The following is a 41,686-nucleotide window of genomic DNA, read 5'->3' on the forward strand; positions in this document are numbered from 1 at the left end:
ATCATAGCGCCCGATTGAGGTGTCCAAAATCATTAGGCCAGTTCAGCTTGCTCGCGATAGCGATGTATCTGTTACATACAATGTGTCTGACAGACCGCCATCGCGAGCAAGCTCGCTCCCACAGGGGCTCTAGGTTGATTGTTGTTGCGCAGTCGCCTTGAGCCCCGCCAGCAACAGCCGCTGATACAACTCCTCCTTCAGCCCTTCCGGGCTCGTCAACTGCATCCGTTCCAGATGCCCGGCATATTCCCAGGGCTCCGGCGCATCCAGGGCGGCTTTGCCCAGGTCGAGGATCTCGGTGAGCTTGAATTTGCTCTTCAGCCAGTTCAGCGCCCGTAACAAGTCCCGCTCGATCCCATCGAAATCACAGCCCAGCGGGTATTCCGGAAAAAGGTTGGGATGCCGCGCCTGGATCGCCTGTAGACGCTCCGAGGTGTTGTCGGCGAACCGTGGATCAAGTCGAAAATCCTTCGGTAATTTACCGGCATTTTGTGCCTGCTCGATCAGGCCGGGCTGGAAGCGTGAATCGCTGATGTTCAACAGTGCCTCGATCACCGCGGCGTCGGTCTTGCCCCGCAGGTCGGCGATGCCGTACTCGGTCACCACGATGTCCCGCAGGTGCCGGGGAATCGTGCAATGGCCGTATTCCCAGACGATATTCGAACTGACCACCCCGCCCGATTCCCGCCAGCTGCGCAACAGCAGGATCGAGCGCGCTCCTTCAAGCGCATGGCCCTGGGCGACGAAGTTGTACTGTCCGCCTACTCCGCTGAGTACCCGCCCATCTTCCAATTGGTCCGCCACACCCGCGCCCATCAGGGTCATGGTGAAGACTGTGTTGATGAACCGAGCGTCGAGCCGTTGCAGGCGCTTGAGTTGCTCCTGGCCGTACAGCTCGTTGATGTAGCTGATGCGCGTCATGTTGAATTCATGCAGACGGCTCTGCGGCAACTCGCGCAAGCGCTCGTAGAAACTGCGCGGGCCGAGGAAGAACCCGCCGTGGATGCAGATGCCGTCGGGCTGCGCCGCCTCGTCGAGGGTTCCGGCAATGGCCCGTTCCTGGGTCGGTTCGTCGGGGTAGACCTTGCGCCGGATGATCCCGGCCTCCGCCAGCACCAGTAAACCGTTGACGAACATTTCACTGCAACCGTACAACCCTTTGGCGAAAGGCTCGACCCCGCCCTCGCGCTCGATCAGTTGCGCCCACTGGCTGAGGTTCACGTCCGTCAGCAGGGCTTGGTAACCGGCGTTATCGGCCTGGCGCGCCAGCAGTGCCGCCGTCAACGCATCGCCCATGGAGCCGATGCCAATCTGCAACGTACCGCCATCGCGCACCAGGGTACTGGCGTGCAGACCAATCAAGTGGTCTTGGAAACCCACCGGCATGTTCGGCGTGGAGAACAACGTGTGGCTGTCCTTCTCGTCGATCAACAGGTCGAAGCCATCGATGCCGATTTCCGCATCGCCGGGCATGTAGGGCAAGTCACTGTGGACCTGGCCCACCATGAGGATGGTTTCACCCGCCTCGCGCCGCTTGGCGATCATCGGCAACAGGTCCAGGGTGATGTCCGGGTTGCAGCTCAGGCTCAAGCGATCCGGATGTTCCGGGTCGCTTGCCACCAATTGCGCGATCAAATTCAGGCCCGCCGCGTTGATGTCGCGGGCCGCGTGGCTGTAGTTGCTGCTGACATAGTCCTGCTGGGCCGACGTGCTGTGCAGAAGACTGCCGGGCTGCATGAAGAATTGCTGGACGCGGATATTGGCCGGAAGGCTGTCGCGCTGCAGATCGGCGAGGTAATCGAGTTCTGGATAATCGCCGAATACCCGTTCGACAAAGGGCTCGAGAAAGCGCTTCCGCAATCCATCGCCCAGGCTCGGCCGACCCAGGCTCAGCGCCGTGTAAATGGTCAACTGTCGCTCGGGCAGTTGCGCAATGCGCCGGTACAGCGCGTTGGCGAACAGGTTGGGCTTGCCCAGCCCCAAGGGCATGCCGAGGTGGATATGCGCGGGTAGACGTTCGAGCACGTCATCCACCGCCTGTTCGATTGAACACAACTGCACCATCCGACCCTCCGGGACATTCCATGAATGTGGGTTGGACCGAGCTTGCCGGGTCTTGGTTGCGATGAACAGCCCGGAAAAAATCCCAGGCACAAAAAAGCCGCTCGTAAGCGGCTTTTTTTAGGAAGATGAACGCGTATTACAGGCCGGACATCTCTTTGATGGCGCCTTTGAGTTCATCATCGGTGCAATCGGCGCAGGTGCCTTTAGGCGGCATGGAATTGATGCCGGTAATGGCCTTCGCCAGGATGCCGTCAAGGCCGCCCTGGTGGTCGGCGCGTTCTTTCCAGGCAGCCTTGTCACCGATTTTCGGAGCGCCCAGCAGGCCGGTACCGTGGCAAGCATTGCAATGTTTGGCGATGACGTCTTTTGGCGCCTTGGCACCGCCAGCGCCACCCGCTGCGGCAGCCACTTCCATACCCTTGCATTCCTTGCCCTGGACGCAAACCTGGCCGACTGGTTCGAGGCGCTTGGCGATTTCATCGGTCGGCGCCGCTTGAGCGCTCGCAGCCCAAAGGGCCAATACGGTTGCTGGTGCAGCCAGCATTTTCATAATTAGGTTCACGCGTACACCCTCAATGGTGGCTAGTCACGCCTGCGGCCACGGTTTGCAGGCGGGCGCAAGTATAGCGGTAAGCCTGCCACTCCGAAACAACCCCAAAGTCGCAAGGGTCTTGTTTGTCATGACAGCCCAACCTTCGAGCGCGTTTGCCCTGCGGGCTCGGCGCCTCTTCGTCTAGAAATTGGCCGGTGTGGCTGCGCTGATCAGTCGCGCCGGCACGTCGAACGGATTACGAAAACGATGGGGCTTGGTGCTTTCGAAATAGTAGCTGTCGCCCGCCTCGAGCACGAAGGTTTCGGCGCCGACCACCAATTCCAGGCGCCCTTCCACCAGGATCCCGGTCTCTTCGCCTTCGTGAGTGAGCATCTCGTCACCGGTGTCGGCGCCAGGCGGATAGATTTCGTTCAGGAAGGCAATCGCCCGGCTCGGATGCGCCCTGCCCACCAGTTTCATGGTCACGGCGCCATCGGAGATGTCGATCAGTTCGTTGGCTTTGTAGACGATCTGGGTCGGTTTCTCCTGGAGGATTTCTTCGGAGAAAAACTCGACCATGGACATGGGAATCCCGCCAAGGACCTTGCGCAGCGAGCTGATCGAGGGGCTCACGCTGTTTTTCTCGATCATCGAAATGGTGCTGTTGGTGACGCCCGCGCGTTTGGCGAGTTCACGCTGGGAAAGGCCTTTGAGTTTACGAATGGATTGCAGTCGTTCACCGACGTCCAATGCTGGAGCCTCCAGGGAATCAGGTTGTGTGGAAAGTGAGCGTTATCATGGCGACAGCGTTCAGTATTTACAACACCTTGGCCCGAATCCTGTGCGGTGAAGCGACTTTCGGTAGGTCACGCTGGGTGTCAGCCCTCGGAATAGAGCCTTGGCACCCGTCGCAGGTTGCAGAAGATCTGGTAGGGAATCGTGCCGGCAGCCTGCGCCACATCGCTGGCGAGGACGTTCCTGCCCCAGAGTTCGACCGTTGAGCCAAGCCCGGCTTGGGGAATATGGGTCAAATCCACGGCCAGCATGTCCATCGATACCCGCCCGACCAGTTGGCTACGCTGCCCGTCCACCATCACCGGCGTGCCGTTGGGCGCCTGGCGCGGGTAGCCGTCGGCGTACCCCATGGCGACCACGCCGACACGGGTCGGTTGCGCCGTGACAAAGCGCGCGCCATAGCCCACGGGCTCGCCCGCGGGAAGTTCACGCACGCTGATGATTTTCGATTCCAGCGTCATGACCGGTTGCAGGCGCGAAGCAACGGCATTGGCTTCCTCGAAAGGTGTCGCGCCGTACAGCATGATGCCGGGCCGCACCCAGTCGCTGGGAATCTGCGGCCAGCCCAGCACCGCTGGCGAGTTGCGCAGGCTGACTTCGGCCATCAGGCCCTGGCGGGCCTGCTCGAATACCGCCAATTGGTGCAGGCTGCTGGAGTCGTGCAATTCATCGGCGCGGGCAAAGTGGCTCATCAACACGATCTTCGCCACGTTGCCGCTGGCCAGCAGGCGACGATACGCCGGCTGGAAATCGTCCGGGTGCAGGCCGACCCGATGCATGCCTGAGTCAAGCTTGAGCCAGACCGTGATCGGCTTGGCCAGTGTCGCACGCTCGATCGCCTCGAGCTGCCACAACGAATGCACCACGCACCAGAAGTCTTGCTCGACAATCAACGCAAGCTCATCAGCTTCGAAGAAACCTTCCAACAGCAGGATTGGCCCGCGGATCCCGCCGGCCCGCAGCTCCAGGGCTTCTTCGATGCACGCCACCGCGAAGCCGTCAGCGGTTTCCTGCAAGGCCTCGGCGCAACGCACCGCGCCATGCCCATAAGCGTCAGCCTTGATCACCGCCAGGGCTCTGGCACCCGTGACTTCGCGGGCTAGCTGATAATTGTGACGCAGGGCTTGGAGGTCGATCAAGGCACGGGCAGGACGCATGGCGGCAGGCTTCTAGGCGGTCATGGTTAAAAAAACCGGCGCGGGCTGACGGCATCAGCCGACAACAGCGCCGGGAGAGGGAGAGTTTTGACAGTGATCAGGGCAGCGCCGCGACGACGGACAGCTCCACCAGAATCTCTGGTTCGCACAATTTGGCCTCCACCGTGGCGCGGGCCGGGGCAACGCCCTTGGGCAGCCATTTGTCCCACACCGCATTCATGCCTGCGAAATGCGCGTCGATGTCCTTCAGGTAAATTGTCACTGACAGCAGGCGACTCTTGTCGGTCCCAGCCAGATCGAGCAGACGCTCGATATTGGCCAGTGTCTCGCGAGTCTGCTGTTCGATACCGGCGCTCATGTCGTCGCCGACCTGCCCTGCCAGGTAAACGGTGCCGTTGTGCACGACAACCTGACTCATGCGGTCATTGGTGAGCTGGCGCTGGATTGCCATGTTTCGCGGACTCCTGGGGTTTGCTGCCATAACGGGAAATATCGAGGCCTTCGGCGCTGATCTGTGGCTTTTTCTTCGCCATCAGGTCCGCGAGGAGGCGACCGGAACCACAGGCCATCGTCCAACCGAGGGTGCCGTGGCCGGTGTTCAGGAACAGGTTCTTGAACGGTGTCGCACCAACGATCGGTGTGCCGTCCGGGGTGGTCGGGCGCAGGCCGGTCCAGAAACTGGCCTGGGCCAAATCGCCGCCCTGAGGATAAAGGTCGTTGACGATCATCTCCAGGGTTTCACGTCGACGTGGATTCAACGAAAGGTCAAAACCGGCGATTTCCGCCATGCCGCCGACACGAATCCGGTTGTCGAACCGGGTGATCGCGACCTTGTAGGTTTCGTCGAGGATGGTCGAAGTCGGCGCCATCGCCGCGTTGGTGATCGGCACGGTCAGGGAGTAACCCTTGAGCGGATACACCGGCGCGCGGATACCGAGGGGCTTGAGCAGTTGCGGCGAGTAGCTGCCCAAGGCGAGGACGTAGCGGTCGGCGGTTTCCAGCTTGCCATCGATCCAGACGCCATTGATGCGGTCGCCGGCGAAATCCAGGCGCTCGATATTCTGGTCGAAGCGAAATTGCACGCCGAGCTTCACGGCCATTTCCGCCAGCCGGGTGGTGAACATCTGGCAGTCACCGGTCTGGTCATTCGGCAGGCGCAACGCACCGGCAAGGATATCGGTGACATTGGCCAGGGCCGGCTCGACCCGGGCGATGCCGTCGCGATCGAGGACTTCGAACGGTACGCCGGATTCTTTCAGAACGGCGATGTCCTTGGCCGCGCCATCGAGCTGGGCCTGGGTGCGGAACAGTTGGGTAGTGCCCAGGCTGCGGCCTTCGTAGGCAATGCCGGTTTCGGCGCGCAGTTCATCGAGGCAGTCACGGCTGTACTCGGAAAGCCGGACCATGCGTTCCTTGTTGATCGCATAGCGGCTGGCGGTGCAATTGCGCAGCATCTGCGCCATCCACAGGTATTGGTCGATGTTGGCAGTAGCCTTGATCGCCAGCGGCGCGTGGCGTTGCAGCAGCCACTTGATCGCCTTGAGCGGCACGCCCGGCGCGGCCCACGGCGAAGCATAGCCCGGCGATACCTGGCCGGCGTTGGCGAAACTGGTTTCCATGGCAGGCGCCGGCTGACGGTCGACCACCACCACTTCAAACCCGGCACGCGCCAGATAATAAGCACTGACGGTACCGATGACGCCGCTACCCAAGACCAGAACGCGCATGTTGAAACCCTCATCGCGGATAACCGCTGACGTTTGTTGTACAAACCTTAGATGCGCGCAGTGTAAAAAAGATCAGCCAGTGCTTTTCACTATATAAATGCCTATATTTGGCGAGAATTCTCGGCAAAAACCCTTTTCACGGAGGCGCATCACCTGTGCGTACCAACACTCAGACCAAACGCGAGCTGGACAAGATCGACCGCAACATCCTGCGCATCCTCCAGGCGGACGGGCGAATCTCCTTCACCGAACTGGGCGAAAAGGTCGGCCTCTCCACCACGCCGTGCACGGAGCGGGTGCGACGGCTGGAGCGCGAAGGCATCATCATGGGCTACAACGCCCGGCTCAATCCGCAACACTTGAAGGGTAGCCTGCTGGTGTTCGTCGAGATCAGCCTGGACTACAAATCCGGCGACACCTTCGAAGAGTTCCGACGCGCGGTGCTGAAATTGCCTCATGTGCTCGAATGTCACCTCGTGTCGGGGGACTTCGACTATCTGGTGAAGGCACGGATCTCCGAGATGGCCTCGTACCGCAAGCTGCTGGGCGACATCCTGCTCAAGCTGCCCCATGTGCGCGAGTCCAAGAGCTACATCGTGATGGAAGAGGTGAAAGAGAGCCTGAACCTGCCGATTCCGGATTGAGTCTGGCTCCAGACCGCTATCGCGAGCAAGCTCGCTCCCACACAGGTAGGTGGCGAACGCTTTCTTGCGAACAACGGAGATCCCTTGTGGGAGCGAGCTTGCTCGCGAAGGCGGCGACTCGGTGCCCGGGCGGTTAGACCAACACCTGCCGAGTGCTGGCCATGTATTCATGGATCTGCTTCTCGACACGGGGATGGATCAGCTCCACTGGCCGCCGCCCATTGGGGCACGGCAAGGTCGCCGTGGTGCCGAACAGCCGGCAGATCAACGGCCGCTCGTCATACACCGTGCAGCCATTCGGCCCCAGGTGCACGCAATCAAGCGCTTCCATCGCAGCGTCCTGCTCGGCGCGGCTTTTACGCGGCAGGCGGGCCATTTCCTCGGGCGAGGTGGTCACCGGACCGCAGCAGTCGTGGCAGCCCGGTACGCATTCAAACGTAGGAATCTGCTGACGCAACGTGCGGATTTTTTGACTGTTGCAGCTCATCGAGGCGATCACCGGGTCGGGACAGCCCGGGATTCTGCCTTAAAAGCCGCAGCCCAGACAGCGCCAACCGACCAGTGTTGCCCAGGGAGGAATCCCCGGCTTATGCTCCGTAAAATTTCTCAAACACAAAAATCAGGATTACGCACATGAACGCCCGTGTTCAGCAACCTGTCCCGAGCCACGCGCACGCCGCCTCTTATTACGCCGCCAGCAGCCTGCCGCAGCCGGACCATCCGGCGTTGCAAGGCGAGTTGGTCGCGGATGTTTGCGTGGTGGGCGGCGGGTTCTCCGGGTTGAACACGGCCATCGAACTGGCCGAGCGCGGGATGAGCGTTGTGCTGCTCGAAGCACACAAAATCGGCTGGGGCGCCAGCGGACGCAACGGTGGCCAGTTGATTCGCGGCGTTGGCCACGGCCTCGATCAGTTCGCTCCTGTGGTCGGCACCGACGGCGTCCGTCAGATGAAACTGATGGGGCTCGAGGCGGTGGAAATCGTCCGAAAGCGAGTCGAGCGTTTCCAGATTGCTTGCGACCTGACCTGGGGTTATTGCGATCTCGCCAACAAACCCGGCGACCTCGAGGGCTTTGCCGAAGACGCCGAAGAGCTCCGCAGCCTGGGCTATCGCTACGAGACCCGGCTGCTGCAGGCCAATGAGATGCACAGTGTGGTGGGCTCGGACCGCTACGTGGGCGGCCTGATCGATATGGGTTCGGGGCATCTGCATCCGCTCAACCTGGCGCTGGGCGAAGCGGCCGCGGCGCAGCAATTGGGTGTCCAGCTGTTCGAGGCCTCGGCTGTTACCCGCATCGACTATGGTCCGCAGGTAAAAGTGCACACCTTGCACGGCTCGGTCCGTGCCAAGACTTTGGTGCTGGGTTGCAATGCCTACCTCAACGGCCTCAATCAGGAGTTGAGTGGAAAAGTGCTGCCCGCCGGCAGCTACATCATTGCCACCGAGCCGCTGACCGAAGCCCAGGCTCGAGCCCTGTTGCCGCAGAACATGGCCGTCTGTGACCAGCGAGTGGCGTTGGATTACTACCGGCTCTCGGCAGATCGGCGCTTGTTGTTCGGCGGCGCTTGTCATTATTCGGGGCGTGATCCGCAGGACATTGGCGCTTATATGCGTCCGAAAATGCTCAAGGTGTTCCCGCAACTGGCGGACGTGAAAATCGATTATCAGTGGGGCGGGATGATTGGCATCGGCGCCAATCGCTTACCGCAGATTGGCAGGCTGAAAGACCAGCCGAACGTGTATTACGCCCAGGCCTATTCCGGCCATGGCGTGAACGCCACGCACTTGGCGGGCAAACTGTTGGCTGAGGCGATCAGCGGACATCAGGGCGGAGGTTTCGACCTGTTTGCCCGGGTCCCGCATATGACCTTCCCGGGCGGCAAGCATTTGCGCTCGCCGCTGTTGGCGTTGGGGATGTTGTGGCATCGGTTGAAAGAACTGAAGTAACCGTGGCGAGGGAACTTGCTCCCTCGCTACAGGTTTCTTATTGATTCAAAGCCGCCAGAACGGCTTCAAGCCTTCCGCACGTGCCTGCTCCCGGCTCAGCCCGATATCGCGCAACTGTTCGGTAGTAAGGTCCAACAAAGCTTTGCGTGTATGCAAACGATGCCAGAACAGGCCCCAGCGACTCAGGCCGGTTGGAGCACTGCGCAAGTTCCCGCTGCGCAGCCCCTTCTCCTGCCCCGCCGCCAGTTCCTGGCTGTGTAACGTCAGCCGTACATCGCTCAAGCCGTTCATTTTGATCGCTCCTGTTTACTTGGGTAGCCAGAGGTTTCATGATGCGCGGACGGCAAAAAGCGATACAGATTCAACCCGCACCTTTTATATGCATACAGATAGGCTATTTTCACGGCTGAATTGAAATTTTGCGGCTCATCTGTATCGGTTACCGCTTCCACCTGATCGGGAATACGCCATGACGCTCTACGTGAACCTCGCCGAGTTGCTCGGGACCCGCATCGAACAGGGCTTCTATCGCCCCGGCGACCGGCTGCCCTCGGTGCGCGCCTTGAGTACGGAACATGGCGTCAGCCTGAGCACCGTCCAGCAGGCTTACCGCGTGCTGGAGGACAACGGGCTGGCCACGCCGAAGCCCAAATCAGGCTATTTCGTCCCGGTCAGTCGTGAGCTGCCGGACCTGCCGGCAATCGGCCGCCCAGCCCAGCGCCCGGTGGACATTTCCCAGTGGGACCAAGTGCTGGAGCTGATCCGCGCCGTACCGCGCAAGGACGTGGTACAGCTGGGCCGAGGCATGCCGGATATCCATTCACCCACGATGAAACCGTTGCTGCGCAGCCTGGCGCAGATCAGCCGGCGACAAGACATGCCCGGTCTGTATTACGACAACATCTACGGCAACCTCCAGCTGCGCGAACAGATCGCCCGGCTATCCCTGGATTCCGGCTGCCAGCTGACAGCCAGCGACCTGATCATCACCACTGGCTGTCACGAAGCGCTGTCGGTCAGCATTCGTGCGACCTGCGAACAGGGCGATATTGTCGCGGTGGACTCACCCAGCTTTCACGGCGCCATGCAGACGCTGAAGGGCCTGGGCATGAAAGCCCTTGAGATTCCCACCGACCCGCTCACGGGGATCAGCCTGGAGGCATTGGAGCTAGCATTGGAACAATGGCCAATCAAGGCCATACAGTTGACGCCCAGCTGCAACAACCCGCTGGGCTACATCATGCCGGAGGCCAACAAGCGCGCCTTGCTGACCTTGGCCCAGCGTTTCGACGTGGCAATTATCGAGGACGATGTGTACGGGGAATTGGCCTACACCTACCCACGACCACGTACGATCAAATCCTTCGATGAAGACGGCCGCGTCCTGCTCTGCAGTTCTTTCTCCAAGACATTGGCCCCGGGCCTGCGGGTCGGCTGGATTGCGCCCGGCCGGTACCTTGAGCGCGCGCTGCACATGAAGTACATCAGCACCGGATCTACCGCGCCGCAGCCTCAGATCGCCATCGCGGAATTTCTCAAGAACGGGCATTTCGAACCCCATCTGCGCCGTATGCGCACGCAATACCAACGCAATCGCGACGTGATGATGGATTGGGTAAGCCGGTACTTTCCCCAAGGCACCCGCGCCAGTCGCCCCCGTGGCAGCTTCATGCTCTGGGTCGAGTTGCCCGAAGGTTTCGACACGCTGAAGCTCAACCGCGTGCTGCATGACCAAGGCGTCCAGATCGCTGTCGGCAGCATTTTTTCGGCGTCAGGAAAATACCGCAACTGTCTGCGCATGAACTACGCTGCCAAGCCCACGGCACAGATCGAAGACGCCGTGCGCAAGGTGGGTGCCGCAGCATCCACGCTGTTGAACGAAACCCGGCGCGACGCCGTCTGAACATGTAAGCCGGGAAGCAGCATCCGACAGCCGATCCACGCAAACAATCGGAATAAGCCTACGTGAGATCCAGACCGATCCTGCATGCGCTACTGTTATTCGCCTCGCTGTTGAGCGGCTGCGCCAGTTTTGACGTTACCCGCGAACCTTCCCAGGCATTACCGGCCTCCAACTCATCGTTCGGCCGCTCAGTGGCACAACAGGCCGCGCCTCACGAGGGCCGCTCGGGTTTTCGCCTGTTGTCGGACAGCACCGAGGCCTTTACTGCCCGGGCCGAATTGATCCGCAACGCCCAAAGCAGCCTGGATTTGCAGTACTACATCGTCCACGACGGCATCAGCACGCGAATGCTCGTGGATGAATTGCTCAAGGCCGCCGACCGGGGCGTGCGCGTGCGCATCCTGCTGGATGACACCACCAGTGACGGCCAGGACCAGATCATCGCGACGCTCGCCGCGCACCCAAACATCCAGATCCGCCTGTTCAACCCGTTGCATCTTGGCCGCGCCACCGGCGTGACCCGTAGCCTTGGGCGCCTGTTCGACCTGTCATTGCAGCATCGCAGGATGCACAACAAGTTGTGGCTGGCGGACAACAGCATGGCGATAGTCGGAGGCCGCAACCTGGGGGATGAGTATTTCGATGCCGAACCCAACCTCAACTTCACCGACATCGACCTGCTCGGCGTCGGTCCGGTGGCTGAACAATTGGGGCACAGCTTCGATCAGTACTGGAACAGCGCCCTGAGCAAGCCCATCGAGCAATTCATGTCCCATCGGCCTACCGCCAGGGACTTGGCCAATAGCCGATTGCGCCTGCAGGAGTCCCTGGAGCAGACGCACAAGGAAAACCACGCGTTGTACCAACAGTTGACCGCCTACAAGACCCAACCGCGCCTGGACACCTGGCGCAGCCAACTGACCTGGGCCTGGAACCAGGCATTGTGGGACGCGCCGAGTAAAGTCCTGGCTAAAGATGAGCCGGACCCGCAATTGTTGCTGACCACCCAACTGGGCCCGGAGCTGGCTGGGGTCAGCAACGAACTGATCATGATCTCCGCCTATTTCGTGCCCGGCCAGCCGGGCCTGGTGTACCTGACCAGCCGCGCCGATGCCGGCGTGTCGGTGAGCCTGCTGACCAATTCCCTGGAAGCTACCGACGTGCCGGCAGTGCACGGCGGCTATGCGCCGTATCGCAAGGCCCTGTTGCAACACGGCGTGCGCCTGTTCGAGCTGCGTCGACAACCGGGCGACAAAGGCAGCAGCCCACATCTGTTCTACAGCAAGTCCTACGGCGAATCGGACTCCAGCCTGCACAGCAAGGCGATCATTTTTGACCAGCGGAAATCATTCATCGGCTCGTTCAATTTCGACCCGCGCTCGGTGCTGTGGAACACAGAAGTCGGCGTCCTGGTGGACAGCCCGGAACTCGCCGGCCAAGTGCGCGAGCTGGCGTTGCAGGGCATGGCGCCAACCCTGAGCTATCAGGCCCGCCTCGATGACACTGGAAAGCTGATATGGACCACCGAAGACAATGGCAAGCTGCATGACCTGGACCGTGAGCCGGGCAGTTGGTGGCGCCGGTTCAATGCCTGGTTCGCCACGACGATCGGATTGGAGAGGATGCTTTAGAGATTCTGCTTTTCTGGTAGTCCGCCTTTGTGGCGAGGGAGCTTGCTCCCGCTGGACCGGTCCGACGCCTCGGGCGAAGCGGTCCCGGCTTTTGCGGTTGCTGCGCAACCGAACGGGAGCAAGCTCCCTCGCCACAGGTCGCTTTTATCTTTCAGGCAGTCTGCGTCGCCCCGAACGCGCCCTGGCGCAGCAATAGAATCACCAATCCGAACGCCCCTGCCGCCATGAACAATGGCAACGCATGCCCGCTGACCCACTGGCTGCCGGCGCCTGCGATCAGCGGACCGACCAGGCATCCAATCCCCCACAGCTGGGCGATATGGGCATTGGCCCGTACCAGCGCATCGTCGCGATAACGCTCGCCGATCAGAATCAGCGACAACGTGAACAGCCCTCCCGCGCTGGCACCAAACAGCACCCACAACGGCCAGATGAGGAGCGTGTCGATCAACAGCGGCACCGCCAGGCTCGAGAACATCAAGGCGACCGCGCAGCCGGTAAACAGCGACCGGCGGGACAGGCGATCGGCCAAGGCGCCAATGGGCAGCTGCAGCAAGGCATCGCCGACCACCACCGTGCTGACCATCGCCAGCGCAACATCGGCACTGAACCCCTGGCGCAAGCAATAGACCGGCAGCAACGTCAGGATCATCGCTTCGAAAGCGGCAAACAACGACACGGCCCAGCCGATCGCCGGCAGGCCCCGACAAAAACCCCACAAATCCTTGAGCGTGACACTGCTGGCTTCGCTGCTGGGCGCGCCACTGCGACCGAGCAACAGCAAGGGCGAGACCAGCAGCAGGCCGACGCCCACCCAGAAGCCGTAGTCATGATCGGTCCCCAGCGCGCCCAGCAGCAACGGACCGGACAACTGGCTCAGGGCATAACTGCTGCCATACAGCGCCACCAACCGCCCGCGCCATCGTTCGATGACCAACTGATTGATCCAACTCTCGCCCAGAATGAACACCAGGGTCAGGACTACACCAATCACCAGGCGCAGCACCAACCAGATCGGATAGCTTGGCATCAGGGCCAACAACCCGATGGACAGCGCTCCGCCCCACAGGCAAAGGCGCATCAACGCCGCCGTGCCGAAGCGCGCCGCCAGGCGGCTCGACACCTTGGCCCCGACCAGCACGCCAACAGCCGGCATGGCAGCCATCACGCCGATGGCGAACGAGCCATAACCCCAGCCCTCCAGGCGCAGCGACACCAGGGGCATGCTTACGCCCAGCGCCAGACCGACACTCAGGACAGAGGCCAACACGGCGAAATAAGTCGCCCAACGCATTTCCACGCTCCTGTGGATATTTATGTTTAAGCCTTACGCAAAACAATGTGGGAGCGAGCTTGCTCGCGATAACGGCGCAACATTCAACAAAGTCGTCGACTGTCATTACCGTTATCGCGAGCAAGCTCGCTCCCACAGGGATTACCGCTGCATCAGATACCGAATAAATCCGCAGCCTTCATCGTTACAGCTTGATCCAGGTCGCCTTCAGCTCGGTGTACTTGTCGAACGCATGCAGCGACTTGTCGCGACCGTTGCCCGACTGCTTGAAGCCACCGAACGGCGCGGTCATGTCGCCACCGTCATATTGATTGACCCACACGCTGCCGGCGCGCAGTGCCTTGGCGGTCAGGTGAGCCTTGGAAATGTCCTTGGTCCACACCGCCGCCGCCAAGCCGTACGGCGTGTCGTTGGCGATCTGGATGGCCTCTTCGGCGCTGTCGAAGGCGATGACCGACAGCACTGGGCCGAAAATCTCCTCCTGAGCGATTTTCATCGCGTTGCTCACGCCGTCGAAAATCGTCGGCTCGACATAGGTACCGCCGGTTTCCTCGAGGATCCGCTTACCGCCCGCCACCAGCTTGGCGCCATCGCTGTGGCCGGCCTCGATGTAGGACAGCACGGTGTTCATCTGCTGGGTATCGACCAAGGCACCGACGTTGGTGGCCGGGTCCAGCGGATTACCAGGCTTCCAGCCCTTGAGCGCCTCGACCACCAGCGGCAGGAACGTGTCTTTGATGGAGCGCTCCACCAACAGCCGCGAACCGGCGGTGCACACTTCGCCTTGGTTGAAGGCGATGGCGCTGGCGGCGGATTCGGCGGCGGCTTGCAGGTCCGGCGCATCGGCGAATACGATGTTCGGACTCTTGCCGCCGGCCTCCAGCCAGACGCGCTTCATGTTGGATTCGCCGGAGTAGATCATCAATTGCTTGGCGATCTTGGTGGAGCCGGTGAACACCAGCGTATCGACATCCATGTGCAAGGCCAGGGCCTTGCCAACGGTGTGACCGAAACCCGGGAGGACGTTCAGTACGCCTTTTGGAATACCGGCCTCGATGGCCAGGGCAGCGATGCGGATCGCGGTCAGCGGAGATTTCTCGGAGGGCTTGAGCACCACCGAGTTACCGGTGGAAAGCGCCGGGCCGAGCTTCCAGCAAGCCATCATCAACGGGAAATTCCACGGCACGATCGCGCCAACGACACCGACCGGCTCGCGGGTCACCAGGCCCAACTGATCGTGGGGCGTAGCGGCCACTTCGTCGTAGATCTTGTCGATGGCTTCGCCGCTCCAGCTCAGGGCCTGGGCCGCGCCAGGAACGTCGATGTTCAGCGAGTCGCTGATCGGCTTGCCCATGTCCAGGGTTTCCAGCAGGGCCAGCTCTTCGGCGTTCTGCTTGAGCAGGCCGGCGAAACGAATCATGGTGGCCTTGCGCTTGCTCGGTGCCAGGCGCGACCAGGCGCCGGAATTGAAAGTGGCACGGGCATTTTCGACGGCACGCTGGGCATCAGCCACGTCGCAACTGGCTATCTTGCCCAGCAAGCGGCCATCGACCGGGCTTACGCAGTCAAAGGTTTGGCCGGACACCGCATCGGTGTATTCACCGTTGATGAAGGCGCGGCCTTCGATCTTCAGGTCGCGGGCGCGCTGTTCCCAGTCGGCACGAGTCAGGGTGGTCATGCGAGTGTCCTCCTCTTATTGGGTAGGAACGCCGCGTCCTGCGCAGCGTTCAAGAATTCCTGCCGTGCCAGCCTGTTTACAGCGCTGTTTTCGGCACGGGGCATCCGCCACCCTAAACCAGCCGCCGGTAATGTTTCAATATATTTGACACAACCCAGGCAAACGGCCTTGCGATGTTCATTTTAATAAACATAGACTCGAGCCCTTCCAAGCCATCACCGGAGATCATGCGCATGAGCATTCAGGACATCGTCGATTTCGGCCAGGCCAATACCCCCGCCGATCGTTATCGCCCGGACCCGGCAAAGGTGCTGAAGGGCGATCCCGAACAAGCGGTGTTCAACCACTACAGCAGCCCGTGTGGGCAAATGAATGCAGGTGTCTGGGAAGGCGCCGTCGGCCAGTGGACGGTCAACTACACCGAGCACGAATACTGCGAAATCGTCCAAGGCGTCTCCGTTCTGCGCGACAGCGATGGCAACGCCAAGACGCTTCGGGCGGGCGATCGCTTCGTGATCCCGGCCGGGTTCAAGGGCACCTGGGAAGTGCTGGAGCCGTGCCGCAAGATTTATGTGGTGTTTGAACAGAAGGCTTGAGGATTCTTTGTTGCCTGAGCCGGCCTCATCGCGAGCAAGCTCGCTCCCACAGGGATCTCAGGCGCTGCACAATCCAGTGTGGCAGCGAGCTTGCTCGCGATGAGGCGGTGACAGACAAAAAACCGGCAACAAAAAAGGCCCGTATCTCGCGATACGGGCCTTCTTTGTAAGAGGGAAAAATCAATTACTTGATTTTGCCTTCCTTGTAGATCACGTGCTTGCGAACAACCGGATCATATTTCTTGATCTCGATTTTGTCCGGGGTAGTACGCTTGTTCTTGTCGGTAGTGTAGAAGTGACCAGTACCGGCGCTCGAGATCAAACGAATCAATTCACGCATGATTAGCTCCCTTAAACCTTGCCATCGCGACGAAGTTCGGCCAGCACGACACTGATGCCACGCTTGTCGATGATGCGCATGCCCTTGGCAGATACGCGCAGACGTACGAAACGTTTCTCTTCTTCAACCCAGAAGCGGTGATGCTGCAGGTTCGGCAGGAAACGACGACGGGTTTTGTTGTTTGCGTGGGAAATGTTATTCCCAGTCACCGGACCCTTACCGGTAACTTGACAGACTCTAGACATGCCTCAGCCCTCTAAAACCACATGCCCAACCCGGCATGGGTTGGCCGCTTAATCTCTCAGTCATTTGGCGCCAGGCGCCGCGTTTCTTTAAGGGTCTTACCGGCTACACCTACAATGAAGGAACCGGGCCCCTAGAAAAGAGCGCTGCTTTATACCAGAAAGACCCAGGCACAACAACAGCCGTTGTGATTTGTCTTCCTGGGGAATCTTCGAGCAAGCGCCCCGGACGGCGGGGGCAGAGGCTGGCGCAGCCCTTTACCGCTCGTCGCTGCACGCAGGTAATTTTTCACTGGCACCCGATGTGAACCTGAATACAGCGCCGCAGAGTGCCGGAAAATGCAAAAAGGGGATAGTCATTTACCGGCGAGCCCACTAGGGTAGGCCTTTTCCAGACTGCACTCGCAGATGGGCCTCCGACCTGCACAGGAAATCAATCATGCGCCTCGCTGCCCTACCCTTGTTGCTCGCCCCTCTGCTGATCAGCCCGCTGGCCCAGGCCGCCGCCCTGAGCGTGTGTACCGAGGCCAGCCCGGAAGGGTTCGATGTCGTTCAATACAACTCCCTGACCACGACCAATGCTTCCGCCGACGTGCTGATGAATCGCCTGGTGGATTTCGACACGGCCAGCGGCAAAGTGGTGCCGAGCCTGGCCAACAGCTGGGAAGTCTCGCCCGACGGGCTGACCTATGTCTTCAAGCTGCGGCCACAGGTCAAGTTCCATCACACCGAATATTTCACACCGCGCCGCGACCTGACTGCCGAAGACGTCAAGTTCAGCTTCGATCGCATGCTGGATCCGGCCAACCCTTGGCACAAAGTTGCGCAAAGTGGCTTTCCCCACGCCCAGTCCATGCAGCTGCCTGCGCTGATCACCAAAATCGACGCGCTGGACCCGCTCACGGTGCGATTCACGCTGGACCACGCCGACTCAACCTTCCTGGCAACGCTGAGCATGGGTTTCGCGTCGATCTATTCAGCCGAATATGCCGACCAGTTGATGAACGCCGGCAAGCCGGAACAACTCAACAGCCAACCCATCGGCACCGGCCCGTTCATTTTCAACCGCTTCCAGAAAGACGCCTCGATTCGCTACAAGGCCAACAACGAATACTTCGGCGGCAAGCCTCAAGTAGACCCCCTTATTTTCGCCATCACCCCGGATGCCAACGTTCGCCTGCAGAAACTGCGGCGCAATGAATGCCAGATCGCGTTGTCGCCCAAGCCACTGGACGTACAGGCCGCCAAGCAAGAGCCCACGTTGAAAGTGGAACAGACTGACGCCTTCATGACCGCCTTCCTGGCGATCAACAGCCAGCATCCACCCTTGGACAAGCCTGAGGTCCGCCAGGCGATCAACCTTGCCTTTGACAAGTCCAGCTACCTCAAGACCGTTTTCGAAGGCACCGCCGAAGCGGCCAACGGCCCTTACCCACCGAACACCTGGAGCTACGCCAAGAACCTGCCCGGCTATGCCCATGACCCAGCCAAGGCCCGAGACCTGCTGGCCAAGGCCGGTTTGAAGGAAGGCTTCAAGACCACCATCTGGACTCGCCCCTCCGGTAGCCTGCTCAACCCCAATCCGAGCCTGGGGGCACAGCTGCTGCAATCGGACCTGGCAGAGATCGGCATCCAGGCGGAAATCCGCGTGATCGAATGGGGCGAGCTGATTCGCCGCGCCAAGGCCGGCGAACATGACCTGCTGTTCATGGGCTGGGCCGGGGACAACGGCGATCCGGACAATTTCCTCACCCCGCAATTTTCCTGCGCGGCGGTCAAATCCGGCACCAACTTCGCCCGTTATTGCAACCCGGACCTGGACAAGCTGATCAGCGCCGGCAAGACCACCGGCGAGCAAGGCGTACGCACCAAGCTCTACGAACAGGCCCAGGCACAGATCCAGCAACAAGCCCTTTGGCTGCCCTTGGCCCACCCCACCGCCTTCGCACTGACCCGCAAGGATGTGCAGGGTTATGCGGTAAGCCCGTTTGGGCGCCAGGATTATTCCAAGGTCAGCCTCAAGTAATCCCGCCCCACAGCAAACCCTGTGGGAGCGAGCTTGCTCGCGATGGCGGCGTATCAGACGACATTGATGTTGACTGACCGACCGCTATCGCGAGCAAGCTCGCTCCCACAAGGGTTTCGTATCGTCAGATCGGGGCCTACATCCACCCATACTCCGCCATGGACAGTGGCTCCCCATCGCCAACGATGAAATGGTCCAACACGCGCACATCGATCAGCTCAAGCGCTTCCTGAAGCCGCTCGGTGAGCATTCGGTCGGCCTGGCTGGGCTCGGCGTTGCCGGAGGGGTGGTTGTGGCACAGGATCACGGCGGCGGCATTGTGAGCCAGGGCTCGCTTGACTACCTGCCGAGGGTGGACGCTGGCGCTGTCGATCGAGCCGCGAAACAGCGCCTCGAAAGTCAGCACCTGGTGCTTGGAATTGAGAAACAGGCAACCAAACACCTCGTGGGGTTCGTGGCGCAGCATTGATTTCAGATAGTCACGAACCGCGAACGGGCTTTCCAGCGTGGTCTTCTCCCGTGCCCGTTCAGCCAAATGCCGACGACTCATTTCCTGAGCGGCCTGAAGCTGGGCAAACTTTGCCGGTCCGAGCCCCATATGGTTACTGAAGGTGATCTGATCCGCTTCAAGCAACGCACGCAGGCTGCCAAATTGGATCAAGAGTTCTCGCGCCAGGTCCACCGCGCTTCTGCCCGCTACACCGGTACGTAAAAAAATCGCCAGCAATTCGGCGTCTGAAAGGCTCCCCGCGCCCAACGCCAATAACCTTTCCCGCGGCCGCTCGGCCACGGGCCAATCCCGAATACTCATGGTATCTCCCTGATAGTAGGCGCCGCTGTTCCGTAGCGGACGCTGTGATATCTTAGCCCATCTTTTTTGCAGGCGATTTGCACCCAGGCAGGCTCATGCCGAGGGTTTCGCTCTGCACTGACCACTGAAATCGAAAGGCAGGCCTATGCAGCGGCTGTATCGGAAACGCATCGTTCTGGGCGTCGGCGGCGGCATTGCCGCCTACAAGAGCGCCGAGCTGGTTCGCAGGCTTATCGACCAGGGCGCGGAAGTGCGGGTTGTCATGACCCGCGGCGGTAGCGAGTTCATCACGCCACTGACCATGCAGGCCCTGTCCGGCCACCCGGTCCACCTGGATCTGCTCGACCCGGCGGCCGAAGCTGCCATGGGCCATATCGAACTGGCCAAGTGGGCCGACCTGGTGCTGATCGCTCCGGCGACGGCCGACCTGATCGCCCGCCTGGCCCAAGGCATTGCCAACGACCTGTTGACCACCCTGGTGCTCGCCACCGACGCAGTGGTCGCCGTGGCACCGGCCATGAACCAGGCCATGTGGCGCGACCCGGCCACCCAGGCCAACCTGGAACTGCTTGAAAGCCGCGACCTGAAAGTCTTCGGTCCAGCTTCCGGCAGCCAGGCCTGCGGCGATGTCGGCATGGGCCGCATGCTCGAGGCCACCGACCTGGCCCAGTGCGCCGCCGACTGTTTCAAGCGTGAGGCCCTGACGGGCAAGCACGTGCTGATCACCGCCGGGCCGACCCAGGAAAATATCGACCCGGTGCGCTATATCACCAACCACAGCTCCGGAAAGATGGGCTTCGCCCTGGCCGAAGCCGCCGTGGAGGCTGGGGCCCGGGTGACGCTGATCACCGGCCCCGTGCACCTGCCAACTCCGGACCGCGTGACCCGTATCGACGTGGTCAGCGCCAGGGACATGCTCGCGGCCTGCGAAGCGGCCATCCCGTGCGACCTGTTCATCGCCTCGGCGGCAGTGGCGGACTACCGGCCCGAAGTCGTCGCCCCGCAAAAATTGAAGAAAGACCCTACGAGCGGCGACGGCTTGCTCCTGCAAATGGTGCGCAACCCTGACATCCTGGCCACCATCGCCACCCGCCCCGATCGTCCGTTCAGCGTGGGTTTCGCCGCCGAAACCGAACACCTGCTCGATTACGCCGCGCGCAAACTCAAGGACAAGAATCTGGACCTGATCGTCGCCAATGACGTCGCCAACCCGAGCATCGGCTTCAACAGCGAAGAAAACGCCTGCAGCGTGATCGACCGCCAGTTGCACGCCACGCTTTTCGCCCAGACCAGCAAGGGCAAGATCGCCCGCCAACTGATCACTTTCATCGCCGAACGGCTGAACCAGGTTTAATTTCAATGCACGCTCTACAAGCCAAGATCCTCGACCCACGCATTGGCAACGAATTTCCGTTGCCGCAATACGCTACACCGGGCTCCGCCGGCCTCGACCTGCGGGCGATGCTCAAGCAGGATACGATCCTGGAACCGGGCCAGACCCTGCTGATTCCGACCGGCCTGTCGGTCTACATCGGTGACCCGGGCCTTGCCGCGCTGATCCTCCCACGCTCGGGCCTGGGCCATAAACATGGCATCGTGCTGGGCAACCTGGTGGGCCTGATCGACTCCGATTACCAGGGCGAATTGATGGTGTCGTGCTGGAACCGCGGCCAGACCGCATTCAACATCGCCGTGGGCGAGCGCATTGCCCAATTGGTGCTGGTGCCAGTAGTCCAGGCCCATTTCGAGCTGGTCCAGGAGTTCGACGAAAGCCAGCGTGGCGCGGGTGGTTTCGGGCATTCCGGTAGTCATTGAGCCGTGCTTCCCGCCGGGCGTCCTGCCCGGCTGCTTTATTAAGCTTCTGTTTCAGGACGAAAAATGCGCAACGGCTGGCGACGAGGTTTCCCATCCGGAATCAACGTTTTAGACGGTTCAGACCGGGGTAACGCTGTCTCATGGCACTTTCCCACCGCGAACTCTCTGCCAAAAACGTCGTCATACCCTTCAGCTTGAGCCTGCCGACATCCAATGTCGGCCTGTCCAGTCACCTTCCTGATAGAGCGCCCCGCCCATGAACACCCCAGCCGCAATCGCCCCGATCTTTCCTGACAGCATCTTCCGCGCCTACGACATCCGTGGCGTCGTGCCGGAAACCCTGACGGCTGAAACCGCCTACTGGATTGGCCGCGCCATCGGCTCCCAGAGCCTGGCCCAGGGCGAACCGAACGTGAACGTCGGCCGCGATGGTCGTTTGTCCGGCCCGGAACTGGTCGAGCAACTGATCAAGGGCATTGCCGACAGTGGCTGCCACGTCAGCGACGTCGGCTTGGTGCCAACACCGGCGCTGTACTACGCCGCCAACGTGCTGGCCGGCAAATCCGGCGTGATGCTCACCGGCAGCCACAACCCGTCGAACTACAACGGCTTCAAGATCGTCATCGCCGGCGACACCCTCGCCAACGAGCAGATCCAGGCGCTGCACACCCGTCTCAAGACCAATGACTTGAGCAGCGGAAAAGGCAGCGTGACCAAGGTCGACATCCTCCCGCGCTACAACGACGAGATCGTCAAGGACGTGAAACTCGCCCGACGCCTGAAAGTGGTGGTCGATTGCGGCAACGGCGCGGCTGGCGTGATCGCCCCGCAACTGATCGAAGCCCTGAACTGCGAAGTGATCCCGCTGTTCTGCGAGGTTGACGGCAACTTCCCGAACCACCACCCGGACCCGGGCAAGCTGGAAAACCTGCAAGACCTGATCGCCAAGGTCAAGGAAACCAAGGCCGACCTGGGCCTGGCCTTCGACGGCGACGGCGACCGCGTGGGCGTAGTGACCGAGACCGGCAGCGTCGTCTTCCCGGACCGCCTGTTGATGCTTTTCGCCAAGGACGTGGTGGCGCGCAACCCCGATGCCGAAATCATCTTCGACGTGAAATGCACCCGTCGCCTGGTGCCCCTGATCAAGGAATACGGCGGTCGTCCGCTCATGTGGAAAACCGGTCATTCGTTGATCAAGAAGAAAATGAAACAAAGCGGTGCCCTGCTGGCCGGCGAAATGAGCGGCCACATCTTCTTCAAGGAACGCTGGTTCGGTTTTGATGACGGTATCTACAGCGCCGCGCGCCTGCTGGAGATCCTCAGCAAGGAGAAATCCACGGCGGAAGAGCTCTTCGCGACCTTCCCGAACGATATTTCTACGCCAGAAATCAATATCCATGTGACCGAAGAGAGCAAATTCAGCATCATTGATGCACTGCACGACGCCCAGTGGGGCGAAGGCGCCGAACTGACCACCATCGACGGTGTGCGGGTCGACTACCCACAAGGCTGGGGCCTGGTTCGCGCGTCCAACACCACACCGGTGCTGGTACTGCGTTTCGAGGCCGACAACGAAGCCGAACTGCAGCGCATCAAGGACGTGTTCCACACCCAACTCAAACGTGTGGCACCTGATCTCCAACTACCGTTTTGATTTTTTGAAGCACTACCGGAGCCCTGAATGACCCTCGAACGCGAAGCCGCCGCCAACACCGCCAAGGTCCTGTCCGAAGCGTTGCCTTATATCCGACGCTACGTCGGCAAGACCCTGGTGATCAAATACGGCGGCAACGCGATGGAAAGCGAGGAGCTCAAGACCGGCTTCGCCCGTGACATCGTGCTGATGAAGGCCGTGGGCATCAACCCGGTGGTGGTGCACGGCGGTGGCCCGCAGATCGGGGATCTGCTCAAGCGCCTATCGATCGAGAGCCACTTCATCGATGGCATGCGTGTCACCGACGCGCAGACCATGGACGTGGTGGAAATGGTCCTCGGTGGCCAGGTCAACAAGGACATCGTCAACCTGATCAACCGCCACGGCGGCAGCGCCATCGGCCTGACCGGCAAGGACGCCGAGCTGATCCGGGCGAAGAAGCTCACCGTTACCCGCCAGACCCCGGAGATGACCCAGCCGGAAATCATCGACATTGGCCAGGTGGGCGAAGTGGTCGGCATCAACACCGACCTGCTGAACCTGCTGGTCAAGGGCGACTTCATCCCGGTCATCGCGCCAATTGGCGTGGGTGCCAACGGTGAGTCGTACAACATCAACGCCGACCTGGTGGCCGGCAAGGTTGCCGAGGCGCTGAAGGCCGAGAAGCTGATGCTGCTGACCAACATTGCCGGCCTGATGGACAAGTCGGGCAAGGTCCTGACCGGACTGTCGACCCAACAGGTCGACGACCTGATCGCCGACGGCACCATCTACGGCGGCATGCTGCCGAAGATTCGCTGCGCGCTGGAAGCGGTACAGGGCGGCGTCGGCAGCTCGCTGATCATCGATGGTCGTGTGCCGAATGCGATCCTGCTGGAGATCTTCACCGATACCGGCGTGGGTACGTTGATCAGCAATCGCAAGCGTCCTTAAGCGACACCCTGAAATAAAAAGACCCCGCTCAACCTGGTTGAGCGGGGTCTTTTTGTTTCACCTTCAGATGAGCTTTTGTGGCGAGGGAGCTTGCTCCCGCTGGGCTGCGCAGCGGCCCCAACATTTTGCGGGAGCAAGCTCCCTCGCCATAAGATCAAAATCAGCGGGGCTTTCTAGACGCCGTACTGGGCGCGGTAGGCTTCCACTGCTGGCAAATGCTGCTTGAGCTGCGGGTCGTCGGCCAAGAACTCCAGCACCTGGTTCAGCGACACAATACTGATCACCGGAATGCCGAAGTCGCGCTCCACTTCCTGGATTGCCGACAGCTCACCGTTGCCGCGCTCCTGGCGGTTCAGGGCGATCAGCACGCCGGCGGCCTTGGCGCCTTCTTGCGAGGCGATGATCTGCATCACTTCGCGGATAGCGGTGCCGGCGGTGATGACATCATCAATGATCAGCACGTCGCCGGTCAGCGGCGCGCCGACCAGGCTGCCGCCTTCGCCGTGGGCCTTGGCTTCCTTGCGGTTGAAGCACCAAGGCAGGTCGCGGCCGTGGTGCTCGGCCAGGGCTACAGCGGTAGTAGCGGCCAGCGGGATGCCTTTGTAGGCAGGGCCGAACAACACGTCGAACGAAATGCCGCTCTCGACGATGGCCGCGGCATAGAACCGGCCCAACTGCGCCAGCGCGGTACCGCTGTTGAACAGGCCGGCATTGAAGAAGTACGGGCTGGTGCGCCCGGACTTGAGGGTGAACTCACCGAAGCGCAAAACACCGCGATCGATGGCAAAGCGAATGAAATCGCGCTGATACGCCTGCATGAAAAAAGCCTCAAATACCGCGGATTTAGCTAAATAGGTTGACGGCGTGTATCATACACGCACGTGATTTTTGGGGCCATTTATGCGGATCATCAGTGTGAACGTCAATGGTATTCAGGCTGCAGTGGAGCGTGGTTTGCTCAGTTGGCTGCAAGCACAGAATGCCGACGTCATCTGCCTGCAGGACACCCGCGCCTCCGCCTTTGAACTGGACGATGCAGCCTTCCAACTGGATGGTTACTTCCTTTATGCCTGCGATGCCGAAGTCCCCGCCCAGGGTGGCGTGGCTCTGTACTCGCGGCTGCAACCGAAGGCTGTCATCAACGGTCTCGGTTTCGAGACGGCGGACCGCTACGGGCGCTACCTGCAAGCCGATTTCGACAAGGTCAGCATCGCGACCTTACTGCTCCCATCGGGGCAGAACGGCGATGAAGATTTGAATCAGAAATTCAAGTTGATGGACGACTTCGCCCGTTACCTTGATAAACAGCGGCGCAAACGTCGCGAGTACATTTATTGTGGCTCGCTGTACGTGGCGCAACAGAAGCTGGATATCAAGAACTGGCGCGACAGCCAGCAATCTCCTGGCTTCCTGGCGCCGGAACGGGCCTGGATGGACGAGATCATTGGCAACATGGGCTACGTCGATGCCCTGCGTGAAGTCAGCCGCGAAGGTGACCAGTACAGCTGGTGGCCGGACAACGAGCAGGCCGAGATGCTCAACCTCGGTTGGCGTTTCGACTACCAGTTGCTGACGCCAGGGCTGCGCCGTTTCGTACGCAGCGCTCGCCTGCCGCGCCAGCCACGGTTCTCGCAGCATGCACCGCTGATCGTGGACTACGATTGGACGTTGACCATCTAAGCGTCATTCGCGCCCACAAAAAAACCGACAGCAATGTCGGTTTTTTTATGGGCGTTGAAGACCCATTGTGGGAGCGAGCTTGCTCGCGATGGCGGTGGATCATTCAACATCGATGCTGAATGAAAAATCGCTATCGCGAGCAAGCTCGCTCCCACAGGGACAGGTGTTTACTGATCGTTATTTAACCAACCGCCAGGTAAACGGATACCGATACGGCTGCCCTTCATTGGCCTTCACACCACCAATAATGGTCAGCACCAGCGCACCGATGGCCACCAGGCCGAACAGGAAGAAGCCGATGACCACGACCATCAGCAGCAGGCTGATGGCCGAGGCAATCGCCACGGTGATCTGGAAATTCAGCGCTTCCTTGCCTTGGGCGTCAATGAACGGATCGGAATCGCGCTTCAGCTGCCAGAGCACCAACGGCCCGATCAGCGTACCGAACGGAATCCAGATCCCCAGCAAGGCGGACAGGTGACAAAACATTGCCCATTGCCGCGCTTCTTTGCTCGGTTGGGGCAACAGGACTTGCTCATCACTCATGACATTCTCCTTGTCTGAAGCGCGCAACGATCAGTCGGCCAATGCGGCCTTTTGCAGTTCGAAGATTTCGTTCATGCCTTTCTTCGCCAGCTCCAGCATAGCGTTCAATTCTTCCGGCTGGAACGGCGCGCCTTCGGCAGTGCCCTGGACTTCGATGAAGCCACCGGCGCTGGTCATAACCACGTTCAAGTCAGTCTCGGCGGCGGAATCTTCCAGGTAGTCCAGGTCCAGCACCGGCTCGCCCTGGTACATGCCCACCGACACGGCGGCGATCATTTGCTTGAGCGGGTCGCCGCCCTTGAGGCCGCCGCGCTTCTTGATCACTTTCAAGGCATCGACCAGCGCAACCATCGCACCGGTAATGGACGCGGTGCGAGTGCCACCGTCAGCCTGGATTACGTCGCAGTCGACATACAGCGTGACGTCGCCCAGCTTGGACATGTCCAGCGCGGCGCGCAGCGAACGGCCGATCAGGCGCTGGATTTCCAGGGTCCGGCCGCCCTGCTTGCCGCGGCTGGCCTCGCGCTGGTTCCGCTCGCCGGTTGCACGCGGCAGCATGCCGTATTCGGCGGTCAACCAACCCTGGCCCTGGCCCTTGAGGAAACGAGGCACGCCGTTTTCGACGCTGACGGTGCAGATGACTTTGGTATCACCGAATTCGACCAGTACAGATCCCTCGGCGTGTTTGGTGTAGTTGCGGGTAATGCGGATCGAGCGAAGCTGATCGGCAGCGCGACCACTTGGACGTTTCATAGGGAACACCTGTACAGAGGACGGAAAACTGCTGGGCATTATAGAGCCGTGGACCGTCATAGGGCAGTTCTAAAAAGCCGACGCGACGGGTGAACACGCTGAAAGCCCCGGCCGACGGGCTGCAGCGCTTTGTAACCGGAGCTGTTTGGGCGCTTGCGTCGCACTGCGCTACAATCCTGCGCCTTTGCTGCCCTGCGGCATTTATCCACAGATCCCAGGCGCCACGACCACCGTTGTGGCCGCCTGCATTGCGAGGAACCTCCATGGTGCACAGCATGACCGCCTTCGCCCGCGTCGAGAAGGCCGGCGCCCAAGGCACGCTGAGCTGGGAACTGCGCTCGGTCAATAGCCGCTACCTGGAGCCGCACCTGCGCCTGCCCGAGTCCTTCCGCGACCTCGAAGGCGGCGTGCGCGAAGCGCTGCGCCAGGGCCTGTCCCGGGGCAAGCTGGAATGCACCCTGCGCTTCACCGAAGAAAGCAGCGGCAAGACGCTGCAGATCGACCGAGAGCGCGCGGCGCAACTGGTCGCTGCCGCAGAAACCGTCGCCAGCCTGATCCAGAATCCCGCCGCCCTGAATCCATTGGAGGTCCTGGCCTGGCCTGGCGTACTGGTAGGCGACGCGAGCGATCCCCAGGCGCTGAACGCCGAGGCGCTGGCGCTGTTCAATCAAGGCCTGAAGGAACTCAAGGCCGGTCGCGAGCGCGAAGGCGCAGAGCTGGCCCGGCTGATCAACGAGCGTCTGACCTCCATTGAAGAGGACGTTGTCACACTGCGTGAGCTGGTCCCGCAGATGCTCGCCACCCAGCGCCAGAAAGTCCTTGATCGCTTCGCAGACATGAAGGCCGAGCTGGACCCGCAACGCCTGGAACAGGAAATGGTCATGCTCGCGCAGAAAAGCGACGTGGCCGAAGAACTGGATCGCCTGAGCACCCACATCATCGAAGTTCGCCGGGTGCTCAAGTCCGGCGGTGCGGCCGGTCGCCGCCTCGACTTCCTGATGCAGGAGCTCAACCGCGAAGCCAATACATTGGGCTCCAAGGCCTTCGACCCGCGCAGCACCCAAGCGGCGGTCAACCTCAAGGTGTTGATCGAACAAATGCGCGAACAAGTGCAGAACATTGAGTAAGGCTAACCCGACATGACCCACAGCACCGGCACTCTCTACATCATTTCTGCGCCCTCGGGCGCCGGCAAGACCAGCCTGGTCAAGGCATTGATCGACGCCGAGCCGCAGATCCGCGTCTCGGTCTCCCACACCACCCGCGCCATGCGCCCGGGCGAAGTCAACGGGGTGAACTATCACTTCGTCGATCGCGAGGAGTTCGTGAAGATGGCCGAGCACGGCGACTTCCTGGAGCGCGCCGAAGTCTTCGGCAACCTCTACGGCACGTCGCAGAGCTACCTCCAGCAAACGTTGGACGAAGGCCACGACCTGATCCTGGAAATCGACTGGCAGGGCGCCGAGCAGGTTCGCAAGCTGATGCCCCAAGCCCGTTCGATCTTCATCCTGCCGCCGAGCCAGCAAGCCTTGCGCCAGCGCCTGACCAACCGCGGCCAGGACAGCGATGAGATCATCGAAGGCCGGATGCGCGAAGCGGTCAGCGAGATGAGCCACTACGTCGACTACGATTACCTGATCATCAACGACGATTTTGCCCATGCACTGGACGACCTGAAGGCGATTTTCCGCGCCAGCCAGCTCCAGCAAAAACGCCAACAGCAACGTTTCGGTAAATTATTGGCCGAACTGCTGGGCTGAACAGCCCTTCCCAAAACCGCTGCGACGGCTTTACATTGGTACTCGCAGCGCGCCGAGGGGTTTGGTTAAAAAATCAGCGCTTCCCTAAACGCTGGTGTTTTTTTAAACTGTCGAGTCCGCTCGCCCAACCGGGCAGCGCGCATATTGCATTCGCTCCGAGGAATACCATGGCCCGCGTAACCGTTGAAGACTGCCTAGAACACGTGGAAAACCGCTTTGAGCTGGTCATGCTCTCTACCAAGCGTGCCCGTCAACTGGCCACCGGCGGCAAAGAGCCTTTGGTCCAGTGGGAAAACGACAAGCCTACCGTGGTAGCGCTGCGTGAAATCGCCGAAGGCCTGATGAGCTACGAGTTCATCGCCAACGCTGAAATCGTTGAAGACGAACCGCTGTTCGCAGCGTTCGAGGACGAGTCCAACGAGGCGGTCTAAGCCTATGCCTGGTCGACGTAGCACGGCGCGGGGTCACAGCGAACGGCAGGAGTCATCATCATGCCGAGCATAGACGCCCTCGCCGATCGCTTATCGGCCTATCTCGGCACGGACCAGGTCAACCTGGTCCGCCGAGCCTATTTCTACGCCGAACAAGCCCACGACGGCCAGCGCCGCCGCAGTGGCGAGGCGTACGTCACCCACCCGCTTGCGGTGGCGAATATTCTTGCCGACATGCACATGGACCATCAGAGCCTGATGGCGGCCATGCTGCATGACGTGATCGAAGACACCGGCATTGCCAAGGAAGCGCTGCAAGCGCAGTTCGGCGAAACCGTGGCCGAACTGGTTGACGGGGTCAGCAAACTGACCCAGATGAACTTCGAGACCAAGGCCGAGGCCCAGGCCGAGAACTTCCAGAAAATGGCCATGGCCATGGCGCGCGACATCCGCGTGATCCTGGTCAAGCTCGCCGACCGCCTGCACAACATGCGCACCCTGGAAGTGCTGTCCGGCGAGAAACGCCGGCGCATCGCCAAGGAAACCCTGGAAATCTATGCGCCCATCGCCAATCGCCTGGGCATGCATGCAATTCGTATCGAGTTCGAGGACCTGGGCTTCAAGGCGATGCACCCGATGCGTTCGGCGCGGATCAACCAGGCCGTCAAGCGCGCCCGGGGCAACCGCAAGGAAATCGTCAACAAGATCGAAGAGTCCCTGAGCCATTGCCTGGCCATCGACGGCATCGAAGGCGAAGTCAGCGGGCGGCAGAAACACCTCTACGGCATCTACAAGAAAATGCGCGGCAAGCGTCGGGCCTTCAACGAGATCATGGACGTCTACGCGTTCCGGATCATCGTCGACAAGGTCGATACCTGCTACCGCGTGCTGGGTGCTGTACATAATTTGTACAAACCGTTGCCGGGGCGCTTCAAGGATTACATCGCGATTCCCAAGGCCAACGGCTACCAGTCGCTGCATACGACGCTGTTCGGCATGCACGGCGTACCGATCGAGATCCAGATTCGCACCCGCGAAATGGAAGAGATGGCCAACAATGGCATCGCGGCCCATTGGCTGTACAAATCCAGCGGCGACGAGCAACCCAAGAGCACCCACGCCCGCGCGCGGCAGTGGGTCAAGGGCGTGCTGGAAATGCAGCAGCGCGCCGGTAACTCGCTGGAATTCATCGAAAGCGTCAAGATCGACCTGTTCCCGGACGAGGTCTATGTCTTCACGCCAAAAGGCCGGATCATGGAGCTGCCCAAGGGCTCCACGGCTGTGGACTTTGCCTACGCGGTGCACACCGACGTTGGCAACAGCTGCATCGCCTGCCGCATCAACCGTCGCCTGGCACCGTTGTCCGAACCGCTGCAAAGCGGCTCTACGGTGGAAATCGTCAGCGCCCCCGGCGCGCGCCCCAACCCGGCGTGGCTCAATTTCGTGGTCACTGGCAAGGCCCGCACGCACATCCGCCATGCGCTGAAGCTGCAACGTCGCTCCGAGTCCATCAGCCTCGGCGAACGCCTGCTGAACAAGGTCCTGAACGGTTTCGACAGCTCGCTGGACAAGATCCCAGCCGAGCGCGTGCAGGTCATGCTCCACGAATACCGTCTCGAATTGATCGAAGACCTGCTCGAGGACATCGGCCTGGGCAATCGCATGGCCTACGTCGTCGCCCGCCGCCTGCTCGGCGAAGGCGAACAATTGCCGAGCCCCGAAGGTCCGCTGGCGATTCGCGGCACCGAAGGCCTGGTGCTCAGTTATGCCAAGTGCTGCACGCCAATCCCAGGCGACCCGATCGTCGGCCACCTGTCCGCCGGCAAGGGGATGGTGGTGCACCTGGACAACTGCCGCAACATCAGCGAAATCCGCCACAACCCGGAAAAATGCATCCAGCTTTCATGGGCCAAGGATGTCACCGGTGAATTCAATGTCGAACTGCGCGTCGAGCTGGAACACCAGCGCGGCCTGATCGCCCTGCTGGCCAGCAGCGTCAATGCCGCCGACGGCAACATTGAGAAAATCAGCATGGACGAACGCGATGGCCGCATCAGCGTCGTCCAACTGGTGGTCAGCGTGCACGACCGCGTGCACCTGGCCCGCGTGATCAAGAAACTGCGCGCCCTGACAGGGGTCATCCGCATCACGCGGATGCGTGCATAGCTCTGCAAACAGCGCCCTCAATACAAGGAGTCATGAATGACCAAGACCGTTATCTCCAGCGACAAGGCCCCGGCCGCCATCGGTACTTATTCCCAGGCGATCAAGGCGGGTAACACCGTCTACATGTCCGGCCAGATCCCACTGGACCCGAAAACCATGGAGCTGGTCGAGGGCTTCGAAGCCCAGACCGTGCAGGTATTCGAGAACCTGAAGGCTGTGGCCGAGGCTGCTGGCGGCTCGTTCAAGGACATCGTCAAGCTCAACATCTTCCTTACCGACCTGAGCCACTTCGCCAAGGTCAACGAGATCATGGGCAAGTATTTCGACCAGCCTTACCCTGCCCGCGCAGCCATTGGCGTGGCCGCCCTGCCAAAAGGCGCCCAAGTCGAGATGGACGCCATCCTGGTCATCGAGTAAAAAGCCCGGCGCAGCGTCTCCCGCTGCGCCGTTTTCGTTCTGAAAGGATTCCTTCATGCGCAAAGCGCTTGCCTTCTCGCTGTCTGCCCTCTTTCTGAGCGGCTGCGCCAGCGACCCTGCCGACCGTGACATCAGCGGCACTTGGATCAACCAGGCTGCCATCGACGCTGCCGCCAAGGGCGGCCCGTTGCGCGAAGCACTGCAGGGCTACGGCCCGAACCTGGAATGGGACATCAATACCCGGGCCGGCCAGGCGCGCTACACCAACGGTTTTGAAAATGTCGAAGGCAAGTTGCTGGGCGAAGAAGATGGCGCCTGGAAAGTCGATTTCTACGGCAGCTCCGCCAGCGAACTCAAGCGCGACGGCGACCAGTTGAGCCAGGCCGCCACCGAAAACGAGCCGCAGCAGCTGTTCGACCGCGCCCAGGTGCAGATACCGGATGGCGCACCGATTGGCGCCAGCTTCGAGCGAGCGTTGTACACCGCCTACCTGGGTGGCAATTGGAACATCGTCGAGGGCCCAGGCCAGGGCGCTACGGTGCAATTCCAGCCCGACGGCCAGGTCAGCGGCCTGCCCGGTGCCGATCGCTACGCCTTGTGCCTGGCCGGCGACTGCGCCTCCATGAGCGGCGGCAACGACAACATCTGGCTGCAACAGAACGGTCAGGGCAACACCTGGATCTTTGCCCGCGACGGCAAGAAGCTGGAAATCTTCCAGACCGTGAATGCGGCGCTGGCGGATGAAATGCCATCGTTTACGCCGGGTGATCGGCGCTGGGTGCTGGAGAAACAGTAACTCGGTGTGCCATCCCTGTGGGAGCGAGCTTGCTCGCGATGAGGCCATAACGCTCAACATCGAGTTGACTGTTACGCCGCTATCGCGAGCAAGCTCGCTCCCACAGTTGCTTTTGCGGCGACAGGAAAGTCAGCAGCGCCCTTCCAGAATCGCCGCATAGCCCTCGCGATAACTCGGATAGCGGGGCACCCAGCCCAACGCTTTCGCCCGGGCATTGCTGCAGCGCTTGCTACCCGTGCGACGCACGCTGGCGTCATCAGCCCACTCGGTCACGCCCAAATATTCGCGTAGCCAACCCACCACTTCGGCCAACGGCGCGGGTGCATCGTCGACACCGATGTAGAAATCCTCCAGCTGTACGCCCTGCCGATCCTTTTCCAACAGAAACGCCAGCAACCCAGCAGCATCGTCCACATGAATCCGGTTGCCATAGAGCGGCGGCTCCGTCGCCACGCGATACCCTCGACGCACCTGCGTCAGCAGCCATTCGCGGCCCGGGCCATAAATGCCAGTCAATCGCAGAACACTTGCGCGAATACCGCTCTTGAGTGCCACCTGCTCGGCTTCAAGCATCAAGCGTCCGGAGTAGCCGGCAGCGACAGTCTCGGAGGTCTCATCGATCCACGCACCGTCCTGCTGGCCATACACGCTGCTGCTGGATACAAAAATCAGTCGATCGGGCACCTGCCCATAGTCACCCAACCAACTCAGCACGTTCTGCAGCCCCTGGACGTAAGCCTTCCGATAGCCATCCTCATCGTGCTCGGTGGCGGCGGCGCAATAAACCACATAATCGATAGCGCCTACCGGCCAAGTCATCGGGCAGTCTTCGTTGAACAGGTCGCCGGCAACGCCAGTCACACCCTCCGGCAACCGCGAGACATCACGGCGCAGGCCGTGGACATGCCAGCCAGCCGCCAGCAATTCCGTGGCCAGACGACCGCCGACATCGCCACAACCGGCAATCAAAACAGAAGGCGCGGGCATCAGGATCTCCTTTTGGAAAAGCCGCAGACTAGCTGCCAGAGGGGCAAGCGGCTAGCCATGCGACAAAAAAAGCAAGCGTATTGCTTCTGTTAACAAGAATTACTTGCAATAATGCTCGCCACTTTTGTTCTCGGCCTCACGAGGCCTGGAAGAACATCAACCTTCTTTTTTCTCTCAGGTCCGGCCAGCATGACACGCTCTCTTTCTTCCGCTTCGCCAACCAACCGACCTCGCGCCTGGAGCGCAGTGGCAGCCTTGCTGCTCAGCCTGATGCTGACGCCGAGCGCCGCCTTCGCCGATGCACAGACGCCCGCCACGACCCCGGCCACCGCGCCCGCTGCCGCACAGGCACCCGCCGACCCGGCCGCCCCCGTTGCGACGCCGGTGGCCACGGATCCGGCCCAGGCCGTCGACGCCGAGGCGCCCCAAGTGCTCGAAGCCGACAACACCCTGGGCATGGCACACGACCTGTCGCCCTGGGGCATGTACAAAAACGCCGACGTGGTCGTCAAAGCCGTGATGATCGGCCTGGCCATCGCCTCGATCATCACCTGGACCATCTGGATCGCCAAAGGCTTCGAACTGCTCGGCGCCAAGCGCCGTCTGCGGGGAGAAATCGCCGCGCTGAAGAAAGCAGCCACCCTCAAGGAAGCCAGCGCCACCGCCGGCAAGGAAGGCACTCTTGCCAACCTGCTGGTGCATGACGCACTCGAAGAGATGCGCTTGTCAGCCAACAGCCGCGAGAAGGAAGGCATCAAGGAACGCGTGAGCTTCCGCCTCGAGCGCCTGGTTGCAGCATGCGGTCGCAACATGAGCAGCGGCACCGGCGTGCTCGCCACCATCGGTTCCACTGCGCCGTTCGTCGGCCTGTTCGGTACCGTGTGGGGGATCATGAACAGCTTCATCGGCATCGCCAAGACCCAGACCACCAACCTCGCCGTCGTCGCCCCCGGTATTGCCGAAGCCTTGCTGGCGACCGCCCTGGGCCTGGTCGCGGCTATCCCGGCCGTGGTCATCTATAACGTCTTCGCCCGCTCCATTGCCGGCTACAAGGCCCAGGTTTCCGATGCTTCGGCCGAAGTCCTGCTGCTGGTCAGCCGCGACCTCGATCACCTGCCGCCCGAGCGTGGCTCGCAACCGCACATGGTGAAAGTGGGGTAATCGGCCATGGGCCTGCATTTGAAAGAAGGCGCAGACGACGATCTGGCCGAAAACCACGAAATCAACGTCACGCCGTTCATCGACGTGATGCTGGTGCTGTTGATCATCTTCATGGTGGCCGCCCCGCTCGCCACCGTGGACATCAAGGTTGATCTTCCCGCGTCCACGGCCAAGCCGTCGCCACGGCCGGAAAAACCGGTGTTCCTGAGCGTCAAGGCTGACCAGCGCCTGTTCCTGGGCGAAGAGGAAATCAAGGTCGAAAGCCTCGGCCCGACCCTAGACGCCAAGACCCAGGGCAAGAAAGACACGACGATCTTCTTCCAGGCCGATAAGGGCGTGGATTACGGCGACCTGATGAGCGTGATGGACGCCCTGCGCGGCGCCGGTTACTTGAAGGTCGGCCTGGTCGGTCTCGAGACGGCGCCGAAGAAATGATCACGACGCGCCAAAAGCTGACGCGTTACAGCGGTAGCCTGGCCGTGGTGCTGGGCGTGCACGCGCTCGCCATCGCACTGACGCTGAACTGGACGTCCCGTCCGCCCATCGAATTGCCGCCCCAGGCAATGATGGTCGAACTGGCCCCGGTTCCAGCGCCGCCACCGCCAGCACCGCCAAAAGTCGTCACACCGCCAACACCTCCGGAGCCGGTGGAAGAGCTGCCGCTGCCGAAACTGGCCGAAGCACCGAAGGCGGAAATCGCCGTGCCCAAGCCGGTCAAGCCCAAGCCGAAGCCTCAACCGCCCAAGCCCAAGCCAGTGGAGAAAAAGCCGGAGCCGCCGAAGGAAACCCCATCGGAGCGAAAGCCCGCCGACACGCAGCCAACCCAGGCACCCACCGAGAAGTCCGCGCAGCCGGCCCCCGGCCCTTCGCCCGCGCAAATGGCGGCTAAGGCCAGTTGGCAAGGCACGCTGCTGGCGCATCTGGGCAAATACAAGAAGTACCCGGCCAGCGCCCAGGCACGCGGCAAGGAAGGCATGAACCGCTTGCGGTTCGTGGTGGATGCCGAGGGCAACGTGGTGTCCTTCGAACTGGTGGGCAAATCAGGCAACGCCGATCTGGACCGGGCCACCCTGGAAATGATCCGCCGCGCCCAACCGCTGCCCAAGCCACCGGCCGACCTGCTGACCAACGGCACGGTGGAACTGACGGCGCCGTTCCTGTATTCCATCGACAAGCGTCGGCGCTGACCCAAACACCCGATGGCAGGGTGAACCTTGTGGCGAGGGAGCTTGCTCCCGCTGGGCGGCGAAGCGGCCCCAAACCGTTGAATGCGATATATCAGAATGATCGCATCCACCGAACCGGGGCCTGCTGCGCAGGCCAGCGGGAGCAAGCGCCCTCGCCACAATGAAAACAAAGGCATCGAAAGATGCCTTTTTCATATCCGGCAACGACCATACAGACATTCGCCAGTGTCGCACCGCGCCTCCAGTCTGATAACGTGCGTCTATCGATTGCAGCCGGTATGCTTGGCTCGCAACTTCACGGACGTTTCGCCATGACCCTCACAGAATTACGCTACATCGTGACCCTCGCCCAAGAGCAGCATTTCGGCCACGCGGCCGAGCGTTGCCATGTCAGCCAGCCGACGCTGTCGGTGGGTGTGAAAAAGCTTGAAGACGAACTCGGTGTGCTGATTTTCGAGCGCAGCAAAAGCGCCGTGCGCCTGACCCCGGTGGGCGAAGGCATCGTCGCCCAGGCGCAAAAGGTCCTGGAACAGGCCCAGGGCATTCGCGAACTGGCCCAGGCCGGCAAGAACCAGCTGACCGCCCCGCTGAAAGTCGGCGCGATCTACACCGTCGGGCCGTATCTGTTCCCGCACCTGATTCCACAACTGCACCGGGTTGCCCCGCAGATGCCGTTGTATATCGAAGAAAACTTCACCCACGTGCTGCGCGACAAGCTGCGCAACGGCGAACTGGACGCGATCATCATCGCCCTGCCGTTCAACGAAGCCGACGTCCTGACCCTGCCGCTTTATGACGAACCGTTCTACGTCCTGATGCCGGCCCAGCACCCCTGGACCCAGAAAAAAACCATCGACGCGGCCCTGCTCAACGACAAGAGCCTGTTGTTGCTCGGCGAAGGCCACTGCTTCCGCGACCAGGTGCTCGAAGCCTGCCCGACCCTGACCAAGGGCAGCGAAGGCGCCAAGCACACCACGGTGGAATCCAGCTCCCTGGAAACCATTCGCCACATGGTCGCCTCCGGCCTGGGCATTTCGATCCTGCCGTTGTCGGCGGTGGACAGCCATCATTACTCCCCCGGCGTGATCGAAGTCCGCCCGCTGACGGCCCCCGTGCCGTTCCGCACCGTTGCCATCGCCTGGCGCGCCAGCTTCCCGCGACCCAAGGCCATCGAGATCCTCGCCGACTCGATCCGCCTGTGCTCCGTGGCCAAGCCGCCTGCCGCCAAGTAAGCCGTAGCCATGACTGAGCTGTCGAAAGTGCCGGTGACGACACTCAAGGGTGTCGGTGAAGCCATGGCCGAAAAGTTGGCCAAGGTCGGCCTGGAAAACCTCCAGGACGTGCTGTTTCACTTGCCGTTGCGCTATCAGGATCGCACCCGCGTGGTGCCCATCGGTCATTTGCGGCCCGGGCAGGATGCGGTCGTGGAAGGCACCGTCAGCGGCGCCGATGTGGTCATGGGCCGGCGTCGCAGCCTGGTGGTGCGCCTGCAGGACGGCACCGGCGGGCTCAGCCTGCGTTTCTATCATTTCAGCAATGCGCAAAAGGAAGGTCTCAAGCGTGGCACCCGCGTGCGCTGCTATGGCGAGGCGCGGCCCGGTGCGTCGGGGCTGGAGATCTATCATCCGGAATACCGCGCCATCACCGGCGACGAACCGCCGCCCGTGGCGGAAACCCTGACGCCGGTCTACCCACTCACCGAAGGCCTGACCCAACAGCGCCTGCGCCAGCTCTGCCAGCAAACCTTGACGATGCTCGGCCCCACCAGCCTGCCGGACTGGCTGCCCAAGGAATTGGCCCGGGATTATCAGCTTGCGCCGCTGGCCGACGCGATTCGCTACTTGCATCACCCGCCCGCCGATGCCGACGTGGAAGAGCTCGCCCTCGGCCATCACTGGGCCCAACATCGCCTCGCCTTCGAAGAACTGTTGACCCATCAACTCTCCCAGCAACGCCTTCGGGAAAGCCTGCGCTCGCTGCGCGCCCCGGCCATGCCCAAGGCGACGAAGTTGCCGGCTCGCTACTTGGCCAATCTCGGTTTTACCCCCACTGGCGCGCAGCAGCGGGTCGGCAACGAAATCGCCTACGACCTGAGCCAGCCCGAGCCGATGCTGCGACTGATCCAGGGCGACGTGGGTGCCGGCAAGACCGTGGTCGCCGCCCTCGCCGCGCTGCAAGCGCTGGAAGCCGGTTATCAGGTGGCGTTGATGGCGCCCACCGAGATCCTGGCCGAGCAACATTTCATCACCTTCCAGCGCTGGCTCGAACCCCTGGGCATCGAAGTCGCCTGGCTGGCCGGCAAGCTCAAGGGCAAGAACCGCGCCGCCGCCCTCGCGCAAATCGCCGAGGGCGCGCCGATGGTGGTCGGTACCCACGCCTTGTTCCAGGACGAAGTGCAGTTCAAGAACCTGGCCTTGGTGATCATCGACGAACAGCACCGCTTCGGCGTCCAACAGCGCCTGGCCCTGCGCCAGAAAGGCGTCGGCGGGCGGATGTGCCCACACCAGTTGATCATGACCGCCACGCCGATCCCACGGACCCTGGCGATGAGTGCCTACGCCGACCTCGACACCTCGATCCTCGACGAACTGCCGCCCGGTCGAACGCCGGTCAACACCGTGCTGGTCACCGATACCCGACGAGTGGAAGTGATCGAGCGCGTGCGCAGCGCCTGCGCCGAAGGACGGCAGGCCTATTGGGTCTGCACGCTGATCGAAGAGTCGGAAGAACTGACCTGCCAGGCGGCCGAAACCACCTATGAAGACCTCACCGCCGCCCTCGGCGAATTGAAGGTCGGGCTGATCCACGGCCGCATGAAGCCCGCCGAAAAAGCCGCGGTGATGGCCGAATTCAAGGCCGGCGCCCTGCAACTGCTGGTCGCCACCACCGTGATCGAGGTTGGCGTCGATGTGCCCAACGCCAGCCTGATGATCATCGAAAACCCCGAGCGCCTGGGCCTGGCGCAGTTGCACCAGTTGCGTGGCCGGGTCGGTCGGGGCAGCGCCGCCAGCCATTGCGTGCTGCTGTATCACCCGCCGCTTTCACAGATCGGCCGTCAGCGCCTGGGCATCATGCGCGAAACCAACGACGGTTTCGTCATCGCCGAAAAAGACCTCGAATTGCGCGGCCCGGGTGAAATGCTCGGCACGCGCCAGACGGGTCTGCTTCAATTCAAGGTGGCCGACCTGATGCGCGACGCCGATCTGCTGCCGGCGGTTCGCGACGCCGCCCAGGCATTGCTGGAGCGCTGGCCCGACCATGTCAGCCCGCTGCTGGATCGCTGGCTGCGGCATGGGCAGCAATACGGCCAAGTGTGAGCACGCGCTCAGTTTTCTGGACGCGCCTGTTGGACAAGCTGGTTATACTGGCCCACTTGTAGGAAAACGGATACAGACCATGACTGAAGCTGCCCTCGTCCCCGAAACCCCGCACGCTCCGTCTGTTATTCGGCAGTTGCTCGAGAAATTGGGCATCGCCTTTGACGAAGTCATCGAACGACCGGGCCTCAACCCCGCTCGCAAAGTGCAGGCCGTGCTGCTGCACGATGCCGTTGGCGCGCTCATGGTCCTGTTTCCGCAAAGCCAGTTGCTGGACCTCAACCGCCTGGCCGAACTCACTGGCCGCAAACTCACCGCGGTGCCGACCGAACGCTTGGAACGCATGCTCGGCAAACACAGCCTGAGCCTGCTGCCGGGCCTGCCCGCGCTGACCAGTTCGCCATGCCTGTACGAAGAAGGCCTGCTGCGCGAACCCAAACTGCTGATCAACTCGGGCGAGCCGGGGCTGCTGCTGGAAGTCACCAGCGAAGCCTTCAAGACCATGCTCACCAAGGCCAGCGCCGCGACGTTCGGCGAACCTGTGGCCAATATCACCCCGAACCTGGACCGCCCGCACGACGACCGTCAGGAAATTACCCTGGCCGTGCAAGCGTTCACCGCCCGGCGCATCCAGCAACGGCTGGAAGAGACCATCGAGATCCCGCCGCTGGCTGAAACCGCGCAAAAAATCATTAAGCTGCGGGTCGACCCCGACGCCACCATCGACGACATCACGGGCGTGGTGGAAACCGACCCGGCACTGGCCGCACAAGTGGTGAGCTGGGCCGCATCGCCGTACTACGCGTCGCCGGGCAAGATTCGCTCGGTGGAAGACGCCATCGTCCGCGTGCTGGGCTTCGACCTGGTGATCAACCTGGCGCTGGGCCTGGCCCTGGGCAAGACCTTGAGCCTGCCCAAGGACCACCCGCAACACACCACGCCGTACTGGCAGCAATCGATCTACACCGCCGCCGTCATCGAAGGCCTGACCCGCGCCATGCCCCGCGCCCAGCGCCCGGAAGGCGGCCTGACGTACCTGTCGGGCCTGCTGCACAACTTTGGCTACCTGCTGCTGGCCCACGTCTTCCCGCCGCATTTCTCATTGATCTGCCGGCACCTGGAAGTCAACCCGCACCTGTGCCACAGCTACGTGGAGCAACACTTGCTGGGCATCAGCCGCGAGCAGATCGGCGCCTGGCTGATGCGCTACTGGGACATGCCCGACGAACTGGCCACCGCCCTGCGCTTCCAGCACGATCCTCACTACGACGGCGAATACGCCGCCTACCCGAACCTGGTATGCCTGGCCGTGCGCCTGCTGCGCTCACGCAGCATCGGCTCCGGCCCGGACGAAGACATCCCCGATGCGCTGCTCGATCGCGTGGGACTGACCCGGGAAAAGGCCAATGATGTGGTGAGCAAGGTGCTGGAAGCTGAGGTGCTGCTGCGGGAATTGGCTTCGCAGTTCAGCCATTGATTGCCGACGCAGGCAGCCGAGCTTTTGTGGCGAGGGAGCTTGCTCCCGCTCGGCTGCGCAGCAGTCGCAAAACCTGCCGACGCGGTCCGTCAGGGGAAACGCATTAGCCTATTTGGGGCCGCTTCGCAGCCCAGCGGGAGCAAGCTCCCTCGCCACGGGGTTCTCGACTAGACCTTCTTGGCCTTCCTCGGCTTCAAATACTTCATCAGCCCTTGAAACCAAATCACCAACGCCGGATTACCCTTGATCTGGATCGATTTGTCCTGAATCCCCGTCATGAACGCCAACTGCTTGTTCTTCGCCTGCATCGTGGCGAAGCCATAGCCTGCATCCTTGAACGCAATGGCAAAGGCCGGCGTTGGATAAACACCCGACTGGCTGGTGATTCGCTGGTTCTTCACGGTGAAATGCCGGGCGACCTTGCCGTCCAGGGTTTGCAGCTGGAACACCAGCTCCTTGTCGCCTAGCTGCTGTTGGAAAGCCGGGTTGGTGCGGCTGGCCTTGCCCATCAACAACCCCAGCATCCACAACAAGAAACGAAATTTCATCGGCACAGCCTCGTGAGAAAAATGAACGGCTGGCGCAGTTTAGCGATTCTCCAGCGGAACGCCATCATCGAATCCGGTTTGCGGAAGATCGGCTTTATTTTCTGCATGATGACTGCTAAGTCATGTTTAGAAGCGGCATTCCACGTCCTTCAGACTCGTCGGAGATTTCCTTCAAAACGCAGGGCTGTTCATGAACTAGGCAGCGCTTCGAAGCACGGCTAACCTCTGCTCGTCATCGCAAAAAACGGTGACACGGACGTGCAAGTCCGGATTGGTACGCAATTGGTTATGGCTATTGATCGAGCATTTTTTTATGCTCGCGTCCGTTATGGCAATTGTGCGTGGGAGACCTTCGGGTTTGCCGGCGGTACCAGACCGGTCTTGCACACCTACGTACAGTTGCCACCTCTTCGAATGCAAGCGAAAGGATGTCGACCCAAACTCTGGTACATAGATATGGTCAAGCATTCACCGAATCCACCGCAAAAAGAACACAAATCCCGCGTCGAAAAACTCGAAGAAAAACGCCTCGAAGACGCCACCAACCGCGCCCTCGACTACTACCTAAAGCCCCAACCCGCCCCGCCACCGAAACCCGACAAAGACCAACTCTTCATCGTCTCCCCGCACATCGACACCGAAACCCTGCTCGCCAACGCCTCCGAAGACCT

The 41,686-nt window shown here is 61.3% G+C and carries 40 protein-coding genes and 2 pseudogenes; 24 read left to right on the forward strand and 18 right to left on the reverse strand.

Annotated elements, in window-relative coordinates:
* Positions 1-129: 129 nt before the first annotated feature.
* The 6 genes from FHK92_RS25310 to dadA all read right to left on the reverse strand — a co-directional run bounded on the left by FHK92_RS25310 (position 130) and on the right by dadA (position 6,275).
* Positions 130-2,064, reverse strand: a complete 1,935-nt coding sequence (locus tag FHK92_RS25310) for an acetyl-CoA hydrolase/transferase family protein (RefSeq protein ID WP_181290541.1) — start codon at positions 2,062-2,064, stop codon at positions 130-132.
* A 136-nt stretch (positions 2,065-2,200) separates the two neighbouring features.
* Complete coding sequence (locus tag FHK92_RS25315) at positions 2,201-2,614, reverse strand: c-type cytochrome (RefSeq protein WP_181290616.1); 414 nt, start codon at positions 2,612-2,614, stop codon at positions 2,201-2,203.
* Positions 2,615-2,797: 183 nt separating this feature from the next.
* Complete coding sequence (locus tag FHK92_RS25320; protein WP_030138196.1) at positions 2,798-3,346, reverse strand: cupin domain-containing protein; 549 nt, start codon at positions 3,344-3,346, stop codon at positions 2,798-2,800.
* Between the two features lie 128 nt (positions 3,347-3,474).
* On the reverse strand, positions 3,475-4,548 hold the full coding sequence (gene alr, locus FHK92_RS25325) for an alanine racemase (RefSeq protein WP_181290542.1): 1,074 nt from the start codon (positions 4,546-4,548) through the stop codon (positions 3,475-3,477).
* A 97-nt stretch (positions 4,549-4,645) separates the two neighbouring features.
* Entirely contained in the window at positions 4,646-4,999 is a 354-nt protein-coding gene (locus FHK92_RS25330; RefSeq protein WP_181290543.1) for a RidA family protein, read from the reverse strand.
* Positions 4,971-6,275 carry a D-amino acid dehydrogenase gene (gene dadA / locus FHK92_RS25335; protein WP_181290544.1) on the reverse strand — a complete coding sequence of 435 codons (1,305 nt, stop codon included), beginning with the start codon at positions 6,273-6,275 and terminating at the stop codon, positions 4,971-4,973. The genes FHK92_RS25330 and dadA overlap by 29 nt, the downstream gene beginning before the upstream one ends.
* A 155-nt stretch (positions 6,276-6,430) precedes the next feature.
* On the opposite strand from dadA, the gene FHK92_RS25340 reads away from it, so the two are divergent.
* The gene (locus FHK92_RS25340; protein WP_003206849.1) at positions 6,431-6,919 is read left to right on the forward strand and encodes an Lrp/AsnC ligand binding domain-containing protein; all 489 of its coding nucleotides are present in this window, start codon (positions 6,431-6,433) and stop codon (positions 6,917-6,919) included.
* A gap of 133 nt (positions 6,920-7,052) precedes the next feature.
* Here FHK92_RS25340 and FHK92_RS25345 read toward each other — a convergent pair whose 3' ends face one another.
* Entirely contained in the window at positions 7,053-7,406 is a 354-nt protein-coding gene (locus FHK92_RS25345) for a YkgJ family cysteine cluster protein (RefSeq protein WP_181290545.1), read from the reverse strand.
* A 146-nt stretch (positions 7,407-7,552) separates the two neighbouring features.
* On the opposite strand from FHK92_RS25345, the gene FHK92_RS25350 reads away from it, so the two are divergent.
* Positions 7,553-8,866 (forward strand): NAD(P)/FAD-dependent oxidoreductase, encoded by a 1,314-nt coding sequence (locus FHK92_RS25350; protein WP_181290546.1) that lies wholly within the window; start codon positions 7,553-7,555, stop codon positions 8,864-8,866.
* A gap of 45 nt (positions 8,867-8,911) precedes the next feature.
* Here the strand turns inward: FHK92_RS25350 and FHK92_RS25355 are convergent, their stop codons facing one another.
* Positions 8,912-9,157, reverse strand: a complete 246-nt coding sequence (locus FHK92_RS25355; RefSeq protein ID WP_181290547.1) for a DUF1127 domain-containing protein — start codon at positions 9,155-9,157, stop codon at positions 8,912-8,914.
* A gap of 178 nt (positions 9,158-9,335) precedes the next feature.
* Here FHK92_RS25355 and FHK92_RS25360 point away from each other — a divergent pair, with 178 nt between their 5' ends.
* Positions 9,336-10,769: an aminotransferase-like domain-containing protein gene (locus FHK92_RS25360; protein WP_181290548.1), complete on the forward strand. Its 1,434-nt coding sequence runs from the start codon at positions 9,336-9,338 to the stop codon at positions 10,767-10,769.
* Positions 10,770-10,831: 62 nt separating this feature from the next.
* On the forward strand, positions 10,832-12,400 hold the full coding sequence (locus tag FHK92_RS25365) for a phospholipase D family protein (RefSeq protein WP_181290549.1): 1,569 nt from the start codon (positions 10,832-10,834) through the stop codon (positions 12,398-12,400).
* Between the two features lie 151 nt (positions 12,401-12,551).
* On the opposite strand, the gene FHK92_RS25370 is transcribed toward FHK92_RS25365, so the two are convergent.
* Entirely contained in the window at positions 12,552-13,694 is a 1,143-nt protein-coding gene (locus FHK92_RS25370; RefSeq protein ID WP_181290550.1) for an MFS transporter, read from the reverse strand.
* Between the two features lie 184 nt (positions 13,695-13,878).
* Positions 13,879-15,372: an aldehyde dehydrogenase gene (locus tag FHK92_RS25375; RefSeq protein ID WP_181290551.1), complete on the reverse strand. Its 1,494-nt coding sequence runs from the start codon at positions 15,370-15,372 to the stop codon at positions 13,879-13,881.
* Between the two features lie 233 nt (positions 15,373-15,605).
* On the opposite strand from FHK92_RS25375, the gene FHK92_RS25380 reads away from it, so the two are divergent.
* Positions 15,606-15,968 (forward strand): cupin domain-containing protein, encoded by a 363-nt coding sequence (locus FHK92_RS25380; protein WP_181290552.1) that lies wholly within the window; start codon positions 15,606-15,608, stop codon positions 15,966-15,968.
* 184 nt (positions 15,969-16,152) lie between these two features.
* Here the strand turns inward: FHK92_RS25380 and rpmG are convergent, their stop codons facing one another.
* The gene (rpmG, locus tag FHK92_RS25385; protein WP_003177274.1) at positions 16,153-16,308 is read right to left on the reverse strand and encodes a 50S ribosomal protein L33; all 156 of its coding nucleotides are present in this window, start codon (positions 16,306-16,308) and stop codon (positions 16,153-16,155) included.
* 11 nt (positions 16,309-16,319) lie between these two features.
* Positions 16,320-16,553, reverse strand: a complete 234-nt coding sequence (gene rpmB / locus FHK92_RS25390) for a 50S ribosomal protein L28 (RefSeq protein WP_003177273.1) — start codon at positions 16,551-16,553, stop codon at positions 16,320-16,322.
* A gap of 436 nt (positions 16,554-16,989) precedes the next feature.
* Here rpmB and FHK92_RS25395 point away from each other — a divergent pair, with 436 nt between their 5' ends.
* Positions 16,990-18,576, forward strand: coding sequence for an ABC transporter substrate-binding protein (locus FHK92_RS25395; RefSeq protein WP_181290553.1), 1,587 nt, complete (start codon positions 16,990-16,992; stop codon positions 18,574-18,576).
* A gap of 136 nt (positions 18,577-18,712) precedes the next feature.
* Here the strand turns inward: FHK92_RS25395 and radC are convergent, their stop codons facing one another.
* A complete protein-coding gene (radC, locus tag FHK92_RS25400) occupies positions 18,713-19,387 on the reverse strand; it encodes a RadC family protein (RefSeq protein ID WP_181290554.1) in 675 nt (224 codons plus the stop codon).
* A gap of 145 nt (positions 19,388-19,532) precedes the next feature.
* On the opposite strand from radC, the gene coaBC reads away from it, so the two are divergent.
* The 4 genes and pseudogenes from coaBC to argB all read left to right on the forward strand — a co-directional run bounded on the left by coaBC (position 19,533) and on the right by argB (position 23,789).
* Positions 19,533-20,741 carry a bifunctional phosphopantothenoylcysteine decarboxylase/phosphopantothenate--cysteine ligase CoaBC gene (gene coaBC, locus FHK92_RS25405; RefSeq protein WP_181290555.1) on the forward strand — a complete coding sequence of 403 codons (1,209 nt, stop codon included), beginning with the start codon at positions 19,533-19,535 and terminating at the stop codon, positions 20,739-20,741.
* A 5-nt stretch (positions 20,742-20,746) separates the two neighbouring features.
* Positions 20,747-21,202, forward strand: a complete 456-nt coding sequence (dut, locus tag FHK92_RS25410) for a dUTP diphosphatase (protein ID WP_181290556.1) — start codon at positions 20,747-20,749, stop codon at positions 21,200-21,202.
* 250 nt (positions 21,203-21,452) lie between these two features.
* Positions 21,453-22,856: pseudogene (locus FHK92_RS25415) on the forward strand (phosphomannomutase/phosphoglucomutase); the annotation flags it as partial.
* A gap of 27 nt (positions 22,857-22,883) precedes the next feature.
* On the forward strand, positions 22,884-23,789 hold the full coding sequence (gene argB, locus FHK92_RS25420; protein WP_003177267.1) for an acetylglutamate kinase: 906 nt from the start codon (positions 22,884-22,886) through the stop codon (positions 23,787-23,789).
* A 173-nt stretch (positions 23,790-23,962) separates the two neighbouring features.
* Here the strand turns inward: argB and pyrE are convergent, their stop codons facing one another.
* Positions 23,963-24,607 (reverse strand): orotate phosphoribosyltransferase, encoded by a 645-nt coding sequence (gene pyrE / locus FHK92_RS25425; protein ID WP_181290558.1) that lies wholly within the window; start codon positions 24,605-24,607, stop codon positions 23,963-23,965.
* Between the two features lie 82 nt (positions 24,608-24,689).
* Between pyrE and FHK92_RS25430 the strand changes: the two genes are divergently transcribed.
* The gene (locus tag FHK92_RS25430) at positions 24,690-25,469 is read left to right on the forward strand and encodes an exodeoxyribonuclease III (RefSeq protein ID WP_013694557.1); all 780 of its coding nucleotides are present in this window, start codon (positions 24,690-24,692) and stop codon (positions 25,467-25,469) included.
* A gap of 177 nt (positions 25,470-25,646) precedes the next feature.
* Here FHK92_RS25430 and FHK92_RS25435 read toward each other — a convergent pair whose 3' ends face one another.
* Together FHK92_RS25435 and rph are read right to left on the reverse strand one after the other, a co-directional pair.
* A complete protein-coding gene (locus tag FHK92_RS25435) occupies positions 25,647-26,015 on the reverse strand; it encodes a DUF4870 domain-containing protein (protein ID WP_181290559.1) in 369 nt (122 codons plus the stop codon).
* 30 nt (positions 26,016-26,045) lie between these two features.
* Positions 26,046-26,768, reverse strand: coding sequence for a ribonuclease PH (rph, locus tag FHK92_RS25440; protein WP_003177262.1), 723 nt, complete (start codon positions 26,766-26,768; stop codon positions 26,046-26,048).
* A 263-nt stretch (positions 26,769-27,031) separates the two neighbouring features.
* Here rph and FHK92_RS25445 point away from each other — a divergent pair, with 263 nt between their 5' ends.
* The 6 genes from FHK92_RS25445 to FHK92_RS25470 all read left to right on the forward strand — a co-directional run bounded on the left by FHK92_RS25445 (position 27,032) and on the right by FHK92_RS25470 (position 32,338).
* Positions 27,032-27,895, forward strand: a complete 864-nt coding sequence (locus FHK92_RS25445) for a YicC/YloC family endoribonuclease (protein WP_181290560.1) — start codon at positions 27,032-27,034, stop codon at positions 27,893-27,895.
* A 12-nt stretch (positions 27,896-27,907) separates the two neighbouring features.
* A complete protein-coding gene (gmk, locus tag FHK92_RS25450; RefSeq protein WP_053126561.1) occupies positions 27,908-28,528 on the forward strand; it encodes a guanylate kinase in 621 nt (206 codons plus the stop codon).
* 167 nt (positions 28,529-28,695) lie between these two features.
* Complete coding sequence (gene rpoZ, locus FHK92_RS25455; protein ID WP_003177259.1) at positions 28,696-28,959, forward strand: DNA-directed RNA polymerase subunit omega; 264 nt, start codon at positions 28,696-28,698, stop codon at positions 28,957-28,959.
* Positions 28,960-29,019: 60 nt separating this feature from the next.
* Positions 29,020-31,125 (forward strand): bifunctional GTP diphosphokinase/guanosine-3',5'-bis pyrophosphate 3'-pyrophosphohydrolase, encoded by a 2,106-nt coding sequence (gene spoT / locus FHK92_RS25460; RefSeq protein WP_030142176.1) that lies wholly within the window; start codon positions 29,020-29,022, stop codon positions 31,123-31,125.
* Between the two features lie 36 nt (positions 31,126-31,161).
* On the forward strand, positions 31,162-31,542 hold the full coding sequence (locus tag FHK92_RS25465; protein WP_030142177.1) for a RidA family protein: 381 nt from the start codon (positions 31,162-31,164) through the stop codon (positions 31,540-31,542).
* Positions 31,543-31,597: 55 nt separating this feature from the next.
* Positions 31,598-32,338, forward strand: coding sequence for a hypothetical protein (locus tag FHK92_RS25470; RefSeq protein WP_181290561.1), 741 nt, complete (start codon positions 31,598-31,600; stop codon positions 32,336-32,338).
* A gap of 129 nt (positions 32,339-32,467) precedes the next feature.
* Here FHK92_RS25470 and FHK92_RS25475 read toward each other — a convergent pair whose 3' ends face one another.
* Complete coding sequence (locus FHK92_RS25475) at positions 32,468-33,325, reverse strand: SDR family oxidoreductase (RefSeq protein ID WP_181290562.1); 858 nt, start codon at positions 33,323-33,325, stop codon at positions 32,468-32,470.
* Positions 33,326-33,514: 189 nt separating this feature from the next.
* Here FHK92_RS25475 and exbB point away from each other — a divergent pair, with 189 nt between their 5' ends.
* From exbB to FHK92_RS25505, 6 genes are all read left to right on the forward strand, one after another.
* The gene (exbB, locus tag FHK92_RS25480; RefSeq protein ID WP_181290563.1) at positions 33,515-34,486 is read left to right on the forward strand and encodes a tonB-system energizer ExbB; all 972 of its coding nucleotides are present in this window, start codon (positions 33,515-33,517) and stop codon (positions 34,484-34,486) included.
* A gap of 6 nt (positions 34,487-34,492) precedes the next feature.
* Complete coding sequence (exbD, locus tag FHK92_RS25485; protein WP_030142181.1) at positions 34,493-34,921, forward strand: TonB system transport protein ExbD; 429 nt, start codon at positions 34,493-34,495, stop codon at positions 34,919-34,921.
* Positions 34,918-35,673: an energy transducer TonB family protein gene (locus FHK92_RS25490; protein WP_181290564.1), complete on the forward strand. Its 756-nt coding sequence runs from the start codon at positions 34,918-34,920 to the stop codon at positions 35,671-35,673. The genes exbD and FHK92_RS25490 overlap by 4 nt, the downstream gene beginning before the upstream one ends.
* Positions 35,674-35,984: 311 nt before the next feature.
* Positions 35,985-36,905: a hydrogen peroxide-inducible genes activator gene (locus FHK92_RS25495; protein WP_030142183.1), complete on the forward strand. Its 921-nt coding sequence runs from the start codon at positions 35,985-35,987 to the stop codon at positions 36,903-36,905.
* Positions 36,906-36,914: 9 nt separating this feature from the next.
* Positions 36,915-38,990 carry an ATP-dependent DNA helicase RecG gene (gene recG, locus FHK92_RS25500; protein WP_030142184.1) on the forward strand — a complete coding sequence of 692 codons (2,076 nt, stop codon included), beginning with the start codon at positions 36,915-36,917 and terminating at the stop codon, positions 38,988-38,990.
* 79 nt (positions 38,991-39,069) lie between these two features.
* Positions 39,070-40,467, forward strand: coding sequence for an aminoacyl-tRNA deacylase and HDOD domain-containing protein (locus FHK92_RS25505; RefSeq protein ID WP_181290565.1), 1,398 nt, complete (start codon positions 39,070-39,072; stop codon positions 40,465-40,467).
* Positions 40,468-40,634: 167 nt separating this feature from the next.
* Here the strand turns inward: FHK92_RS25505 and FHK92_RS25510 are convergent, their stop codons facing one another.
* Complete coding sequence (locus tag FHK92_RS25510) at positions 40,635-41,015, reverse strand: helicase (protein WP_181290566.1); 381 nt, start codon at positions 41,013-41,015, stop codon at positions 40,635-40,637.
* Positions 41,016-41,471: 456 nt separating this feature from the next.
* Between FHK92_RS25510 and FHK92_RS25515 the strand changes: the two are divergent.
* Positions 41,472-41,686 (forward strand): annotated as a pseudogene (locus FHK92_RS25515) (DUF6124 family protein); the annotation flags it as partial.

Origin of the sequence: Pseudomonas brassicacearum subsp. neoaurantiaca (assembly GCF_013608025.1) — a bacterium.
Lineage (GTDB): Bacteria > Pseudomonadota > Gammaproteobacteria > Pseudomonadales > Pseudomonadaceae > Aquipseudomonas.

What these genes read in the sequence shown, in the direction of transcription:
- rph (WP_003177262.1), bottom strand. Translation starts at nt 26,768, where the DNA reads ATGAAACGTCCAAGTGGTCGCGCTGCCGATCAGCTTCGCTCGATCCGC.
- exbB (WP_181290563.1), top strand. Translation starts at nt 33,515, where the DNA reads ATGACACGCTCTCTTTCTTCCGCTTCGCCAACCAACCGACCTCGCGCC.
- FHK92_RS25445 (WP_181290560.1), top strand. Translation starts at nt 27,032, where the DNA reads ATGGTGCACAGCATGACCGCCTTCGCCCGCGTCGAGAAGGCCGGCGCC.
- FHK92_RS25470 (WP_181290561.1), top strand. Translation starts at nt 31,598, where the DNA reads ATGCGCAAAGCGCTTGCCTTCTCGCTGTCTGCCCTCTTTCTGAGCGGC.
- FHK92_RS25315 (WP_181290616.1), bottom strand. Translation starts at nt 2,614, where the DNA reads ATGAAAATGCTGGCTGCACCAGCAACCGTATTGGCCCTTTGGGCTGCG.
- FHK92_RS25360 (WP_181290548.1), top strand. Translation starts at nt 9,336, where the DNA reads ATGACGCTCTACGTGAACCTCGCCGAGTTGCTCGGGACCCGCATCGAA.
- FHK92_RS25350 (WP_181290546.1), top strand. Translation starts at nt 7,553, where the DNA reads ATGAACGCCCGTGTTCAGCAACCTGTCCCGAGCCACGCGCACGCCGCC.
- FHK92_RS25490 (WP_181290564.1), top strand. Translation starts at nt 34,918, where the DNA reads ATGATCACGACGCGCCAAAAGCTGACGCGTTACAGCGGTAGCCTGGCC.
- FHK92_RS25465 (WP_030142177.1), top strand. Translation starts at nt 31,162, where the DNA reads ATGACCAAGACCGTTATCTCCAGCGACAAGGCCCCGGCCGCCATCGGT.
- rpmG (WP_003177274.1), bottom strand. Translation starts at nt 16,308, where the DNA reads ATGCGTGAATTGATTCGTTTGATCTCGAGCGCCGGTACTGGTCACTTC.
- FHK92_RS25430 (WP_013694557.1), top strand. Translation starts at nt 24,690, where the DNA reads ATGCGGATCATCAGTGTGAACGTCAATGGTATTCAGGCTGCAGTGGAG.
- argB (WP_003177267.1), top strand. Translation starts at nt 22,884, where the DNA reads ATGACCCTCGAACGCGAAGCCGCCGCCAACACCGCCAAGGTCCTGTCC.
- FHK92_RS25380 (WP_181290552.1), top strand. Translation starts at nt 15,606, where the DNA reads ATGAGCATTCAGGACATCGTCGATTTCGGCCAGGCCAATACCCCCGCC.
- alr (WP_181290542.1), bottom strand. Translation starts at nt 4,548, where the DNA reads ATGCGTCCTGCCCGTGCCTTGATCGACCTCCAAGCCCTGCGTCACAAT.
- FHK92_RS25375 (WP_181290551.1), bottom strand. Translation starts at nt 15,372, where the DNA reads ATGACCACCCTGACTCGTGCCGACTGGGAACAGCGCGCCCGCGACCTG.
- FHK92_RS25395 (WP_181290553.1), top strand. Translation starts at nt 16,990, where the DNA reads ATGCGCCTCGCTGCCCTACCCTTGTTGCTCGCCCCTCTGCTGATCAGC.
- dadA (WP_181290544.1), bottom strand. Translation starts at nt 6,275, where the DNA reads ATGCGCGTTCTGGTCTTGGGTAGCGGCGTCATCGGTACCGTCAGTGCT.
- spoT (WP_030142176.1), top strand. Translation starts at nt 29,020, where the DNA reads ATGCCGAGCATAGACGCCCTCGCCGATCGCTTATCGGCCTATCTCGGC.
- FHK92_RS25505 (WP_181290565.1), top strand. Translation starts at nt 39,070, where the DNA reads ATGACTGAAGCTGCCCTCGTCCCCGAAACCCCGCACGCTCCGTCTGTT.
- pyrE (WP_181290558.1), bottom strand. Translation starts at nt 24,607, where the DNA reads ATGCAGGCGTATCAGCGCGATTTCATTCGCTTTGCCATCGATCGCGGT.
- FHK92_RS25495 (WP_030142183.1), top strand. Translation starts at nt 35,985, where the DNA reads ATGACCCTCACAGAATTACGCTACATCGTGACCCTCGCCCAAGAGCAG.
- FHK92_RS25310 (WP_181290541.1), bottom strand. Translation starts at nt 2,064, where the DNA reads ATGGTGCAGTTGTGTTCAATCGAACAGGCGGTGGATGACGTGCTCGAA.
- dut (WP_181290556.1), top strand. Translation starts at nt 20,747, where the DNA reads ATGCACGCTCTACAAGCCAAGATCCTCGACCCACGCATTGGCAACGAA.
- FHK92_RS25510 (WP_181290566.1), bottom strand. Translation starts at nt 41,015, where the DNA reads ATGAAATTTCGTTTCTTGTTGTGGATGCTGGGGTTGTTGATGGGCAAG.
- FHK92_RS25355 (WP_181290547.1), bottom strand. Translation starts at nt 9,157, where the DNA reads ATGAACGGCTTGAGCGATGTACGGCTGACGTTACACAGCCAGGAACTG.
- coaBC (WP_181290555.1), top strand. Translation starts at nt 19,533, where the DNA reads ATGCAGCGGCTGTATCGGAAACGCATCGTTCTGGGCGTCGGCGGCGGC.
- rpmB (WP_003177273.1), bottom strand. Translation starts at nt 16,553, where the DNA reads ATGTCTAGAGTCTGTCAAGTTACCGGTAAGGGTCCGGTGACTGGGAAT.
- recG (WP_030142184.1), top strand. Translation starts at nt 36,915, where the DNA reads ATGACTGAGCTGTCGAAAGTGCCGGTGACGACACTCAAGGGTGTCGGT.
- gmk (WP_053126561.1), top strand. Translation starts at nt 27,908, where the DNA reads ATGACCCACAGCACCGGCACTCTCTACATCATTTCTGCGCCCTCGGGC.
- radC (WP_181290554.1), bottom strand. Translation starts at nt 19,387, where the DNA reads ATGAGTATTCGGGATTGGCCCGTGGCCGAGCGGCCGCGGGAAAGGTTA.
- exbD (WP_030142181.1), top strand. Translation starts at nt 34,493, where the DNA reads ATGGGCCTGCATTTGAAAGAAGGCGCAGACGACGATCTGGCCGAAAAC.
- FHK92_RS25475 (WP_181290562.1), bottom strand. Translation starts at nt 33,325, where the DNA reads ATGCCCGCGCCTTCTGTTTTGATTGCCGGTTGTGGCGATGTCGGCGGT.
- FHK92_RS25370 (WP_181290550.1), bottom strand. Translation starts at nt 13,694, where the DNA reads ATGCGTTGGGCGACTTATTTCGCCGTGTTGGCCTCTGTCCTGAGTGTC.
- FHK92_RS25435 (WP_181290559.1), bottom strand. Translation starts at nt 26,015, where the DNA reads ATGAGTGATGAGCAAGTCCTGTTGCCCCAACCGAGCAAAGAAGCGCGG.
- FHK92_RS25345 (WP_181290545.1), bottom strand. Translation starts at nt 7,406, where the DNA reads ATGAGCTGCAACAGTCAAAAAATCCGCACGTTGCGTCAGCAGATTCCT.
- FHK92_RS25330 (WP_181290543.1), bottom strand. Translation starts at nt 4,999, where the DNA reads ATGGCAATCCAGCGCCAGCTCACCAATGACCGCATGAGTCAGGTTGTC.
- rpoZ (WP_003177259.1), top strand. Translation starts at nt 28,696, where the DNA reads ATGGCCCGCGTAACCGTTGAAGACTGCCTAGAACACGTGGAAAACCGC.